Origin of the sequence: Micromonospora mangrovicola (assembly GCF_047200535.1) — a bacterium.
Taxonomy (GTDB): domain Bacteria; phylum Actinomycetota; class Actinomycetes; order Mycobacteriales; family Micromonosporaceae; genus Micromonospora.
The window spans coordinates 1-57,671 of sequence record NZ_JBJZOG010000038.1 but is presented as its reverse complement, the minus strand read 5'-3'; the positions used below and the strand labels follow the sequence as shown (position 1 = coordinate 57,671).

44 protein-coding genes and 2 pseudogenes (1 of these 46 running past the window's edge) are annotated in these 57,671 nt (G+C 69.7%); 30 read left to right on the top strand and 16 right to left on the bottom strand.

The window, feature by feature from the left end; genetic code table 11:
• A protein-coding gene (locus ACL02O_RS17380; protein WP_412819126.1) for a VOC family protein crosses the window boundary here: on the top strand, nt 1-189 show its 3' end. Its footprint begins 498 nt before the window's first position; only the last 189 of its 687 coding nucleotides appear in the window; its start codon lies off the left edge, out of view; it ends in the stop codon at nt 187-189.
• Between the two features lie 18 nt (nt 190-207).
• Here the strand turns inward: ACL02O_RS17380 and ACL02O_RS17375 are convergent, their stop codons facing one another.
• Nucleotides 208-2,958, bottom strand: coding sequence for an AAA domain-containing protein (locus tag ACL02O_RS17375; RefSeq protein WP_412819125.1), 2,751 nt, complete (start codon nt 2,956-2,958; stop codon nt 208-210).
• Between the two features lie 158 nt (nt 2,959-3,116).
• Between ACL02O_RS17375 and ACL02O_RS17370 the strand changes: the two genes are divergently transcribed.
• A complete protein-coding gene (locus ACL02O_RS17370) occupies nt 3,117-3,674 on the top strand; it encodes a M23 family metallopeptidase (RefSeq protein ID WP_412819124.1) in 558 nt (185 codons plus the stop codon).
• Between the two features lie 9 nt (nt 3,675-3,683).
• Here the strand turns inward: ACL02O_RS17370 and ACL02O_RS17365 are convergent, their stop codons facing one another.
• Nucleotides 3,684-4,691 carry a hypothetical protein gene (locus tag ACL02O_RS17365; RefSeq protein WP_412819123.1) on the bottom strand — a complete coding sequence of 336 codons (1,008 nt, stop codon included), beginning with the start codon at nt 4,689-4,691 and terminating at the stop codon, nt 3,684-3,686.
• 226 nt (nt 4,692-4,917) lie between these two features.
• Between ACL02O_RS17365 and pglW the strand changes: the two genes are divergently transcribed.
• The 3 genes from pglW to ACL02O_RS17350 are packed head-to-tail and all read left to right on the top strand — an operon-like array spanning nt 4,918 to nt 11,271.
• Nucleotides 4,918-9,345: a BREX system serine/threonine kinase PglW gene (pglW, locus tag ACL02O_RS17360; RefSeq protein WP_412819122.1), complete on the top strand. Its 4,428-nt coding sequence runs from the start codon at nt 4,918-4,920 to the stop codon at nt 9,343-9,345.
• Nucleotides 9,345-9,683, top strand: a complete 339-nt coding sequence (locus ACL02O_RS17355; protein WP_412819121.1) for a DUF3024 domain-containing protein — start codon at nt 9,345-9,347, stop codon at nt 9,681-9,683. Before pglW ends, ACL02O_RS17355 begins: the two co-directional genes overlap by 1 nt.
• A gap of 40 nt (nt 9,684-9,723) precedes the next feature.
• A complete protein-coding gene (locus ACL02O_RS17350) occupies nt 9,724-11,271 on the top strand; it encodes a plasmid pRiA4b ORF-3 family protein (protein ID WP_412819120.1) in 1,548 nt (515 codons plus the stop codon).
• 55 nt (nt 11,272-11,326) lie between these two features.
• Here ACL02O_RS17350 and ACL02O_RS17345 read toward each other — a convergent pair whose 3' ends face one another.
• The 3 genes from ACL02O_RS17345 to ACL02O_RS17335 form a co-directional block, all read right to left on the bottom strand.
• Nucleotides 11,327-11,746 carry a PIN domain nuclease gene (locus ACL02O_RS17345; RefSeq protein ID WP_412819119.1) on the bottom strand — a complete coding sequence of 140 codons (420 nt, stop codon included), beginning with the start codon at nt 11,744-11,746 and terminating at the stop codon, nt 11,327-11,329.
• Nucleotides 11,743-11,952, bottom strand: coding sequence for a type II toxin-antitoxin system VapB family antitoxin (locus tag ACL02O_RS17340; protein WP_412819118.1), 210 nt, complete (start codon nt 11,950-11,952; stop codon nt 11,743-11,745). Before ACL02O_RS17340 ends, ACL02O_RS17345 begins: the two co-directional genes overlap by 4 nt.
• Nucleotides 11,953-12,069: 117 nt before the next feature.
• A complete protein-coding gene (locus tag ACL02O_RS17335; RefSeq protein WP_412819117.1) occupies nt 12,070-12,588 on the bottom strand; it encodes a hypothetical protein in 519 nt (172 codons plus the stop codon).
• Nucleotides 12,589-12,971: 383 nt separating this feature from the next.
• On the opposite strand from ACL02O_RS17335, the gene ACL02O_RS17330 reads away from it, so the two are divergent.
• Together ACL02O_RS17330 and ACL02O_RS17325 are read left to right on the top strand one after the other, a co-directional pair.
• Nucleotides 12,972-13,544 carry a hypothetical protein gene (locus tag ACL02O_RS17330; RefSeq protein WP_412819116.1) on the top strand — a complete coding sequence of 191 codons (573 nt, stop codon included), beginning with the start codon at nt 12,972-12,974 and terminating at the stop codon, nt 13,542-13,544.
• A complete protein-coding gene (locus tag ACL02O_RS17325) occupies nt 13,541-14,386 on the top strand; it encodes a hypothetical protein (protein WP_412819115.1) in 846 nt (281 codons plus the stop codon). The genes ACL02O_RS17330 and ACL02O_RS17325 overlap by 4 nt, the downstream gene beginning before the upstream one ends.
• Nucleotides 14,387-14,468: 82 nt before the next feature.
• Here ACL02O_RS17325 and ACL02O_RS17320 read toward each other — a convergent pair whose 3' ends face one another.
• Nucleotides 14,469-15,719, bottom strand: coding sequence for a hypothetical protein (locus ACL02O_RS17320; RefSeq protein WP_412819114.1), 1,251 nt, complete (start codon nt 15,717-15,719; stop codon nt 14,469-14,471).
• A gap of 52 nt (nt 15,720-15,771) precedes the next feature.
• Here ACL02O_RS17320 and ACL02O_RS17315 point away from each other — a divergent pair, with 52 nt between their 5' ends.
• Nucleotides 15,772-16,326, top strand: a complete 555-nt coding sequence (locus ACL02O_RS17315) for a hypothetical protein (RefSeq protein ID WP_412819113.1) — start codon at nt 15,772-15,774, stop codon at nt 16,324-16,326.
• Here ACL02O_RS17315 and ACL02O_RS17310 read toward each other — a convergent pair.
• Entirely contained in the window at nt 16,317-16,595 is a 279-nt protein-coding gene (locus ACL02O_RS17310; RefSeq protein ID WP_412819112.1) for a DivIVA domain-containing protein, read from the bottom strand. The genes ACL02O_RS17315 and ACL02O_RS17310 overlap by 10 nt on opposite strands.
• 318 nt (nt 16,596-16,913) lie before the next feature.
• Between ACL02O_RS17310 and ACL02O_RS17305 the strand changes: the two genes are divergently transcribed.
• From ACL02O_RS17305 to ACL02O_RS17270, 8 genes and pseudogenes are all read left to right on the top strand, one after another.
• Entirely contained in the window at nt 16,914-17,153 is a 240-nt protein-coding gene (locus ACL02O_RS17305) for a winged helix-turn-helix domain-containing protein (protein WP_412819131.1), read from the top strand.
• 72 nt (nt 17,154-17,225) lie between these two features.
• Nucleotides 17,226-19,100: pseudogene (gene pglX, locus ACL02O_RS17300) on the top strand (BREX-2 system adenine-specific DNA-methyltransferase PglX); the annotation flags it as partial.
• Nucleotides 19,101-19,149: 49 nt separating this feature from the next.
• Entirely contained in the window at nt 19,150-20,802 is a 1,653-nt protein-coding gene (gene pglX / locus ACL02O_RS17295) for a BREX-2 system adenine-specific DNA-methyltransferase PglX (RefSeq protein WP_412819111.1), read from the top strand.
• Between the two features lie 57 nt (nt 20,803-20,859).
• Nucleotides 20,860-21,492, top strand: coding sequence for a hypothetical protein (locus ACL02O_RS17290; RefSeq protein ID WP_412819110.1), 633 nt, complete (start codon nt 20,860-20,862; stop codon nt 21,490-21,492).
• A gap of 556 nt (nt 21,493-22,048) precedes the next feature.
• Nucleotides 22,049-23,460, top strand: a protein-coding gene (locus ACL02O_RS17285; RefSeq protein WP_412819109.1) for an IS3 family transposase whose coding sequence is annotated in 2 segments (ribosomal slippage) — nt 22,049-22,399 and nt 22,402-23,460 — 1,410 coding nt in all. Because the reading frame shifts where the segments join, the coding sequence is not laid out codon by codon here.
• Nucleotides 23,438-24,197 (top strand): annotated as a pseudogene (locus tag ACL02O_RS17280) (IS5 family transposase). The gene ACL02O_RS17285 and the pseudogene ACL02O_RS17280 overlap by 23 nt, the downstream one beginning before the upstream one ends.
• A gap of 637 nt (nt 24,198-24,834) precedes the next feature.
• The gene (locus tag ACL02O_RS17275) at nt 24,835-26,964 is read left to right on the top strand and encodes an EAL domain-containing protein (protein ID WP_412819108.1); all 2,130 of its coding nucleotides are present in this window, start codon (nt 24,835-24,837) and stop codon (nt 26,962-26,964) included.
• Nucleotides 26,961-27,278 (top strand): hypothetical protein, encoded by a 318-nt coding sequence (locus ACL02O_RS17270; RefSeq protein ID WP_412819107.1) that lies wholly within the window; start codon nt 26,961-26,963, stop codon nt 27,276-27,278. Before ACL02O_RS17275 ends, ACL02O_RS17270 begins: the two co-directional genes overlap by 4 nt.
• Before the next feature lie 3 nt (nt 27,279-27,281).
• Here ACL02O_RS17270 and ACL02O_RS17265 read toward each other — a convergent pair whose 3' ends face one another.
• Entirely contained in the window at nt 27,282-28,649 is a 1,368-nt protein-coding gene (locus ACL02O_RS17265; protein ID WP_412819106.1) for a protein NO VEIN domain-containing protein, read from the bottom strand.
• 174 nt (nt 28,650-28,823) lie between these two features.
• Here ACL02O_RS17265 and ACL02O_RS17260 point away from each other — a divergent pair, with 174 nt between their 5' ends.
• The 5 genes from ACL02O_RS17260 to ACL02O_RS17240 are packed head-to-tail and all read left to right on the top strand — an operon-like array spanning nt 28,824 to nt 31,824.
• Entirely contained in the window at nt 28,824-29,444 is a 621-nt protein-coding gene (locus tag ACL02O_RS17260; RefSeq protein ID WP_412819105.1) for a DUF6642 family protein, read from the top strand.
• A 58-nt stretch (nt 29,445-29,502) separates the two neighbouring features.
• The gene (locus ACL02O_RS17255) at nt 29,503-29,913 is read left to right on the top strand and encodes a YbaB/EbfC family nucleoid-associated protein (protein WP_412819104.1); all 411 of its coding nucleotides are present in this window, start codon (nt 29,503-29,505) and stop codon (nt 29,911-29,913) included.
• Complete coding sequence (locus ACL02O_RS17250; protein ID WP_412819103.1) at nt 29,910-30,218, top strand: type VII secretion target; 309 nt, start codon at nt 29,910-29,912, stop codon at nt 30,216-30,218. Before ACL02O_RS17255 ends, ACL02O_RS17250 begins: the two co-directional genes overlap by 4 nt.
• Nucleotides 30,215-31,450: a WXG100 family type VII secretion target gene (locus ACL02O_RS17245; protein WP_412819102.1), complete on the top strand. Its 1,236-nt coding sequence runs from the start codon at nt 30,215-30,217 to the stop codon at nt 31,448-31,450. The genes ACL02O_RS17250 and ACL02O_RS17245 overlap by 4 nt, the downstream gene beginning before the upstream one ends.
• A gap of 44 nt (nt 31,451-31,494) precedes the next feature.
• Complete coding sequence (locus ACL02O_RS17240) at nt 31,495-31,824, top strand: hypothetical protein (RefSeq protein WP_412819101.1); 330 nt, start codon at nt 31,495-31,497, stop codon at nt 31,822-31,824.
• 27 nt (nt 31,825-31,851) lie between these two features.
• Here the strand turns inward: ACL02O_RS17240 and ACL02O_RS17235 are convergent, their stop codons facing one another.
• From ACL02O_RS17235 to ACL02O_RS17215, 5 genes are all read right to left on the bottom strand, one after another.
• Nucleotides 31,852-32,106, bottom strand: a complete 255-nt coding sequence (locus tag ACL02O_RS17235; RefSeq protein ID WP_412819100.1) for a DUF7662 domain-containing protein — start codon at nt 32,104-32,106, stop codon at nt 31,852-31,854.
• 303 nt (nt 32,107-32,409) lie between these two features.
• Nucleotides 32,410-33,231 (bottom strand): hypothetical protein, encoded by an 822-nt coding sequence (locus ACL02O_RS17230; RefSeq protein ID WP_412819099.1) that lies wholly within the window; start codon nt 33,229-33,231, stop codon nt 32,410-32,412.
• 75 nt (nt 33,232-33,306) lie between these two features.
• Nucleotides 33,307-34,179, bottom strand: coding sequence for a hypothetical protein (locus tag ACL02O_RS17225; protein ID WP_412819098.1), 873 nt, complete (start codon nt 34,177-34,179; stop codon nt 33,307-33,309).
• A gap of 1 nt (nt 34,180) precedes the next feature.
• Nucleotides 34,181-36,358 carry a hypothetical protein gene (locus ACL02O_RS17220; protein WP_412819097.1) on the bottom strand — a complete coding sequence of 726 codons (2,178 nt, stop codon included), beginning with the start codon at nt 36,356-36,358 and terminating at the stop codon, nt 34,181-34,183.
• Nucleotides 36,358-37,179, bottom strand: a complete 822-nt coding sequence (locus ACL02O_RS17215) for a protein kinase family protein (protein WP_412819096.1) — start codon at nt 37,177-37,179, stop codon at nt 36,358-36,360. Before ACL02O_RS17215 ends, ACL02O_RS17220 begins: the two co-directional genes overlap by 1 nt.
• 179 nt (nt 37,180-37,358) lie before the next feature.
• Between ACL02O_RS17215 and ACL02O_RS17210 the strand changes: the two genes are divergently transcribed.
• Both ACL02O_RS17210 and ACL02O_RS17205 read left to right on the top strand, forming a co-directional pair.
• Nucleotides 37,359-37,874 carry a hypothetical protein gene (locus ACL02O_RS17210; RefSeq protein ID WP_412819095.1) on the top strand — a complete coding sequence of 172 codons (516 nt, stop codon included), beginning with the start codon at nt 37,359-37,361 and terminating at the stop codon, nt 37,872-37,874.
• Nucleotides 37,875-37,954: 80 nt separating this feature from the next.
• Nucleotides 37,955-38,647 carry a Crp/Fnr family transcriptional regulator gene (locus ACL02O_RS17205; RefSeq protein ID WP_412819094.1) on the top strand — a complete coding sequence of 231 codons (693 nt, stop codon included), beginning with the start codon at nt 37,955-37,957 and terminating at the stop codon, nt 38,645-38,647.
• Between the two features lie 22 nt (nt 38,648-38,669).
• On the opposite strand, the gene ACL02O_RS17200 is transcribed toward ACL02O_RS17205, so the two are convergent.
• Both ACL02O_RS17200 and ACL02O_RS17195 read right to left on the bottom strand, forming a co-directional pair.
• The gene (locus tag ACL02O_RS17200; protein WP_412819093.1) at nt 38,670-39,860 is read right to left on the bottom strand and encodes a restriction endonuclease; all 1,191 of its coding nucleotides are present in this window, start codon (nt 39,858-39,860) and stop codon (nt 38,670-38,672) included.
• Between the two features lie 31 nt (nt 39,861-39,891).
• Nucleotides 39,892-41,880 carry a GmrSD restriction endonuclease domain-containing protein gene (locus ACL02O_RS17195; RefSeq protein ID WP_412819092.1) on the bottom strand — a complete coding sequence of 663 codons (1,989 nt, stop codon included), beginning with the start codon at nt 41,878-41,880 and terminating at the stop codon, nt 39,892-39,894.
• 306 nt (nt 41,881-42,186) lie between these two features.
• On the opposite strand from ACL02O_RS17195, the gene pglY reads away from it, so the two are divergent.
• The 6 genes from pglY (at nt 42,187) to ACL02O_RS17165 (ending at nt 53,591) form a co-directional block, all read left to right on the top strand.
• Nucleotides 42,187-45,951 (top strand): BREX-2 system ATPase PglY, encoded by a 3,765-nt coding sequence (pglY, locus tag ACL02O_RS17190; protein WP_412819091.1) that lies wholly within the window; start codon nt 42,187-42,189, stop codon nt 45,949-45,951.
• Complete coding sequence (pglZ, locus tag ACL02O_RS17185; protein ID WP_412819090.1) at nt 45,948-48,686, top strand: BREX-2 system phosphatase PglZ; 2,739 nt, start codon at nt 45,948-45,950, stop codon at nt 48,684-48,686. Before pglY ends, pglZ begins: the two co-directional genes overlap by 4 nt.
• Nucleotides 48,683-49,996 carry a BREX system ATP-binding protein BrxD gene (brxD, locus tag ACL02O_RS17180; RefSeq protein WP_412819089.1) on the top strand — a complete coding sequence of 438 codons (1,314 nt, stop codon included), beginning with the start codon at nt 48,683-48,685 and terminating at the stop codon, nt 49,994-49,996. Before pglZ ends, brxD begins: the two co-directional genes overlap by 4 nt.
• Before the next feature lie 9 nt (nt 49,997-50,005).
• Nucleotides 50,006-52,129: a DEAD/DEAH box helicase gene (locus ACL02O_RS17175; protein ID WP_412819088.1), complete on the top strand. Its 2,124-nt coding sequence runs from the start codon at nt 50,006-50,008 to the stop codon at nt 52,127-52,129.
• 102 nt (nt 52,130-52,231) lie between these two features.
• Nucleotides 52,232-52,732 (top strand): RNA polymerase sigma factor, encoded by a 501-nt coding sequence (locus ACL02O_RS17170; RefSeq protein WP_412819087.1) that lies wholly within the window; start codon nt 52,232-52,234, stop codon nt 52,730-52,732.
• Complete coding sequence (locus tag ACL02O_RS17165) at nt 52,725-53,591, top strand: hypothetical protein (RefSeq protein WP_412819086.1); 867 nt, start codon at nt 52,725-52,727, stop codon at nt 53,589-53,591. The genes ACL02O_RS17170 and ACL02O_RS17165 overlap by 8 nt, the downstream gene beginning before the upstream one ends.
• A 191-nt stretch (nt 53,592-53,782) precedes the next feature.
• Here the strand turns inward: ACL02O_RS17165 and ACL02O_RS17160 are convergent, their stop codons facing one another.
• Entirely contained in the window at nt 53,783-54,424 is a 642-nt protein-coding gene (locus tag ACL02O_RS17160; RefSeq protein WP_412819085.1) for a hypothetical protein, read from the bottom strand.
• A 324-nt stretch (nt 54,425-54,748) separates the two neighbouring features.
• Here ACL02O_RS17160 and ACL02O_RS17155 point away from each other — a divergent pair, with 324 nt between their 5' ends.
• Nucleotides 54,749-57,658: a M36 family metallopeptidase gene (locus ACL02O_RS17155; protein WP_412819084.1), complete on the top strand. Its 2,910-nt coding sequence runs from the start codon at nt 54,749-54,751 to the stop codon at nt 57,656-57,658.
• Nucleotides 57,659-57,671: the final 13 nt, after the last annotated feature.

Below are 57,671 nucleotides of genomic sequence, written 5' to 3'. Positions count from 1 at the left end.
ACCTGCCCGGACCCGGCCGAGGTCAAGCTCGCCGACTCCTGGGGCGACACCGTGTGGGGCTGCCTCGCGCACGCCGATGAGACGCTGCTCAACGCCCGCGGGGCGTTCCTGGCCACCGAGGACGGCTCGGGACTGGCCGCGTTCCTGTGCGGTCGCCGAACCCAGCCGGAGCAGGTGCCGCAGCCCTGACCGGCGCCCGGCCGGCCGTCACCCGCGGCCGAGCCGGGACGCCAGGTCGAGGGCCGCCCGGATCGGGTCGTCCGCCCAGCGGCTGGCGAACACGTCGTGCAGCCGCCACCCCGCCCGGATCAGGGTCCGCTGCCGCTCCACGTGCGCCGCCGGCCCGTCCGGGTGCACCGCGCAGAGCACGCCGACGGCGTCCGCGTCCGCACCCACGCAGAGGTCGACCCGCCAGCGGCCCACCGGGTAGCCGGGCCGCACCGCCAGCCCCAACCGGCGCAGCTCCTCGGCCAGGCCGGCGGTCCAGCCCGTCACCGGCGCCGCCGCCGGCGCCGCCGGCGGTCGTCCCGCGTACGCCAGGTAGTCGCCCACCAGCCCTTCGGCCGCGCGCAGGGAGGTGACCACGGTCAGCCGGCTGCGGGCCCGGGTGACCAGCACGTTGAACAGGTTCGGGTCGGCCACGAACCGGTGCCGGGCCGGCGGGTCGGCGTCGACCAGTCCGAGCGAGGCGAGCACGATGTCCGCCTCGCTGCCCTGGAACGCGTGCACGGTGCCCGAGCGCAGCCCGAGGCGTTCGATCTCGTCGACGTCGAAGGCGGCCAGCAGCGCGGCCTCCAGGGCGTCCGCCTGCGCCCGGAACGGGCTGACCACCGCGATCCCGCCCGGCGGCGGTTCGGCCGCCAGCCGCCGGACCAGGTCGAGCGTGGCGGCCACCTCGGCCTGGTTGACGCCGTCGGTGACCGTCGCGTCGGCGACGGTCAGCACGTCGATGACGTCGGCGCGCTCGTTGCGCGGATGCCGGGTGACCAGTTCCAGCCGGTCCCCGTAGAACCGGCGGGCGGAGAACTGGATCAGATGCGGGACGGAGCGGTGGTGCTCGCCCAGCCAGCTCACCGGGGCGGCGCCGGCCGCCACGTCGAAGGCGCTGGAACGGCGCACGTCGAGCCGGTCGCCGTACCGCTCCAGGCCGTGCCGGCGCAGCGTGGCGTCGATGTCGACGTCGGACACGAACGACACGAACCGCAGCTGCCGGGGGTCGCCGGCGACCAGCGCGCGGCGCGCCCGGGCCAGCACCGGCGCGGCCCGGAGCTGGTCGATGTGCGCCGCCTCGTCGAGCACCACCAGGTCGAACATCCCGGCCACCGGCGGCAGCAGGTCCTCGACGTCGGCGACCGTGCCCACCCACAGCGGCAGCGCCCGGACCAGCGCCTCGGCATCGAGGCCGGCGAGCAGCTCGCGGCGGCGGTTGCGGCCGGCCCGCAGCGCCGCGCCGAGACCGCTGGTGGCGCGCCGCGCCGCGTCGGTCCACCGCCGGGCGCTGGTCGCCCGGTGCCGCATCGCCGCGCCGACGGCCCCGGCCAGGGCGGCGTCCGCCTCGGCCAGCCTGCCCCAGGCCGGTGCCAGGTCGGTGCCGCCGGCGGCGGCGAGCCGGGCCGCCGCGCGGACCGCGGTCGCCGCCTCCAGCGCGGCCCGCAACCGGTCCACCGGCACGTCCCCGCCACCGCCGGCCAGCCGCCGCAGCCGCCGCCCGGCCTGCGCCCGTCGCCGGCGCCGCCACCAGCCGTCGCCGGGCCGGGTCGCCTCGGTCAGCGTGGCCCGGACCTCGGCCAGGTCGGTGTCGGGGTCGAACACCCCCGGCACCTCCCGGGACAGGGCGGGCAGCAACGGCTGCCAACCGGGCAGCGCGGCGGCCAGCCGTTCCTCGTCGAGGGCGGCGACCAGACCGGCCAGTACGGCGGCCATCCGGTCCCGGGCGGCCGCCACGGCCGCGGCATCCTCCCGCAGCGTCGCGTCGCCCGCGCCCGCCGACGCGCCGCCGGCCAGGTCGGTGGCGATCGCCTCGCGGCGCTCGGCGTCCCCGAACAGCACCGGCGTCGGACCGGGGTGGCGGCGCAGCAGCTCACCCAGCACGTCGGCGGCGTGCACCGACTGGGTGGCCACCAGCACGGAGCCACCCCGGTCCACCGTGTCCAGCGCGGCGGCGACCAGGGCGTGGCTCTTGCCGTTGCCAGGCGCGCCGGAGACCACCACGACCGGCTCGTTTCTGGTCCGCCGGACCACCTCCCGCTGCGCCGCGGTCAGCGGCAGCGGCGAGAGCACCTCGTCCTCGTCCGGCGGGGTCCCGGCGACGCCGTCACCGACGTAGAGCCGGCGCAGCGCCGTGTCCACCAGTCCGGGCCGGGTGGCCCAGCTGAGCAGGGTGTTGCGCAGGCCGCCGGCGAGCACGTCGCGGGTGGCGAAGAGCGCGGCGGCGGCGACCCCGGTGAGGGCGCCGTCGTCGACGGTCCGGGGTGGGCGCGCGACCACCGCCTCCGGCTTGAGGCCGGCGGCCTCGGCGGCGGCGGTGATCCAGGCGGTGGTGCCGGGCGCGGCGAGCCAGCCCGGCCCGGCCAGCCCCGGCGCGGCCTCCAGCCGGGCGGCGAGTTCCCGGTCCTCGATCAACGGGGTCAGTTCGAGGTCGCCGGCCGGCACGACCCGGTAGCCGCGGCGGGTGCGCTCCAGCCGTACCGGCTGGGCCAGCAGCGGCAGCCGGACCCGTCGCCGGCCGCCGTCCAGGTCGGCTCCGCCCACCACGAAGGCCAGGCCCCGGCGCAGGATCCGCTCGTCGCGGTGCAGCGCGTCCAGCGCCGCGAGGCGGTCCAGCCGGGCGCTGCGCGGCCCCCGGTCGGGTTCGGGCAGCCAGACCAGCGGGCGGCCGGACCCGGACACGTCGAAGGTCTGCTCGGCGCCGGCCGGGGCCAGGTCGGCGAGCGCGGTGAGGGTCCTCGCCGTCTCCATCGCCCGCCGATTCTGCCGTACGGGTCGCGACGCGACCGGCCGGCGCGGTGCCGGGGGTAGGAAAGCTTCCGTCAGGCACTCAAGCCGGTAACTATTTACCACGACGGGTCTCCGCCCATAGCATCGGTGTCCATCGTTGAACTTCTACAGGGGGATCGATGTCCGCATTGCTCACCGGGGCGCGCTGGCGCTTCCTGGCGCTGGCCACCGTGACGGTCGTGGCCGCCACGCTGCTCGGGGCGCAACCCGCGCAGGCCGCCCGGCCGGCGTTCAAGATGCCGTTCCTGTGCGGCCAGACGTGGCAGGGCAACAACTGGAACGGCCACAGCCCGGCCCACTCCATCGACTGGAATCACTACGACGCGAACGGTAACCCCGACGACCTCGGTCGCCGGGTGCTCGCCAGCGCCGGCGGCACGGTGCTGGAGTCGTACTACTCGACGACCACCGGGTACGGCAACACAGTCGTCATCGGGCACGGCGACGGCTGGCGCACCCGCTACGCCCACCTCAGCGAGCGCCTCGTCGCCAAGGGTGACACGGTGAAGCTGGGCACCGTCATCGGCAAGGTCGGCGCCTCCTCGGCCAAGTACGACCTCAGCCCGCACCTGCACTACGAGCAGATCCACGACGGCAGCGTGGTCGTCGCGGTCGTCCAGGGCGTGACCTGGTCCGACTACCTCAAGCGCAACCAGACCAGCAAGAACAGCTGCTGAGCCGCCGGCTCAGGCGCCGGGCGGCCCGGGGTGCTCCGGGTCGCCCGACGTCGGGGAAGTATCGCCCGGCTGCGCCGACGCCGGCCGCGGCCCGGCCGCGGGCCGCGGCGGCTGCTCGCCGGGCGACGGCAGCAACGGTTCGAGCGGGGTGAACTGCTCCACCGGGGAGTCCGGCCGGGGCTGCCGGCGGTGCTGTTCGGTGGTCGGGCTGGGCGGGTCGGCCGGGTCGGCCTTCCGCTGCTGCGGCGGATGCTCTTCCCGCAGCGCCTCCGGCATCCCGGACGCCGGCGGCGCGTCCTGCCCGGTCGGCTCCGCCGGTTCGCGCTGGCCCCGCTCCTGCTCGTACTCGGCCCGCCGCCGGTCCAGGTCGCGCTCGCACTCCAGGGCGATGCGCTGGTCCCAGTACGGCTGGAGCAGCCGGCGGACCCGCTGGTCGAGGTGCACGGACACGTCCGCCTCGCAGCTGAACGTGACCTCGCCGCGCTCGTAGCGCCACGGGAGGGCGTCGTCGCCGGTCAGCGCCTCGTACAGGGCGATCTCCACCTCGCGCGGGCGGTGCGGCGGGACCTCCCGGGCACACCGGGCGGCGATGCGCTGCAGTCGCTGGACGGCCTGCGGCTGGAAGTAGTCGACGTACCAGCCGAACAGCTCCGGTCGCGCCGAGTCGGAGCACCAGGTGAAGGTGGCCCGCACGACGAAGCCGTACACCTGGCCCTGCGCCGGCACCATCAGCGCCGGGGGGATCCGCCGGTCGACGATCATGACGGTGGGGGGCGGCTCGTCCGACCAGCGGAACTGCGCCAGCAGCGGTCGGATCTTCGGCCACCACTCCTGCGCCCGGTCCCGTCCCTGCTCCCGCAGCCTCGCCGCGCGGTCCCGCCAGCGCCGCTGCCAGCCGTCGGTCGACCGGGCATCCGGCGGCCCCGGTCGCGATGCCGCGGACCCGTCGAAGCCCGCCGGCCCGCGGGTGTCGTCCGTCCCGCCGCCTCGGGTGCCGTCGTCGGACGTCCCGGTCATCGCACCCCTTCCTGGCAGCGGCCTTCCCGCCCGGGGTGCGTCGCGCCACCCAGGGTGGTCGGGTGAGGGGTGTGCCGAGTCGCCGCGGCGGGCCGATGGCGAATCGTCGTCCCACGCTAACAAGGCGGCACGGTGATGGGCGGCAGCCGCGCGGGCGGCGGGCCAGGATCGCGGCTCGGCTCGGTGGGCAAGGGAGAGGGAGCGGAGTGGGCCTAGGATCTCCGTCATGCAGGAAGGCCGGTGGACGACGATCACCCCGTCGCAGTTCACGCACGAGCGGGAGGCGCTCGCGCACGTCCAGGCGTTGCTGCCGGACAGCGAGCCCTTCCGGGCCTGGTCGAACTTCACCTTCACCGCCCAGACCGGCCACCCCTATGAGGTGGACCTGCTGGTGGCGACCCCGAGCGGGCTCTACCTGATCGAAATCAAGAGCCTGAACGGCCGGCTTGCCTCCAGCGGCTCCAACTGGATCCTCTCCAACCAGAGCAACACCCGGACCTTCGACAACCCGCTGCATCTGGCGGACATGAAGGCCAAGAAGCTCAAGTCCCTGCTCCAGGTCGCGGCCAGCCAGCGCAGGGGTGCCCCGATCAGGGTGCCGTTCGTGCAGGCGGCGGTGTTCCTGTCCAAGCCGGGCTTGCGGGTCGAACTCTCCGACCACCACCTGCACGGCGTCTACGGCCCCGAGCCGGCGCCCGGACACCAGCCCGGCCCGCTGCCCACCATCACCTCGCTGTTGCAGCGGCCGCCGCAGGACGAGCGGCAGCGGGTCACCAAGGAGATGTCCGCCGCGCTGCCCGACCTGCTCAACGCCGTCGGTATTGCGCGCAGCCGCAAGCACTACCAGGTCGGCTCTTGGCAGCTGGAGACCCGGCCGTTCGACCTCGGCCCCACCTGGCAGGACCACCACGCCCGTCACCGGGACCTGGAACGCGAACACCGCCGGATCCGCATCTACCTGGTCGAGCGGAACGCCGTGCAGGCGGAGCGGGCGAGCATCGAGCGCGCCGCCAAGCGCGAGATGACGGTGCTGCACGGCATCAACCACCCGGGCATCGTGCGGGTCGACTCCATGGAGTCCCACGAGGCGGGGCCGGCGCTGATCTTCCGCCACGACCCGCGCACCCTACGGCTGGACCACTACATCGCCCAGTACGGCGAGCGGCTCGACCCGCTGAGCCGGCTGGCGATGATCCGGCAACTCGCGGAGGCCGTCGCGTACGCCCACCGGCGTCGCCTGCACCACCGCGCCCTCTCCGCCCGCAGCGTGCTGGTCACGCCCGGGCCGAAGCGGCGCGGGGGCAGCGAGGACGAGGCCTGGCTGGTCCCGCAGTTGCAGATCAGCGACTGGCAGGCCGCCACCCGGGCGGCGGACTCGGCCGGCGGGAGCAGCGGGGACCCGGTCACCCTCTCCTCGCACGCCGCCTCGCACATCGAACTCTCCGCCGAGGCGTACCTCGCGCCGGAGTTGACCACGCCACGGCCGGACCCGGTCGCCATGGACGTGTTCGGGCTGGGCGCCCTGGCGTACCTGATCCTCACCGGCCAGCCGCCGGCGGCGAAGCGTCAGGAGCTGCTGGCGCGGATCGCCCGGGACAACGGCCTGCGGCCCTCGTCGGTGACCGACGGGATCAGCGAGTTCGCCGACGAGCTGATCCAGGCGGCCACCGCCCCGGTGCCCGCGCAGCGCCTCACCACCGTCGCCGACTTCGTCGAGATGCTCGAAGAGGTCGAGAACGAGCTGACCGCGCCGCCGCCCGCCTCCGTGCACCCCGACGAGCCCGAGCCGGAGGAGAGCGACCCGCTCGAAGCCCGGGGCGGCGACCGGGTCGCCGAGTGGAAGATCACGAAGCGGCTGGGCACCGGGTCGACCTGCCGGGCGTTCCTCGCCCGCAACGAGCGCACCGGCCGCGACGAGGTGCTCAAGGTCGGCCTCTCCGACGAGAAGGCCGCCCGGCTCGCCCACGAGGCCCGGGTGCTCCGGCCGCTCACCGACTCCCGCGTGATCCGGCTCGCCCGGCCGGAGCCGCTGCAGATCGCCAACCGTACGGTGATCGTTCTCGAACACGCCGGTGAGCTGACCCTTGCCCGCAAACTGCGCGACGACGGCCGGCTCACGGTCGACGAGCTGGAGACCTACAGCGACTACCTGTTCGGCGCCCTCGACTACCTGGAGGGCGAGGGCGTCTACCACCGGGACATCAAGCCGGACAACATCGCGATCCGGGTACGCCCCAACCGCACCCGGCAGCTCGTGCTCTTCGACTTCTCCCTGGCCGGCGTCTCGGTCAAGGAACTCGTCGCCGGCACCCCCCGCTACCTGGACCCGTTCCTCGGCACCGCCACCCGGCAGGTCTACGACAAGCACGCAGAGTGGTACGCCCTCGCCGTCACCTTGCACGAGATGGCCTCCGGCGAGCTTCCGGTCTGGGGCGACGGCGGCACCGAGCCGCAGCTCACCGAGGGCCCTCCGGTGCTGGCCGCCGAGGCGTTCGACCCGGCCGTCCGCGACGGGCTGGTGGAGTTCTTCCACCAGGCGCTGCACCGCGACCACCGGCGCCGCTTCGGCTCGCTCAAGGACATGCGCGACGCCTGGCAGCAGGTGTTCCGCCGCTCCGACGCCAGCACCCCGGTCGGCTCCGACCACCCGGAGATCGAGGCCGAGGAGCCGGACGAGAAGGCCGCCGAGCAGGCCCGCGAGGAGGCCGCCGCCAAGGCGACCCGGGCCACCGCCTTGGAGGCCGCCGGCCTCACCCCGCGGGCGGTCTCCGCCGCGCACCGGGTGGACGCCACCACCGTCGGCGAGCTGCTCGCGGTCGGCAACAACACGTTCGCCACGCTTCCCGGCCTCGGCGCCAAGACCCGCAAGGAGCTGCAGCGCCGGGTCAAGGAGTGGCGCAACCGGCTGGGGGAGCGGGAGACCATCCCCACCTCGGCCGCCGCCCGTAAGGCGGCCACCGCCGAGGTGGCCACCGAGACCACCGCCGGGGCCGGCGAGGTCGACCTGGTACGCGTCGGCCTCGACGCGATCGCGACCCTGCTCGTCCCGGCGAAGAACGGCCGCAACACCGCCGAGGTCGAGGCCACCCGACTGCTGCTGAACCTGCCCGACGAGTCCGGCGCGCTGCCGGCGCTGCCGCTCTGGCCGCAGCAGCCGCTGGTCGCCGCCACCGTCGGGGTGACCTCCGGCCGGATCGCCCAGATCCTCGGCAAGCAGCGCAAACGCTGGCACGACCTGCCCGTGGTGGGCAGTGTGCGTACCCAGATCATCGAGCTGCTGCGCGACGGTGGGCGGGTGATGGGCGCCGCCGAGCTGGCCACGGCGCTGCTGACCAGCCGCGGGTCGGTGCGCACCGGCGACGACCTGAGGCTGGCCGTCGCGGTCGCCGCCCTGCGGGCCGCCGTCGAGGTCGACGCTCTCGAGGAGGAGCCGCGTCTCCTGCTGCGCCGGCACGCCCGCGCCGACATCGACGGCAAGCCGCACCCGGGCGGCGACCGGCTCCTGGTCGCCCTTGAGGCGGGCGAGGACGATGCGCCGGACACCCCGGCCGCGCCGGCGCTGCTCGACTACGCCGACGCGCTCGGCAAGGCCGCCGACCGGCTCGCCGCCAGCGAGGTGCTGCCCAGCGCGGCCACGGTCATGCGTACCCTCGCGACGGTGACCGCGCCCGGCGGCGCGGCCGACGTGATCGACGAGCGGCGGCGGGTGCTGCTCGCCGCGGTGGCGTCGGAGCGCGCCGCCGCCACCGCCCGGCTGGAGCTCTACCCGCGTGACCTCGAGCCGGTACGGGCGCTGCGGCTCTCCCAGGCGGGCGTGGTGCCCCCGGCGTCCGACAACCAGCGTGCCCTCAGCCCGGAGCATGTGCAGCAGCGGGTCTCGGCGCGCTTCCCCGAGCTGGCGCCCCTGCCGCCGCACCCGAAGCTGGATCGGCTGCTCGCCGAGGCGGGCTTCGAGCTGCGCTGGGATCGCGGCCACTACCTCCCGCCGCCGCCCCGGGCCGGCTCGTCGTCGATGTCGATCATCCAGCGTCGCCCCTCGGCCACCGACGCACCGAGCCGGTGGGCGGCCGAGTCGCCGGAGCTGGCGGCGGCGATGCGGGCCGAGGAGCGGCTGACCGGGGCCAGGTCCGCGGGCGGGTTCCGGGCGCTGACGGTACGCCTCAACCGTTACGCGCCGGCCCGCGAGGAGCTGGCCCGGCGGTTCGACGCCCGGCCGGTCAGCGTCGCGGCGGTGTTCCTGCGCGAGCTGCGCGGCCTGGTCGACGCGAAGCCGAAGCCCACTTGGGAGACCGTGGTGGGCGCCGACATCGCCGAGCCGGGCTCCCGCGGCGCCATCAAGTTGGGGGAGTACGTGGAGCAGGCGTGGCAGCTCGCCGTGCCGGCGCTGCGTGCCGAGCTGAGCGCCGAGGCGGGGCCGGTGCTGCTGCACGACGCGGCGGTGCTGGCTCGTTACCGGGCGATGGAGCGGCTCCACGAGTTGGCCGATGCGGCGCGGGCCGGCGCGGGTGGCGTGTGGGTGCTCTGCCCGATGGAGGACCCGGGGACGCTGCCCAAGCTGGACGGCGCGGTGGTGCGGGTGGGCGACAACGAGTGGATCGCCCTGCCCGATGCCTGGGTCGTCAACGCCCACCGCAGCGCGGTGGTGGCCTCCTGATGGCACTGCCAGAGGCAGAGGTGGCGCGGGTGCGTGACTGGTGCGCGGGGCGCGTGCCCGAGCGCGTCCGGGACCAGGTGCGGATCGAATGCGACGTCGATCCGCGCCACCTGACCGTCGTCGAGTGCCGCGCGCCGTGGCGTCCCGCGGAGAATCCGGAGTGGACCAGGCTGCCGGTTGCGCGCCTGCGGTACACGCAGCGGACGGGCACCTGGACGTTGTACTACCGGGACCGTAACCTCCGGTTCCACCGGTACGACCTGACGCCGCCGACTCCCGATGTCGGGAAGCTGCTCGACGAGTTGGACCGCGACCCGACCGCCATTTTCTGGGGTTGAGCCTGGCCCACACAGGTGGGATGCGGCAAACTGTGGCGCCGTGAGTCCAGTGAGCCGTAACCGGCGCCGTAACGGCAAGAAGCGATCGGTCCGCAGCGGGGCGCCACTCGTTGTGCTCGGCGCGCCTGAGGAGTGCGACTGCCCGCACTGCGCCGGGGTGCAGGGCACACCGGGCGACATCGGCGACCTGCTCGCGCAGTCGGTCGACATCGACGCGATGCAGGAACCGCTGGAGGTGGAGCTCGCCGCCTCGATGCTGCTGGCGATCGGGGCGACGATCGGCGACGACTTCGAGCCGGTGTTGTTGGAGCTGTTCGTCCCGACGTTCGAGGCGAGGGCCACCCCGGAGGCGCGGGCGATGCTGGCGGGGATCGCTGCGGTCTCCGACGGCGAGGTCAGTCGCGCTGCGGCGGAGGCGGCCCGCCGGCTCGCCGGCGCCGGCGTGGCGGCGCCGTCCTGGCTCGCCGAGCTGGACGCTCCGGTCACGGTGGAGGAGCCCCGCCGCTTCGCCGATCCGGCCGGCTTCACGTTCCTGCTGGCCGCCCGGTTCCAGCGGGCCGGACGGTCGCACGTCGTCGCCGTGGCCATGGACGACTGCGACTGTGGCGCCGCCGGTCACCTCCTGTTGATCGAGGCGGGGCGGTGGGCGGAGGCGCGCGAGGCGTTGCTGTCCGACCTGCGCGCCGGTGGCGTCGACGTCACGGAGAAGAAGCTGCGGCCGGCGGACTTCCGCCGAGCGGTGGAGGACGCGCTGGACGCCCGCGCCGACCACGACCGCGTCGACCCCGACGTGCTGGGTGCCCTTGTCGAGGACGACGGCCCCGGCGACGCCGCACTGGCTCTGCTGCTCCGTGCCTGGGTCCGGGCGCTGCCGATGCCCCGGCAACGCCGGCGGAGCCGGCTGCACGACGCCGAACTCGCTGTCGCCTCGATCTCCGCGCTGCTCGACGTGCTCAGCCCGCCCCGACGGGGCGGTGCCCTGCCCACCCCGCGGCGCTCGACGAGCCTGCCACCGAAGCGGAAGAAGTCGGACGGCGCGGCACCCGTCCAGCAGATCAAGGTGAGTCTGCGGGGCGCGCGGCCGCCGATCTGGCGGCGGCTCGAGGTGCCTGCCGACGTCAGCCTCGCCCGGCTCCACACGCTGATCCAACTGGCGTTCGGCTGGCACGACAGCCACCTGCACGTCTTCGAAACCCCGTACGGCAGTTTCGGCCGTCCCGACCCGGAACTCGGTCACCGTGCCGCCTCGCGGGTCACCCTGGAGCAGGTCGCTCCGGCCGTCGGGGACAGGCTGCGGTACACGTACGACTTCGGCGACAACTGGGAGCACGACGTCCTGGTGGAGAAGGTTCTCGGCCGGGATGCCTCGGTGACGTACCCGCGGTGTGTCGGCGGGCGGCGGGCCGCGCCGCCGGAGGACTGCGGCGGCGTGTGGGGGTACGCGGAGCTAATGGAGATTCTCAGCGATCCCAGTCACCCGGAACATCAGGAGCGGCTGGACTGGCTGGACCTGGACGATGCGGCCGGCTTCGACCCGGCCCGCTTCGACGCGAAGGCGGTGACCGCAGCCCTGCAGCAGGGGCGGTAGTGCCGGTCCAACCGTCAGGCGCCTCGATCTGGGACGATCGGGCTGACGGTGCCGGTCAGTCAGCCGCGCCGGGAGGCACCACCCAGGCGGTTGGCTGGCCGGTGATCGCCGTGATCATGTCGAAGTCGCCGTCGTAGTGCAGCACGGTGGCATCGTGGCGTTCGGCGGTGGCGGCGATCAGCAGGTCCGCCATCGACAGCGCCCGGTGGTTGCCCTTGTGCAGCGCCTGGACCTGGACGTCGATCGCCCGGTCCCAGATCTCATCGGGCATGGCCAGCCACTCGAAGCCGCCGAGCAGCCACCGCGCGCGTTGCGCGTCCTTGGCCGTGCGGGCGCTGTGGATCACCTCGATCTCCACCGCGCCGCACACCGCCAGCAGCCCCCGGTCGGACAACTCGTCGAGCACGGGCGCCACGGCGGGCTTGGGCCAGCGGGCGAGCGCCGACTTGTCGACGAGATAAGGCTCCCGGCTCACGCTGCGTCCGGCTTGGCCGCGCCCGTTTCACCGGTCAGGTCGGGAAGGCCGCCGGCCTTGAGCCAGTTGGCGAATTCGCGCCGCTTCTCCCGCTTGACGACGGCCTCAAGAGCCGCGTTGACCGTCGCCTTCTTCGTCGACGTGCCCAGGATCTTCGCCGCTTCCGCGAGCAGATCGTCGTCAACGTCCAGGATCGTTCGCGACATGGCTCGAACCTCCCTGCGGACAGCAATTCGGCGCTGATGATATCAAGATTTCCTGTGGTTGATATCCTCGCGCCTTGACGTGCCGGCCCGGCGGCAGCCCATGCAGAGCTGAGACGGTCAAGGGATCTGCGTGCCGAACAGGGACAACAGGGCCGCCTGCCCTGGTGTCGGGTGCAGCAAGGCTGTCGCGCTCGCGTCGGGAAAGATCCGCGCCGCTGCGAGATCGGCTCGGCGGATGCTCGTGGCGATGCCGATCTTGACACCCCGGTCGATCAGGGTCTGCCGCAGGCGGCGGACGTCGAAGAGGCACGCCGCCGATATCTGCCACCGGTGGTGGTGCACGGCGACGAGTGGCCGCGGGGGACCGCTGAACACCAGATAGAAGTCGCACGGGTGCGGGCTGATGTCGATGCCGGTGAACGCATCGCCGTAAATCTTGACGTTCACCGTGCGGCCGACGAGTGGACCGGATCGGAAGGTGCCGTCGTAGCCGGCCTGGGTAGCCGTACCGGCCAGGTCGATGTCGAAGACCTGCGCGGCGATGAACTCGCCGATGTCGCCGGGCCGTGCCGACCGTCCGGTGAGCGCCGCGATCCTGGCGTCCAGGTTGTCGCGGGCCTGCAGCAGTGCGGCCAACTGGTGCAAGGTCTCGGTCACGAGGTTGATTCTCGGCGTCCGAGGCTGGCCTCACCAGTGATGCGTCGCGAACTTTTCGTCATGGTGACCTCCGCACGGCAGCGTGTCGCGGCCTTCTGGGATGCACGCATCGCTGCCTGGCTCGACGGCGAAGACCAGATCCCGGGTCGGCTGAAGGAGTGGTTCAGGTCCTATGTGGGTGCCGGTTCCGGTGAGGTGACTCGTGAGGGTTTTCCGGAGCCGTACCATGGTGGTCTTCTCAGCTTGGAGCACACGCCGCGGATGGTGGTGCTCGGCCTGAACCCCGGCGAGTTCCGTTCCCGCTTTCCGGCGCGGGACGGAATCTTCGCCGATGAGATCAGGCGGTACGGGTCGTACAGCAGGTGGGCGACGACCTGCCCGTACAACCGCCCTGGACGCTGCCGGAGGAGATGGGTGAGAACCGGTACTACCGGGCCCGCCTGGAGTTCACTCGCCGATGGCTACAGGTCCCGAGCGCCGATCATCGCGATCTGCTGATCTTCGAGTGCTACCCGTGGCACTCGAAGGCCATCACGGCCCCACTGAGGCCGCCGCCAGAGGTGATCGAGGAGTTTGTGTGGGAGCCGATCGCCGAGCTGCCGGTGCAGGACGTCTTCGCGTTCGGCCGCCCGTGGGACGCTGTCGCCCACGCGCTGCGGCTCCCGTTGACCGCCGTGCTGGGTTCCGGCGGCACGGACTACGGGTCGAAGGTGAAAAGCCGGGCGGTGCGGATCTACTCGCTGCCTTCGGGCCAGCGGCTCGTGGTCGAGTGGCATCCCGGTTCCGCCGGTCCGCCCAGCGCGGAAGAGACCGAGATCCTGCGCCGTGCGCTGCTGGGAACGGCAACCGGCGAGGCTGGCGGACCGGTCACGCCCCGCCCTCGGGCGGGAGCTTCGAACGCCTCAATCCGCGTGTCATCAGGGGAGCAGCCGTGACCGTCGTGAGCGACACCATCACCACCACCCGGCGCATCGACGAGCTCGGTCAGTACATGGCCGACCAGGTGCTGAGTCCCTCCGGTGGTTGCGTGTGCCGGCGGCTCGACAGTTGTCGGCAGAGCGTGCTGGGCGGTCCCGGTAGGGCGCCCCGTCCGGGCGCGGCGTTCGCCGCCGGGCAGCTCTCGCACGTCGGCCACCACTACGACCTGGCGTTCGACGGCTTGCCGTCGCGCACTCTGGTCATCGCCATGGAGACCGGACGGGCGCGTGAGGGCGTGACGATCAAGGAACGCCACGCGGAGGTGATGAAGTCCGCGAGCCTCGCGTTCACGGCGCGGAACCCGCACATGCGGGGTGTCACCAGCGCCCTGCGGCTCGCCGTCGGCCGTGACCCCGGCGCGGACCGGGAGGGTGAGCAGCTACACCTACCCGGCATCTGTGGTCCCGTCCATCTCTTCGACGCCTACGCCATGGCCAACATGCGGTTGTGCTCCGCCTTCGTCACCGGCTCGACCAAGTCGCTGGGCAACGCGACGATGAGCCGCAACTGCGCCCCGCATTTGGCGGCGACGATCAGGATTCTCGAACCGACCCTCTGCATCGTCCAGGGTCGTGAGGTCTACAAGGCGCTCACCGCGCTCATGAGCCGCCGGCGTCAACTCGCACCCCAGCTCGAACGGGCTCGGATCGCCGGTGTCGACACGCTCGTCGCCGCGTTCACCCATCCGTCCGCGATGCGGCTGACCGACCATTGGGGTCGGCTGACCAGCGCGCCGTACCTGTACGGAACGGTGGTCCCGGCGCTCAAGGCCGCGCACCGGGCGATGACGAACACGTAGTGAAGCCTGTCGAGGCATACCGAGCCCGAGAGTCACCGGTACGGTTCCGCTGGAGCCCACGTGGCTGACCGTCGCCGCCCACTCAGTCTTCCTCGTCGCGTTCCTCGTCGTCCCCGCGCCGACGGAACCCTCGCTCGGCGATCCGGCTGGAGAGCTTGCCCGTCGCCCACTTGGCCCGGCCGAGGGTCTCGTTGCCGAGGCGCCTGGCGGCACCAACGCCGTCTGCTCCGGTCTCGAGCGCCTTGTCCCTCGCCTCCTTGGCCGCGTCCGCCCATCGTCTTGCCTCCGACGACTGGCGAGCGCCCTCGATCCCGAGCCGCCCGTGGAAGTCGACGACGGCGATCGAGACGTGGTTGCTCGACTGCACCACAGCCGGGGAGTCCATCGGATGCAGCAGCACCTTCGTGTTGGCCTTGTCGGCAGCCGCGTCCATGCGGGCCATCAGGCGCTCGGTGCACCGTGAGATGAGTTCCAGCCGGTTCTGCCGGGCGGCCTTCAGTCCGAGGCGATGCCCGTCCAACTCCCCCGGAGACGCGTCCAACACCCGGTCGAGTTCAAGCACGGCGATCGCGTCCTGCAGCTGGAAGCAACGAGCCAGGACAGCGAGCCACTCCTGTCCCTTGGACTCTGCTTCCTTGGCCGCCCTGGCGAGATCACCGATCGTGGTCTTGCGCTCCAGCTTCTCGGCGAGCGCGTCGAGTTGACGCAACGCGTACGCCTGGGTTTCTGCGATCGTCGCCGGCGCGCCCTGCACCTTCGACCACGTGATCTCGTCGACCCGGCCCCTCTTCTCTCGGATGGTCATGGCCTCCTCGATGACGAAGGCGACTCCGATCATGCGGGCCAACACGGCGTCCTTCTGGGCGCGGAGCACGTCGTCGACCTTCTCGTCGATCGTGGCGAGATAGTCGGTGATCTCCTTCATGCTCTGTTGCATGGCAACCTGCGCCATGATCCCCGCAGCACCAGCCAGCATCGCCGGGTTGCCCGCAATCGCTCCCGGCCCCTTCGAGATCTGGAGCCATGACTTGATCGAGCCTGGCTGCCCCACCATCGCATGGTGGACACCCGGAGTCTTGCTCTGCATCAGCCCATATTTATGTACAACCTGCGCGGACTCCTTGGTCAGCTGCACCCAGCGACCCGAGTGGGCGGCAATCTCGGATCCTGCCTGTGCTGCTGCAGCCCCGGTGCTGAGGACAGATCCGAGCCGTTGCAGTTCGAGGTCCTTCGACGCCAGCCCCTCCGAGACGAGGAAGCGCTCGACAGCAGTGGGATCACCGATGACCGCCAGCCCGTCGCCGTCACTGATCAGCTGAATCTCGTTATCCATTCTCGGCTCCTGTGGTGCGGGCGGGGTAACCAAGCTCTTCACCGTTGAGGGTGTGGCGCTGGCGCTTCACCGTACCCAGGACGCCCCTTGTGCGGAGCCCCGCCGCTCGGGCAGCACCGCCACCTCCGCGGCGCATAGCTCGGATCTGCGCGCGGATCAGGCCGTTGACGGTGAAGCAGGCGAGCTGGTCGGCGCTCGTCGCGCGTGGCGGTCCACTCGCCGGCACTGTGCCGCCCACGTGCCGATCGCGTCACCCAGCCTCAGCCGGGGCACCCACCCTCGGGCGGTCGCCAGTGACGGCCCTGTCCTGATCATGCCGGGCAGCAGAGGGCGCGGCCGGCCGGGAACTGACGCTGCGGCGAGCCGTGGGCACTGGGGCGCGGGCGCGGCGGAGGCCGGCGAGCTGGACGAAGATCTCGCGCCGCCCGATCGCCTGGCCGCGCCGGTCGAGGACGTAGCCGGTCAGCCAGCTCCAGCCGGTGTACGTCAGCTCGGGGCCGACCGAGACGACGCGAAAGGTCAGGGCGCGATCCCCGGCGAACTGCACCGAGGCGCGGCCGTCAACCCGCAGCAGGTCACCCGGTTGCGGGTGCACCGCTACCAGTGACCGTCGTTCGCTGGCCGGCACTCGCGGGCGTGCATGGTCTGCCAGTCGCGCAGCGCCCGCTTGAGCCGATCGTTCTCCTCCGTGAGCAGGCGCATCCGCCGGTGGAGGTCGGTCAGCTCGTCGGCGACCTGGGCCTGGAAGTCGCGCACCTGGTCGGGGTCGACGCCCCGGCGGCGCAGGTCGAACGTGCGGGTCCGCACCTCGTGCGGGGTCAACCGGGCTGGCTGGCCGGTCCCGTAGAGCTGGCGGGATCGATACACCTGGGTCACGTCGGTCCTTTCCGTGGCAGGCGGAAGCGGGGAGCGTCGGTGCGGTGGGTCTGGAAGGGCGGGCCGTCCGCGCGCCGGCCGCGGGCGGCCCGCCCGCTCCGCCGCCGCAGCTCGATTCAGCGGTACGACGACGGAGCAGTCCGGTGGGTCGGGACGGGCACGCGCACCCGCCCCGACCAGGGGGATGCCTCTTCTCCTTGTTGCCACGCAAGGGGAGAGGCGGTCATCAACTTAGCTGCCCCAGTCGGCTTAGTCAAACGATGAGTTGTTGTTAGGTGTCGTTGCGTGATCGAATTGGCTTGCCACGCAGGGGGAGTCATGCCGATCACAGCCGACTACATCCGCATCGCCGACGAGATCGTCGCCGACATCCGAGCGAAGAAGCTCAAGCCGGGCGACAAGCTGCCCTCGATTTCGCAGCTCGCCGCGACCCACAAGGTCAGTCCGTCGACTGTCAAGCAGGTCTACGTGCGGCTTGAAGCACTGCGCGTGATTTGGCGGCACCAGGGCAAAGGCGTGTTCGTCAACGACCCGAAGCTCTGGATGCGGGAGCCGTAGGTAGCGACCCGTCGGCCAGAACGGGACTTACGGATACCCCCGTCCCGTCAGCGGGACGGTTAGAGTCTTCGCGTGATCGACCGGAAGCTGCTCTTGTCCGACCTGCAGAAGCAGGTCGAGAACCTGGAAAAGGACCTGCGGGAGCAGGCGGAGTCGGTCCAGGAGGTGCGTCTCAAACTGCGTGGCGAGTACGACCACGCCTTCAAAGTCGGGCGTACCGCCGCCACCTGGGCTGCCTGGCGGGACGAACGGGTCACCCAGGTGGCCGTCGCCTGGGTGCTCGGCACCGTCTTCGTACGCTTCTGCGAGGACAACGGCCTACTGCCCGACCTCTACCTGGCCGGTCCGGGGGACCGCCTGGTCCTCGCCGAGGAGGCCGAGGCGCAGTTCTTCCGCGACCAGCCCGACAAGACGCTCCGCGACTGGCTGCACCAGGGCTTCGACGCCATCGCCAGCACCCAGGCCGGCAAGTCGCTCTTCGACAAGCGGCACAACCCGCTCTACCAGATCCCGCTGTCACACGACGAGGCGAAGAACCTGACTGCCTTCTGGCGCCGACGCGGCGAGACCGGCGGCCTGGTCCACGACTTCACCGACCCGGAGTGGGACACCCGCTTCCTCGGCGACCTCTACCAGGACCTCTCCGAGACGGCCCGCAAGACCTACGCCCTGCTCCAGACGCCGGAGTTCGTCGAGGAGTTCATCCTCGACCTGACCCTCACCCCGGCGGTCGCCGAGTTCGGCCACGACGTCGTCAAGATGATCGACCCGACCTGCGGCTCGGGCCACTTCGTCCTCGGCGCCTTCCACCGAATGCTGAAGGAGTGGGAGCAGCACGCCCCCAACCGTGACCCCCACGAGCGAGTACGCCTCGCCCTCGACGCCGTGCACGGCGTCGACATCAACCCCTTCGCCGTAGCCATCGCCCGCTTCCGCCTCCTGCTCGCCGCCACTCGGGCCTCTCGCCTCAAGACGCTCGCCGACTCAAGCAGTTACACCTTCCCTATGCACCTGGCGGTGGGCGACTCCCTGATAAAAACGCGTCAGCTCGACCTTTTTGATCTCTCGGACAATGTCGCGGGCTTCCAATACTCGACCGACGACCTCCACGACCACCCAGGCATTTTGGCCGACGGCCAGTACCATATTGTGGTCGGCAACCCGCCATACATCACGGTCAAGGACAGGAGCCTCAACCAGCTTTATCGAGAAATCTACAGCTCGTGTCACTTGCAATACGCTCTTTCGGTACCATTCGCGCAGCGCTTCTTCGAATTGTCAAGGCAGGGTGCCGAGGATGGTCGTGGCGCCGGTTATGTCGGTCAGATTACCGCGAATTCCTTGCTGAAGCGCGAGTTCGGCAAGAGGTTGGTCGAGGCCTACTTCGCAAACCATGTTGACCTGACCCATGTCATCGACACATCGGGAGCATACATTCCGGGACATGCTACTCCGACGGTGATCCTCGTCGGCCGTTCCCGAATTCGTGCGCGCAGCGAAACCGTGCGTGCCGTTCTTGGAATCCGTGGCGAACCCGAGGCGCCCACGGACCCGGCAAAGGGCTGGGTTTGGCGCTCGATTGTGGACCAGTTGGATTGCCCAGGATCGGAATCTCAGTGGGTGACCGTGGTTGACCTGCCTCGTGCAGTCCTTCAGCGATTCCCCGTAAGTCTGTCGGGGGGAGGGGCTGCGGAACTCATGAATGCAATAACGGAGCGTGGCGAACTGGTTCTGGGTGACCTGACACGTTCAATCGGCCGCTACGCCCACACCGGCTCGGACGAGAGCTACTTTGGTCCCCGCGGTACGTGGAAAAGGTGGGTGTCGCGCTCAGAATCCATCGTCAACCTTGTTGAAGGTGATGTCATCCGTGACTGGCGAGTCACGCCCATAACTGAGTCGCTCTTTCCTTATGGCGGTGATCTAAGGCCATCTCTCGCGGACGAGGCTGTGAGTCGGACGCTCTGGCGGACGCGGAGCCAACTTGTCCTCAGGCGTGAACCCGGGGACCCACGAGGAGATCGGACTTACCTGGTTCGAATGGAGCAGGTGGCATCCCGAGCGCTTCACTGTGCCGCTCGGAATCGGGATGCCGTTCGTCTCCACCCACAATCATTTTGCGCTGGACCGGGGCGGCAAGGTATTCAAGCAGACCGCACCGGTGATCAAGTTGGCGGAGGGGGCTTCGGCTGACGATCATCTGCGGCTCCTGGCGCTGCTAAACAGTTCGACCGCCTGTTTCTGGCTGAAGCAGGTCAGTCAGAGCAAGGGCAACGGCGGTATCGGCGGTGGCATCTCGGATGAGCTGTGGGAGCACCGATACGAATTCACCGGCACCAAACTGCAGGAGTTTCCGCTGCCGTCGGCGTACCCCCTTGAACTGAGCCGGGAGATCGACGGCCTGGCGCAGCGGCTCGCCACGGTGACCCCGGCGGCGGTCGCGGCCTCCGGTGTTCCCACCCGCGACCGACTGGACGCCGCCGCCTATGAGTGGCATGTCGTCCGTGGGCAGATGATCTGCCTGCAGGAGGAGTTGGACTGGCAGGTCTACTCGCTCTACGGGCTGCTCGACGATGATCTGACCGCAGCGGAGGACATCCGGCCGCCGATGCTCCAGCTCGGGCAGCGGGCGTTCGAGATCGTGCTGGCTCGCAAGATGCGCGACGAGGGTCTGGAGACGCAGTGGTTCGCCCGGCACGGGTCGACGCCGATTGCGGAGCTGCCGGCGCATTGGTCGGCCGAGTACCGGGCGATCGTGGAGCGGCGGATCGAGGTCATTGAGGGCAACCGCAACATCGGGCTGATCGAGCGGCCGGAGTGCAAGCGGCGCTGGGCCTCCGAGGGCTGGGACGCGATGCAGGCGAAGGCGCTGCGTGACTGGCTGCTGGACCGGTGTGAGGCGCGGGAGCTGTGGTATCACCACGTCGACGGGCTGGAGCAGCCGCGCCCGCTGACCACCGCACAGCTCGCCGACGAGCTGCGCCGCGACGATGATGTGCTCACCGTCGCCGGCCTCTACGCGCCCGGCCGGGATCTCGGCAAGGTGATTGCCGACCTGGTCGCCGACGAGCACGTGCCGCACCTGGCCGCGCTGCGCTACAAGGACTCCGGGCTGTCCAAGCGGGCCGACTGGGAGCACGTGTGGGACCTGCAGCGGCAGGAGGACGCGCTGCCCGACGAGGCGGCGAAGCGGGAGTTCCGCAAGCAGATCCCGGTGCCGCCGAAGTACACCTCGGCGGACTTCCTCAAGGGCAGCTACTGGAAGCATCGGGGCAAGCTCGACGTGCCCAAGGAGCGGTTCGTGTCGTACCCGGGTGCCAGCCGTGACGGTGACCCGTCGCTGCTGGTCGGCTGGGCCGGCTGGGACCACCGCGAGCAGGCCCAGGCCCTCGCCACCCTGATCGTCGCCCGCGAGCAGGAGGACGGCTGGGCCGCCGACCGGCTGCTGCCGCTGGTCGCGGGGCTGCGCGAGATCCTCCCCTGGGTACGCCAGTGGCACGGCGAGTTCGACCCGGAGTGGGGCGCCTCGCCGGCGGACATCTACGCCGGCTTCCTCGCCGAAACCACCAACCGCCTCCACCTCACCGACGAGGCGCTCACCTCCTGGCGCCCACCGAAGGCCGCCCGCGGCCGCAAGGCCAAGGCATAGTGGCGGGTCCGCCTCCGGGGACATCGTCGGCGACGGGCTTCCTCTACAGTGGACGAGGTGGGAAGGCCCGAGCAGACGAGTTGGTGGAACACCCTTCCGGGCGTGCTGACCGGCATAGCAGCGCTCATCACGGCCATCGGGGCGCTCATTGGCGCACTGCACGTCATCGGCTTATTCGACGCTCAGCGGCCCGCAGCGCCATCGGCGGAAACGACGAGCGCAGGGATGCCTTCCGTTGGCCATACGGTGGGGTCCAGCCCGGTCGACGCCTCCGCGAGCTCAACGGCCGGTCCGGCAACGATCGTATCTGCCCTGCCGAGCATGCCGGGAGCGATGAGCCAGGGCCTGCTCACGATGACAGGTGTGAAGAGCGCCGACCTGGAGAGCGGAGTGGTCGGTTTTGCGCTGCCGGGGCAGGACTTTCTCGTCACGGTCGGCGGCTCGCGCTTCTCACTGTCCGGGGCTTACATGGGTTCATACATGAGCCCGATCGACAGCGCCCCCCGGAAGAGCGACTGCACCGCAGCGCTCGGCACCAATCGGCTCGGCGACGTGGACATTGATTCTGAGTCGGTAGGCAGGTGGTGGTGTGTGCGGACCGGAGAAGGTCACACCGGCGCCGTCCAGGTAAAGAGCGTCTCCATCGACGCCCCGCAGCAGTTGGTTCTCGCGTACGTGCTGTGGCGGTGAGCAGGTGAGCGAACTGCCGGGTAGGCGACAGTACGACGACTGCCAGCTCAACCACGTGCCCAGTCGATGCCATGCATGTCAATCCGCTGGGATCGTGGAAGGCTCCGCTTCGCAGCGGGTTCCACGATGGACAAATTGGCATGCCCCCCGGACGTTGCGGCCGTCGCAGGGCACTCGGGGATCTTGATCCCTTCTGACGCGGTGCCTGCCGTTCATCAGCGCCACACGGCGCTTCAAGCGCTTGGACTTAGAGTTCCTAACAAAATGATCTCAAGGCCTTCCGTCCCTTGTAGAGGACGATCTACGATGTTGGGCCGTGAGGCGTGGTGAGCAGCCGCCGTGGGTCGTGCCGGACGGGCTGTGGCAGCGCATCGAGCCGTTGCTGCCCAAACCCGTGCGCAATCCTCGGCACCCGGGGCGTAAGCGGATCCCGGACCCCTGTCTGCCAGGGTGAGTTGAGGCCAACGGTTCATAGCAAGTCCGTCTGGCAGGGCGAGTTCAGGATCGAGATGCGTTGAGTACTGCTGTTGATATGACGGTGGCCCAGGATGGGGTCATGAGTCGCAAGAAGGGTCCGCGGTCGGACGGGCCGCGGGCGCGCCGGTCGTTCAGCCCGGGGCAGAAGCTGGACCTGTTGGCCCGGTATGAGCAGGCTGTCGCGGCGGGTGAGGGCGGGGCGTTTCTGCGGCGGGAGGGCTTGTACTCGTCGTTGATGAGTGAGTGGCGCCGGGCCCGCGACGCCGGGCTGTTGCAGGGCAAGCCGGCCGGGGAGACGGTCGGGCGGCCCAGCGCCGAGCAGGCCGAGATCGTCCGGTTGCGGCGGGAGTTGGAGCGTACGCAGGCGAAGCTGGCGCGGACCGAGACGGCGCTGACGATCATGGGAAAAGCGCGCGAGCTCTTGGAGGAGATCTCCAGGAGCGAGCCGGACGATCCGGACGTGTTCGGGCTCGGCAGGCGTTGATGGACACCTACCACGCGTTGACCGGCGCGGGGACCACCACGCGGGACGCGAAGCGGCTGACCGGGATCGCCCGGTCCAGCGCCGATCGTGACCGACGTCGGCCGACACCGTCACGCCCGGCGCGGCGTCCGCCGGTGAACGCGCTCAGCCCGGCCGAACGGGAGCGGGTCCTGCAGCTGCTGGACAGTGCCGAGTTCGTCGACGCAGCCCCGGCACAGATCTACGCGGCGCTGCTGGACCAGGGCGTGTACGTGGGCTCGATCGCCACGATGTACCGGATCCTGCGTGAGCACCGGCAGGTCCGCGAGCGGCGCAGGCTGGCCCGGCACCCGACCCGCCGGCGTCCCGAGCTGGTCGCTGACGCCCCGAGGCAGGTCTACAGCTGGGACATCACGAAACTGCCCGGCCCTGCGAAGGGCGTCTACTACGACGCCTACGTGATGATCGACATCTACTCCCGGTACATCGTCGGGGTGCGGGTGCACGCCCGCGAGTCCGGGCCCTTGGCCGAGGCCATGATCCGCCAGGTGTTCGACACCCACGGCGTCCCGCACGTGATCCACGCCGACCGGGGCACCTCGATGACCTCGAAATCCGTCGCTGACCTGCTCGAGGACCTGGCCGTGACCCGCTCACACTCCCGGCCGAAGGTGTCCAACGACAACCCGTACAGCGAAGCCTGGTTCAAGACGTTGAAGTACGCGCCGGTGTTCCCCGACCGGTTCGCGTCCCTCGCGGACGCCCGAACGTTCATGACCAACTTCGTGACCTGGTACAACCATGCCCACCGGCACTCCGGCATCGGTCTGCACACCCCCGCCGACGTCCACCACGGCCGGCACCACACGGTCCGCGCCCACCGGGAGGACACCCTGGCCGCAGCCCGTGCCGCGCACCCGGAACGGTTCAGCACCACCCGGCTACTACCGAAGATCCTCGACCTGCCCGAACAGGTCTGGATCAACAAGCCCGACCAGGAAACGAATCCCCTCCCACAAGCCGCTTAACTCCCGCTGGCCTCAATTCCTTGACACGTTCCGGACCGGCAGGTGCTGTGCGGGATCCTGTTCGTGTTGCATACGGGCATCCAGTGGGAGTTCCTGCCCCAGGAGCTGGGGTTCGGGTCGGGGATGACCTGCTGGCGGCGCCTGGAGCAGTGGAACCGGGCCGGGGTGTGGCAGCGGCTGCACGAGCTGCTGCTGGCCGAGCTGCAGGCGGCCGGGAAGCTCGACTGGTCCCGCGCCGTGATCGACTCCTCGCATGTACGGGCCGCCCGACGTGGCCCAAAAGCGGTCCGAGCCCGGTCGACCGCGCCCGCCCGGGCTCGAAGCACCACGTCCTGACCGAGGGCGCCGGCATCCCCCTGGCCGTGTCGCTGACCGGCGGCAACCGCTACGACGTCACCGAACTGCTCCCGCTGATCGACAAGATCCCACCCGTACGCAGCCGCCGCGGCCGACCCCGCCGACGGCCCGATCAGCTGTTCGCCGACCGCGCCTACGACCACGACAAGTACCGCAAAGCCGTACGCGCCAAGGGCATCCGACCGCGCATCGCCCGCCGAGGCCAGCCACATGGCTCAGGCCTGGGCGTATACCGGTGGGTGGTCGAGCGCACGATCGCCTGGTACCACGGCATGAAACGACTACGCATCCGGTGGGAACGCCGCGACGACATCCACGAAGCCTTCCTCGCCCTCGCCACCTGCATCATCACGTACCGACACGTCGTACGACTTTGTTAGGACCTCTTAACCGTTCGAGTCCGTGGCGCAGGGCACGATGTATGTGGGGGATGACCTTGTCTTCCGGCTCAGAGCGACGGACGCGCCGTTGCGGTTCGAGTGCCGGACGCGGTCTGGGCCCGACGGCCATCGACGAGGCAAGGGAACAGCTGCTCGAAGGCGAGCCGACCCGGGTCGAAGACGAGCATTCTCGACAAGGGCTCCGGGGGCTCGCGCGAGTAGTGTGATCATGCGGAGGCTTGGCGTCGGTGAGCGTGCTGGAGAACCTCGTGACGCAGGTCCGGCACCCGTTGCCGAGACCGGGCGGAGCGGAGCCGGCGGTGCTTGCGTACCGGCGTGGGCGCGATCGGGGTCGTGGGCGGCCGGCACCGCCCACCTGACCGGTGTCGCTGCACCTCTTGCCCGGCCGGCAGCCACAACGCGACGGCCGGGCCCGCGTGGCTGGATGCTCTGTCTCGGACATGACGGGTATCTGACTCTCGGCTCAGATCAATGGTTGCCGAAAGTTCGATAGTGTCACCCAAAGCGCTGCTATGACTCCGATCTGTAGTTGCGGGGCGGATCGTCTTTGGGGGTTCTGATGGCGCCGAGCAGGCGGCGGGCCGTTCTTATCGGGGTCAATCACTGCGGTTACGACGTGCAGTTGCCGGCCCTCCGTTATGCCGAAAGCGACGCGCAGGCGATGCGGAGCGTGCTGCTGGACGAGCGGATTGGCACCTTCGACGACGGCGATGTAGATCTGTACATCGGGCCCCACGCGAAGTGGCAGGACATCAAGACCAAGCTGCGGGACATTGCCCTCGACTCGCGCCCGTCCGACGTCTTGCTGGTCTACTTCGCCGGGCACGCGCTGGTGCCCGAATGGAGCACCCAGCTCGACGCGTACCTCGTGACCAGCGACCTGGAGCCGGACAAGCTGCGCCGCGAGCCGGACAACGGCCTTCGCATGGCGTTCCTCAAGCGGGACGTGTTTGAAACGTTCGCCGGCACGTCGTTTCTCATTCTCGACTGCTGCCATGCCGGGATCTACCTCGACGCCAACCTCCGGCACGCCGAGGCGATGCAGACCTACCGCACCCAGGTCGACCGCCACAGCGCTCTGCTGGCCTGCCCCAACGGCTCGGCCGCACGCGAGAGCCACGAGCACCGCCACGGGTTGCTGACCCACCACCTGCTGCGCGGGCTGCGCGGACAGGCCAATGACAACGGTCGGGTGTCGTTCGGGCAGATGGCCAACTACGTGGCCGAGCAAGGGCTCGAACCACCGCCGGTGCAACTCGTGCAGATGTACGGACCGACCACCATCCTCACCCAGCCACCCGTCTCGCGCCACGATCGGCAGGCCTTGAGTGCGCCCGCCAACCCCGGCACCACGCGGCCGTGCAAGGGCCCCCTCGAAGACCGCTCCAGCTCGATCATGCAGCTGCTCGGCCGAGTGTTCCGCTCCGAGGCGCATCCGCTGCCGCCGTCCCATCAGCAGGGCCAGGCCGAGCGCGTGGAAATCATCCGGTACGCCCTCGACGCCGACTCGGTCGCCGTGGTGGAGTTCTCGGGTCGGGGGATCGGCGTGGTCAACTACACGGCCCGGTTCGACAAGGACGAACTGTGGCCGATGCTCGAGCTGAGTGCCGCCGACGCGATGCAGTACCGCACCTCGATGCCCGGCCACATCGTCTCGAACGACGCCGACCGGCGGCTGCTCTGCGTACCCGTGTCGTACGAGGACGATCGGACCCTGACGCTGATCGTCGTGGATCCCGCGCTCGCCCTGCTCGACATGGGCGAGCCGCTGGCCGTCATGCTGCGGACAATCTGGGATTCGAACCCGCTCGACGACCCGACCGAAGCGGAGATGCGGGTGATGACCGCCCTGCGCACCAACTTCGGGCGGTTGCCGCTCAACCTCTACCAGTACGCCTTCAGCCTCTACCAGAAGCTGATCGGCTCGATGACCATGGTGTTTCAGCCCGTGGTCGAGCTCGACCAGCGGGCGGCCGGGGTGAGCGTGCACAGCTACGAAGCGCTGGCCCGCCGCGCGGATCATGAAGTGCGCGCTCCGCTGCTCGCGCTTCAGATGGCATACGCCTGGGGCGACCGCTTCATCATCGAACGCGACACGCTCCTCCTCGAGAAGGCGGTCCGGTCGTACGCCGCCGCCGATGCCGAGACGCCGTGGCAGGGCACCAAGCCACTCTCGGTGAACGTCGCCGTCCGCTCGTTGCTCAGTGACTCCTACCTGACCCAGGTGAGCAAAGCCCTCGCCGAGGCAGATCTCCACCCGCGCACCCTCACCCTCGAGATCTCCGAGCAGGATCCGATCCAGCCCGGGCCGGGCGAACGCTGGCCGCAGGAGCCGCTCGCCTACTTTCACCGACGGCTCACCGACCTGGCCCGCGAGCTGCGGATCAACTTCGCCGTGGATGATTTTGGGGTCGGCTACGCATCCCTGGCGCGCATGGCGGAGTTGCCGTTGACCCAGATCAAGGTCGACCGGGCCGTGCTCCATCATCCGCTGGCACTGGAGGAACTCGCGCTCGTGGCGCGGGTCGCCCGCCACGCGCTCGACCGGGGGCATGCGCCCCAGGCCCGGGTCGTCACTGTCGAGGGCTACGACGACGAGGCGCCAGTCAGCCTCAAACAGATTTATGACCTGGGCATTCACCACGTCCAGGGCTACTTCTGCGGGGAGGTGGCGACCACGTCGTTGCGCCCGCTGGACCAGTCGGTACGGGACCGCATCGCCGCCCGGGTGAGAGGTGAGGAATGACCAGCGTCAAGCTGCTGCTGCCGGCGGATATCTTCGAGGAACTGGATCTGCCGTACGAGGGTGTCCGCGACGTCTCGGCCATCACGGTCGCCGTCGACGCGGTGAGCGTCATGGCCAACCTCGCCACCCTGGCCACCCTGCAACCGCAGTTGGGTGCACTGGTCACGGCGATCCGCAACTGGCGGCTGCGCGACCCCAGGCCGTCAGTGACCCTGACCGTGAAGGGGCCCGGGATCGACTTGAAGGTTGACCTGCCCCGCAACGTCAGTAAGGCCCAGCTCCTTGCACAGATTCGGCCGCTCTTCGAGGATTAGTAGTCACCATCCCGGGCGCCTTTCTGCCGACTCGGACGGATCAGCTCGTCGCTCGCGCTGATCAGGCACGGTCGGTCCCGCCTGGCGAAGATCAACCTGGAACACGAAGGGCGTGGCGGCGCTGACGGTGGTGTCCGCGTCGAAGAAGTGCAAAGTCGGCTCGACCAGCGCCTTGGTGACAACGGCGAGCCGCCAACCCGCGTCCTCCCGCGCGGAGCGCTCCTCGTTGCGGGTCAGCAGCACCTTCGGAATCAGGCCGCTCACCCCTTTGACCTCGACCTTGTCCACCTTCCCCTGCCGCGAGGTGCAGGTGAGGTCCCAGCCGAGGCACTCTTTGCTCACATCCTTGACCGCCCAACCGCGGCCCTCATAGTCGGCGGCTACCGCATCCATCGCGGCTGCCTCTACCTCCGCGTTGGTAACGGGATTGCCGAAACCGGCCCCGGTTGCCGTCACCGTCACCGTGGCGGGCTGCTCCGGTAGGTGCTCCTCAATGGCGGCCAACTGCTCCTTCGTCACGAACAGCGGGTTGCCCATTTGAGGCTGCCGGAAGATCTCCATGTCGGTCAGACGCCGGTCACTCTTCAGCACACTCCGCGGCACCGGGTACGGGAGAAGCCGAACGTCCATTGGTGCGAAGTGATGTGTCCTCTGCAGTTGGTCCTCGTCCAGCCAATAGCCGGAGTCGTCATCGCCCTCGTCGTCGTAGACCGGACCCAGGGCGACACCGGCACCCCAGAGGCCGGGTTCCAGGTGCCCGCCGTCGCGACCCGTGACCCAGAACAGCACCTTCTGGCCCGCACGGATGAGTTCAGCCCGGTAGGTGGGAACGACAGACCAACTCGTGATCGTTTCTCCACCGTCTGCGAGAAATCCTGCCAGATCCCAGACGTCGGGGTTGCATTTGACGAGCCAGGCACCCAGGTTCGCGGTGGTCACCAGATGTCGCGCCGAGCGGTCCGCTTGAGCGCCGAGACTCGACTCGACAGGCGCATTCTCCGCACGCAGCCGACGTACCTCGTTCAGCCAGATCTCGTCGTTGACGCCCTTTCGCCCAAACGGCCGCCGGCGGGCCATCCGATAGAAGCCGCCGGACGGGATGGTCGGGTTGCCGTCAGGCCCCTGCTTCACCACCAGCGCCGATACCATTCCCCGATCTGCCGCATGTTCGCGTAGCGATGCCTCTTCGAGGATGTAGGGCATCGGTCCGCCGTGATAGGGCACCTGCAGACCGTGCTGAGCGAGTAGGTCGCTGAGCTGCCGATAGGTGACCAGAGCGTCGCTGTCGTCTCGGGAGCGACGGGCAGCCTCCCGCAGAATTGCCACCGAAGCTTCCACTGCCTGCTCGAACTCAGGGTCACCCGCTCGCATCGCCCCATCCTGCCGGTCCCGTGCCGTGAGAGTCGTCGGACGAAACGACCAGGGTCCTTCAGCCACACGGGCAGGCAGAGCCTCCCCGACGCCGAAATCTGACAATCCCCGGGATGGCTCACCGTCGATGCCTTCGGTAGGTTGGTGCCTCCATGACGTACGAGGGGATGCGACGTGGACAAGCCCGGCAGGGTGTTCTGCGTAGAGGGCCAGTGGGGCGATGACCTCACCGAACGCGGCTCGGTATTGCCGACGTTGGAGATGCTGGAGCGATTGAACCGGGTCCGCTTCATCCATCGAGATGTGGCAACGAGGGACGAGCTGCGCTTCTACCTCGATCAGTGGCTGTCCCGGAAGTACGCCGCGTACAACGTCGGAATCTTCGCCATAGACGGAGGTCCTGGCGGCTTGTGTCTGTCGCGGAACCAGGAACTCGATCTGACCGAGCTGGTCGACTGGATGCAGGATCGATGCGACGGTAAGCAGCTCTACTTCGACTGCGGCAGCATTCTGCGCATCTCCGACGCCGCGCTCGTCGAGATTCTGGAGCGGACCGGCGCGACGATGGTGTGTGGTTTCACCAAGACCATCGACTGGGTGGAGTCGGCGGCGTTCGACACGGTTCTCGTCGACCGGCTCGCCAACGCTCGTAAGGCCAACAGCGTCGAACAGTTGGTGCAGGCAACCCGCTGGGCGCCGCTGGCGCAGCACCTGGGATTCCGCATGGTCTACCGAAACGGTCATGGCCCGCACATCCCGGCAATGAGGCGACCGGAGTCCGCCGTGCCGGCGTAACGCAGTGGACAGGCGATCCGGGACGGGCTCGTTACGCGGGGGAGGGAAGACAGCAGTGATGGATGCGGACGCGGCCGAGGACTGGGTGCGATCCTGGGCTGCTTCGGTGAGCGACCGCGCCGCCCAGGCCCAGGAGATGTCGAGGCGGGTGGGCGACCTGACCGCCACCGCGGCGGGCGCCGACGGTGCGGTCAGGGTGATGGTGGCCGCCTCCGGCGTCGTCACCGAGCTGAGGCTGGACGATCGCGTACGAAGCTGGCCCGCCGCCAGGATCGCGGCGGAGATCATGGCCACCATGCATCGGGCACAGGCTGGCCTCGCCGGCGCAGTGGCCGACGTGGCGGCGCAGGCCGTGGGCGCCGGCTCGGAAACCGCCCGTGCGGTCGTGGCCAGCTACACCACCCGGTTCCCGGAGCCGCCCGAAGAGTCGGATGATGACGGCCCACCGCGGCGGCGGGGTGAGCGGTGACCGCCGGGTTCGAGGTCGACACCAGGTCGCTGCGGGTCCACTCGTCGGCCGTTGACGAGACTGCCGACACGGTCGACGAGTGCCGTCGCGCCGCCGTGTCGATCGAGTTGGGGCGTGACGCGTACGGCCGGCTGTGTCAGCTGATTCCCAGCCTGCTTGAACCGTTGCAGGAGGCCACCGCCGACAGCCTCGGCGAGACGGCGCGCGCGCTACAGCGGGCCGCTGACGGACTGCGTACGGTTTCGGACCGGTACGACCGGAACGATGATCACGCGGCGTCCCTGTTCGGCGGTGCGAAGCGGTGAGTCAACCCTCGCCGCTGATCGCCGTCCGCCAGGACAGCACGACCGCGTTCAGCGGCATCTACCTCGCCGAGGACATCGACGCCCTTATGGTCGGCTACCTCTCCGGCGGCTGGATCGATGTCGCCATCGGCGGCTTTGCCACCTCGATGGACACCCTCGCCTTCGTCACCGACCCGCTCGGCCAACTGGTGGCGTGGGGTGTGGGATGGCTGATTGAGCACGTGAAGCCCCTCTCCGACGCCTTGGACGAACTGGCCGGCGACCCCGACCAGATCACCGCCTACGCGCAAACCTGGCGGAACGTCGCCAAGGCCACGACCGAGGTGGGCACCGACCTCGGCGGCATGGTCGACCGACAGGTGGCGGACTGGAGCGGGGCTGCCGCCGAGGCCTACCGACGGACCAGCGGCCGGCATGTGGCTGCCCTTGCCGCGCTCGGCAGGGCTGCCAACGCCATGGCGGAGGTCACCACCGGCGCCGGTCTGCTGGTCGCGATGGTACGGGGCCTGGTTCGTGACCTCATCGCGGAGTTCGTGTCGGTTTTGGCGGTGCGCCTGTGGGAGTGGCTCGCCGAAGAGGGACTGACGCTGGGACTCGCCACCCCGTGGGTGGTCACGCAGGTGACCACTCTCGCCGGCAAGTGGGCAGCCAGGATCACCCGGCTGCTGCACGGACTGATCGAGAGCCTGCGCCGACTGACCCCCATCCTGCGTCGCTTCAGGCAGCTCATCGCGGATCTGAAAGCCCTCCTCAGGGGCGCAACACCGGGGAGCACGGCGCCGTCGACGACCCTCGACCGCGCGACCCACCTGCTCCACACCGACGCCGATCCGCTTCGCAAGTGGGGCCCGGCCCGCCAAACTCACCCCGCAGAGTGGGATGCGGCCATCCAGGAGGCGCAGGACCTCGGGGTCGAGATCACCTTCCGCTCGGGCGCCCTGGCCTACGGCCCAGCACCTGGACCGGGTAGCCCGGGCCACCTCATCATCGATCCCGACGCGTCCTACGGCGCGCTGCTGCACGAGATGCAGCACCTGCGCGACGATCACGCGGCGGGGTGGGCCGGTATGAGAGGCTGGTTCGAGGACCCGGTCGTAAGGTACAAAAACGAGGTCCGCGCCTACCAGAGGGAGATCGACTATGCCACGTCGATTGGTGACCACGAGTCCGTCGAACGCCTGAACCAGGCGATCCGCGAAGAGTATTCGAGAATCTTCGGAGTCGATCCATGACCGCGCCACCCCCGCCCCAACTTCCCGTTCCTCCGGTCGCGCAGATGAGCAGCGAGGAGTTGGCCGACCTGGCCGCGCAGGGTGGCCCCTACCGGGGCAAGGCGGTGTTCGAACTGGTTGACCGCGCCCGCGTGGACGAGGAGGCCGCGACCAGGCTCGATCAGCTGAGCCGACTCCCGGCCCTGCGCGAGGACCGCGCCTTCCATCTGGTTTCCCTCGCCTGGGCGGCGATCATCGGACTGCTCGCCGCGGAGACGCCGCACGCACGGAAGCTGGCCTACGCCGCGTTCGCGGCGTTGGATCGCACCGACCAAGCGGACTTCCTGTCGTACGTGCGCGCGGAGCGGATCGAGGACGCCCATCCCGGCATCTGACGTGCCTCCCCGTCGGTTGCTCTTCGGTCAGCCGGGCTTACGCGGTGCGGGAACGAAGCGGACCACTCCGCGGGCGAGGTCGGGATGTGCGGTGTATCCCGCATCTCCCCATGATCGGCTGTGCAGGTGTGACCGGTCACCGTTGGCCCACCACGCGGTGTGGCGGTAGGCGGAGGGCGGCAGCCCTCCAGGTACCAGATCGGCAAGGTCGTCGAGCCGGTACGTCACCTCCCCGCTCCGCCGCCGGCGGAGGTGGTCGCGCAGTGCGTCGTACTTCGACATGTGATCCTCCGGCAGTTGGTCAAGGTCGTCATCCGGGTGCCCGGTTCCGTTGGGCACGCACCTTGCACGATGCCCTGAATGGGCGTGCCGATACGGGCGGGAAGCCACGCAGCCCAGGCACCGTTTGGCGACGGTCCGCGTCGAGTTAGGGGTACGCAGCCGCTGCGCCCACGGCCGGTACCGGACCTCTTGCGGCGCGGTGCGCTCGGCGGCCTGCAGCGACGGTTGGCGGGGAAGCGGCAGCTGGCTCTCATCAGGCTTGCCACGCGGTATTCCCTCCGACCAAATCGATAGGTGTGGTGCCTACCGCAGCCGGCGGGAGATCAGGCTGCGGGTGGCCGGGGACAGTTGGGTGCTGATGAAGTCGTTCAGCTTCTCCGGATCCGGCGCGAACCGCTGCGCCTCCTCGAGCTCTTCCCACGTGTCGTAGTCGTATGGGTTGGCCGCCGTCACGACACCGATGCCGTGCATGCGGGCCGCGGTGGCTACCTCCTCGACGTCGTGCTTCAGCGCCGCGGCCTTTTCGGGCGGGACGTAGAACAGCACGTACGAGCGGGTGGCCGCGCGACGATGTGCCAGGGCCTCGTAGACCGCCTGCACGTTGACCGCGCTTGGTGACTTGACCTCGAAGGTGTTCACGTCGAGATGCTTCCCCGGCACGTACTCGAACGTTCGTACCTCGACCGTCGTGATATCCGGCCGCGTCCAGATCCCGTCAGGACGGCTGCCGCCGAGCGCGGTGATCTCCACCGCGAGCAGGTCTTGGCGATGCTCCTGCGCCCAGTCACGTTCGATCACCGCCCGCATCGGTTCGTACAGGCTCAGCTCGTCAGTGATGGCGGCTTCGATCGTCTCGGTGTCCGGCGTGCCGCGCTGGACGACGACGGCGACCCGGTCAGCGTCCGCCGAGGGTTCGGGTTGAGAGCGGCGGACCACGCCGCCCCGGCCTCGGCCCCGGATGACTAGGCCCCTGTCGACGAGCCCGTCCCGGGCGAGAAAGTATCGGTTCCTGTTCCACTTCAAGTACTGACGCAGTGACGGGTTGCTCACCGCCGACCCATCCGTGGGAAGCGCATTGAGCAGGGCGGACTCATCATTCGGAAGCGACGACAGGTCCGAAGTCATCCTTCGACGGTATCGACGCTGCCCCATGGCGGCAATGGGTCGACGGGGCGCTGAGCACCTGCGATGCGGGCAGCTTCAGCGTGGCTGGCGCGCCGAGCCGTTCTGTCCAGTCGATGCTGCCGCATCTCTCCGGCCATGGGCTTTCAACCGCTCGATCAGGATGTCGAACGAGGTTGCCTGCTCGAAGGCATCCCCGTTGCGGAGCCTGTCACCGAGCAGATCTTCCAGCCGTTGCGCGGCAGCCTGCTGCTCTGCGATGAGGTCCTGCACGACAGCCGCCAGACTTTCGCTGGTCATCCGCGCCGCACCGCCCGCGACTGGACTATCGACCAGCTTCTCAAGAATCGACAGCCACTGCCGGCTCAATCGCTCGGCATACTGCGCCCGCTTCACGTCCACGTCGTACTCGCAGTCGAGCTTGATGAGCTGCTCCCAGTACGGGCGGATGGCCTGTTTCACGCCGTCATCGAGCTCTACCCAGACGTGTGGCTGGCAGGTCACTTGCACACCACCACGCTCGTAGCGCCACGGCCCGCTATCGGCGACCGCCCGCTGCAACTCCACCTCCAACTCCCTTGCTCGGTGAGCGGCGAAGTTGCGGGCCCGGGCGGCGGCAAGGCGCGTCAAGGCTCGAATGGCGTAGGGCATGAAGAAGTGCGCTGAGCCGCTGAGGATCTCCCGGGGTATCCCGTCGGACGACCAAATGAACGCCGCGCGGACGCGAAACGTGAAGACGTGGCCGCGGGCGGGAACGATGATGGGCGACGACACGTCGCGGCGCTCTGTCAAGCGGCCCGGCGGCGGTGGAGGCGCGGGTGGTGGCATCGGAATGGGCTCCGGCCCGCGCAGTGCTGCGAGCAGGCGGTGCCAGACCATCCGCAGCCACGCCCCGAGTCGACGCCATCGTCCGGCGGCGGATCTTTCTGTGTTCGCGACGGTCTCCGTCATGTCACCACTCCCTCAGTGCGGATTCGAGCCAGGCCGGTAATCCGTCCTCGAACGCGGGCAGTCGCCCCAGGTAAAAGCGCAGCCGGCGCCGTAGGGCTGGCAGGGCGGTCAGCTCATTGATCAACGCCACCGCTGACTTGCGCAAGGACTCCTCGCCGTCGGCATGGCCGAGCCATTGGCCAAACATGGCCCAAGCCCGTTCTGACGAGTCGGATGTCAGCAGCGCCAACCGCCAGAGGCGAGCGAGGTCTTGGCTGTCCACCTCGTGCGTCGCGAGTCTGGTCATCAGATCAGGGGGGCCGCCAGGAGAGTCGTCGGCTGCTCTCTCGGCCAGACTGAGCAGGGCCTCGCGGGCGTGCCGCTGCAACTTCTGGTCATCCGACCACTGCGTCAATTCGAGGATGATCCGATTTGCTCGATGCGGAGCGTAGAGCTGGTAAACCCCCAAGGCCACCATGCGCGTGTGCTGTTGCATCTGGTCCTCGGCGATACGCCGAAGGTCGGCGAGGCTCCAGCTGAGGTCCGGTTGTTGCAGACCGCTGGCGTAGACGCGAGCGGCAGTGTCACGCTGATAATTCCGATGACCACCGGCCCACTCGCGGATCTGCTGGCGGACCAGATGCTCCACCTGGCCGCCCATGTCCGCCGCGACCATCGCCCAGGCTGCTGCCTGGCGGACGCGATCCCTGGATGAAGCCGCCCAGGCGTCGATGAGGTCGGCGCAGACTCGCTCGAAGTCGTGGTGCGCGAGCAACCCAGCCGCCTGGGCGGCAGATCGTTGCACCGGCTCGTCGTCACTTGCGACCAACCTGTTGAGCCACTTGAGGAGCGCGGGCCTGGTGCTGTCGAACTCGTGCCACGCCTCATCAATGATGACGCCGCGCATCGCGCCGTCGTGCAGCCAGGCCGAGCGCGACGATCCCCCGTGCAGTCGATTGAACTCTCGACCCTCTTGCCAGTCCACGTCGAGCGGTCCCAGCAGCTCCGAAACAGGGTGTTGCAACGCCAACCGGCCCCAGTCAAACCGCTTGGCTTGCCCGTCGATTTCCTCCAACAGGAGCCCTGCCGCCTCGAAGACGTAGTGCAGCGGTTGCCGGGCAAAGACGGCGTACGCGATCCGGAAGGCCCGCTCGTGCTGATCCGCCCGGCGTTGCCGCTGTGCGCCACCCCCGGCGTCCGATCGGAGGATCTTGGCTGCGTACGCCCGGCGCCGTGGCTGAGAAAGCCGAAGGATCTCGGTGAACACGTCGTCGTGAGCGGGATGGTGATCGCCGAGGGCTCTCGCGACCGGAACCACCTCCCGAGGTCCGTACGTGCTTTGCAGCGCCTGAACCAGGTCACTGTTGTCCAGGTACCTGTCAACGTGCCGGTCGCTCTCCTCGGCGGTCAGCCTCCGCTGATAACGAAGGTGATGGCGGAGGTGAGCACGGAAGACTGCTAACGGATCAGGTCCTCGGTGCTGCACCTCCGCGCTGTGCGGCACACCGGCGCGCGAGTCTTCATCCTTGATCAGAAGCAGGCTCGCTGAGCGTCGCCGGAAGACGTCCGCTAGCAGGCGCATCACTTGGCCGGGTCCGTCGCCCGGCAACCGGAGGACGTACCCGTGTCCTTCCATCAGGCTGCCGGCGGTGCGATGAAGAACTTCCGGTCCGACGTCCGCGGGTAGGAGCACCTCGTGTACGCGGTCGGCGGAGTGACGTCGGGCCAGCGCCACGCATGCGGTGCTGAACCGGCCGGTGTTCGGTCGGCCCGTCAAACAGGCGGTCGATCTCTCGCCGAGCTTCTCCCCGAGTTCCTTGTCCGCGCTCGCTTCCGCGTACACCTTGACAAGCTCCGGTACGCCGACGAGATCCCGGATAACGGGCTTCGCGGATGGCTGGTCCTTGTAGTTGATGACGTGGATGGTGTTGTTGTTGCCGAGGGCATTCACCCCACGGACGTTCACGTCGGAATAGATGGCCGAGAATTGGGCCCCGTACAACTCCTCGCCGACGCGTGGGTCCATGCGAAGCGAATCTGGAGAGACTTCGTCCTGCTGCTCGGTGTCCGACTCCGGAAGGCGCTCTGGTTGCCCTGGCGGACCATCCGACCCTGACTCATGAAGGGCGACTGCCTTGTGTTCGACGTCGCCCTCGGAGGGCGCCGGCGCTATGGCATCGGCGGGCTGCGATTCGCTCATCAGTGCGATCGCCGCGGATCTGGGGCGTCGGGCGAGCCCGACGTGGATATCACGTTGCCGTTGCCGTACGCGTTGACCCCACGCGACCTGATGTTGCGAAATACCTGCCCGCCGCTGGACGATCCGGAGGCGGTCGACCTGGGAAGATCACCGCTCCCCTCGTCGTCGCGTGAACCGTCACGATCGGATCTCCCACGATCCCAACCGCTGGCTGGCGCGACACCTGCTGCAACATCCTCGCCAGGTACGTAGATCCAGGCGATGGCCTCGAAGTTTTTTTCCGGCAGGCTGGCTGCCACCCTCCGGAAGTGCTCGGGTCGAAGGTCCTGGTAGTGCCGAACGATGTCCTGGTAGATGCGATCCGAGACGATGAGCGCTACCGCGGCTTCCGGGAACTGCCTCAACGTGACCTTCAGCTGCGGTGAGTCGACCAGCCGACAGACCGTTACGACAGCTTCACCGGGGTACCCGTTTGCGCCGTCGAGGTGCACCAGTCCTTCGTGTACCCCGAGACGCAAGCGGATTCGCGCCTGGCGGTTGAGGCCATGGTTGTGCTCACGCAACAACCGATCCAGGACGGGTGTCAGACGGGTGACGACCGTCCGTTCGCTCGTCCCGGTCGGCAGGATCGCGAGTTCACCGTCGCCGCCTTGCTGGATCAACCACTTCACGCGGTCGATGCCCAGTTCCGCGCAGGCCTCCTTCATGATCTTCTGAAATGCCAGCTGAGCTCGGTACTGCAGGACGTTGTTCCGGCCGCTGTAGCTCTCCATGTCCACGGCGACGAGCAGTCGCCGATCCGGTTCTCTGAGGTCAGCCATGCAGTCCGCCCTTCGATGGCGACGGTGAGTTGTCGAGTTCCTCTTTACCGGCCGGATGGGATGGAAATTCCATAGAAGTACGGGGTTCACGGCAGCGTCGGGTGAACGACAACCGGTACTTTGACCCCATGCCGTCGCTGGCGAACCTCTTGACTTGATGTATGGAGAGAATCCGGCGAGTGAGCAGGCGGGCATACCTTGACCCGTGGCGCGATCTTCAGGTCGGCCTGGTTACGGCCGCCTCGCTCCAAGCGTCAATCCGGCACGCGGACGCTAAAGCGGTCGCGCTGCTGACCATTGAGGGCGCTGTGACAACCGCCACCGTGGACCGAGCGCTGCCTCTGATGACTGAGGGCACCCCGTTCGTCGTGATGCTCGCGGCAGTGCTGGGGGCCACCTTCGTTCTGGGCCTGGCAGTGGCCGCCTGGCACCTCGTCCTGGCGTTTCAACCTCGTCTCGAAGGTGCCGGCCGTGACAACCGCTTCGGCTTTCCGAGTCTCGTCGCCGGTAGTGGACGTCCGTCGATGGCGTCGGCGCGGCGGCAGAGGGAAGAAGCGTGGGACTTCGTCGTGGCACTCGCCCGTATCGCGATGGCGAAACACCAGCGAGTACGGCAGAGCATCCCGTGGCTCGTGATGGCATTGACCTCCGCCGGCTGCTTGATGATCGTCATGACTTTCGCGCACAAACCATGACGGGATCCGCCAACAGCAGGGTGTAGCAAGATGGACGCCCAACGTGAATGATGATCTCAGCGGGCGAGACGGGGGTGCACGTGACAGACCAGACTTGGGTAGCCGGTACGTTTCTCAGTCGCCTTGAAAAGGCGACCCGTGATCGGCTCCTGGCGGCAGGGGTCCGACGTGCGGTCAGAGAGTCTCAGGTCGTGCTGCGCGAAGGGGCCGAGGACTCCCACGTCATCGTGCTCGACGACGCGCTTGCCAAGGTGACGGTAGCCATGGCCGACGGGCGTCACGCTCTCCTGGCGATCCGCATGTCCGGCGATATCGTCGGTGAGATTTCCGCACTGAACGGCACGCCGAGGACCGCCACGGTGACGGCCTGCCGTCCGTCCATCATCCGGATCATTCACCGGAACGCGTTCCGTGCCTTTCTGCGCGACTACCCGGATGCCGCGCTGGAGGTGGCCGGCATAGTCGCAGACCGTCTCCGCTGGGCGAACCGACGTCGGGTCGACTTCGCCTCGTACCCCGTCAAGGTCCGCCTGGCACGCGTGCTGTGGGAGATGGCCACCGCGTACGGGCAGCGCGGTCCTCACGGCGTTGTCATCAGTGTGCGGCTGACCCAGGGCGAGTTGGCGACTCTCTGCGGCGCAGCCGAGATCAGTTTGCAGAAGGCGCTGGGTGGTCTGCGTGCCGCAGGCATCATCGCCACCGGCTACCGGGAGATCGTGGTCCGGGACGGTGAAGCATTACGCGCGGTCGCCGAACTTTACCGTCAACTTTGACGGTGGGCGAAGCGGCCACGGCTCAGCCGGCGCCGGGCTCGGGCGTGTTGAGGACGTCCAGCATCGCGGCGGCTGCCTGCTCGATATAGTCGATGGTCCGGGTGGTGCCGGCCCCGTCGATGGGACGCTTCCCGGTGGGATCCTCCGGGTCGTCGTCGTACTCGTGGGCGATCTTGTGGCGGCGCTGCACGATCTGCCGAAGCTGCTCCTGCACGTCCTTGCCCGTTAAGGTGACCCCGTCTCCGCTCTGCTCGGTGAGCACCCGCGCCACCCGGTCCCAGAAGCCCTTCACATCGTGGACGAGCCCGAAACCTTCGCGAATCTTGTCCGGGTTCTGGTAAACGAGGTGACCCTGGTCGCGTAGCTGCTGATCGAGGGCTTCCACGAGCGTCTTCGTGCCGAGCTGGACCTGCTCGACCAGGCCGAGCGAGATCTGGAAAGCCGCGAACGCTTTGGGCTTCTGCGCCGCGGGCTGGGCAACCAACTTGAGCATCCGGGCCCGGATCTCCTGCCGGACCCAGTGGTCGAGCGCGGCGACGCTCTGCACCCAGGCTGCCCGGAACACGTCCGAGACCTCGAACGCCCCCACCTTGAGCTGGTCCAGGTGCTGGCCGGCGGTGGCAAGACTACGTGCGTAGTTCAGGTTGCGCCGGAGGCTCGTGAACGGCGCGGAGCCGTCCTCGTGGTCGGGTGGAGCGGCGGTGACGGGCTCGTCGGGAAGCGCCGTTGCCGGCGTGTCGAAGCCCAGAAGCCGCTCGAGCCGGGCGACGCTGTCGGCCTGGTTGATCCGGTAGACGGTGGTCAGCGAGGGCAGGGCGAGCACCTCGTGTTCCACCGACGCCCGAGGAAGGTCGGTGCGGGACCAATGCACCGACCGCACATGGCGGATTCCCGAGGGCAGGTCCGTCCGGTACTCGTAGGGCCCGACCACCCGGCCGACGGCAACATCGGGGCTGGTCCCTCGCAGGAACAGCACGATGTCACCCTCGGACATCCTCGACCGGAACGCGACCAGTTGGATCGCGTAGTTCTCCGCCGCGCGCCGCTCGACATCCGGGTAGGCGGCCCGGACCCGCTCGCGGATCTCGCTGGGGCTGGTGGTCGGCGTGAGGTCTCCTGCGGCGGACCAACCGACCGCGATCAGGTTTTTGTCGAGGGCGAGTGCGTCGTAGCTGTCGTCACGCCCGGCCCGCACGATCCATGCCTTTGCCATCAGATCTCCTTCTGAGAAGTGCGTGGGCGCGTCAGTCCGTGCTGGTGATCGGGAACTTGATGGGTTCGCCGTCCCACTGCTTCGCCTCGATCCGGGGAAGCGTGGAGAGTGGCTGGGACGTGTCGAGCTCCCGGTCGAAGACCGCCCGCCATTCTTCCGGCGTCCCGGTGACCAGGAACGGGCCGATGTGCACCTGCAACGAGTCCTCGATCATCTCGACCGGTACGGACTCGTCGGTGATCGTCACATCGCTGTCGATGCCCGCGATCCGCGCAGACTCGATGGCGCTGTCCAGTTCGGCCATGCTGGCCCAGCCGGACCAGGAGATGCCGTCGCCGGATGCGGTGAACACGATTCGGCCCCCGTCGCGGAGGCTGCCGTAGAGCGCCAAGTCGAGCGACAGGCCGGCGCTGGGGTCGGCGTTTTCGGAAGACACCTCGTCGAGGAAGGACGGCCGGAAGCGGTCCAGGAGGGCGTTCATCGCTTCCGCGAGGAGGGCCCGGCGCGTGTTGAGGAACCGCTGGTAGCCGTCTGGACTCCGCAGCGGCTCGTCGAGCGGCACGACGTGCGCCCGCAGTTCGTCGTCACTCAGGCTGGGGAAGTAGTCCGCCGGGCTCCGGCCGTTGATCTTCTTGTTGGCCTGGGCGGAGATGAACACGAGGTTGGCAAGATCATTGACCATGCCCTTGTCGAAACGACGATCGTCCAGGGTGGAGGGCGGATGAACATGGTGGTGCTCGAGCTTTGGCGCGTATTCCGTGCCAGGAAGGACGTCGCTGCCGTACCACCAGTCGCGGGCACCTCGGGACAGTGCCACCAGCAGGCTGAGGAAGAAGTAGGGGCTTTCCTTCGTCCGGCCGCGCAGCGCCCGTTCGGTGACCTCGGCGCGGGAGCTTTCGACGTTGAGCCCTTCCAGCAGCGAGCGGACCGGGTCAGCCTGCCGGGCGGCGCGGATGTCCTGGCTGAGCCTGGTGTCGGTGGAACCGCTGTAGCGGGTCCGGATGGTGGCGAGCAGCAGCCAGTAGATGATCCCGTTCGAGGTTTCCGGGTCCACGGTGTCGTCGGTGCGTTCGCCGAGAAGGACGACCAGCGGAATCAGCACGATCATCGACGGCAGCGGGTCGGACCGGGTCAGTTTGAGGTGTGTCTGCAGCAGCGGAACCAACCGTCGAAGGCCGCGCTTGACCGCCTCCCAACCCCGCTCCAGCTCCGTGTCGCTGGTCTGCCGCAGCTTGCTGTGGGACCACACCGACAGACCCCGTCCCAGGACGACACCTGCCAGCGCCCGGGACAGGAAGTTGACGTCGATGTGCCCGTAGCCGTGGCGGAGCCAGTGCTCCGACTCGCTCTGCAGCTCGGCCAGCACCCCCTTCCATCGCGTCGACAGGGTCGCCATCGCCAGGTCGAGGGTGCCGAGGCGGCGGCCGCCGCTGTTGACCCGGACGAAGATCTCCGCGACCTCCTCGTACGGGAAGCCCTTGAGGACCTCCATGACGAAACGGCGGTTGCGCAGCTCCTTGATCTTGCTGAGTCGCTCCTCGATCTGGTGGTCCTCGAGAGTGGAGCCCGCGTCCAGCAGCCGCTGGGTCAGGCGCAGCATGCTGGCCTTCGGGTCGAGCACGTCCGCCACCTTGACCCACTTCGGGTCGCGCTGAGTGGCCGCGCTCTGGTTCTGGAACTTCTGGTTCTCCACATGGAAGACGACCTGCGCCTCTGGGTGATCGGTAAATACCCGGTGCAGGGATGTCAGGCGCTGCTGGCCGTCGAGAAGAAAGAGCGGCGGCTTCGACGGCGTCGCTTCGGGCCCGTTGACGAACATCTCCCGGGTCTCCGGCGCGTCGTCGGTCTCCCAGAACAGCAGTGAACCGAAGGGGTAGCCCCGGTAGATGGAGTCCATCAGCTTGGCGACCTGTGTCGGCTTCCAGACATATTCGCGCTGAATCTCGGGAAGCAGGATCTCGGCATTCGAGATCTCGTCGATCAGTTTTCCGATGGACCGCTCGATCCTGTCGACGTGCATCAGCCAACCTCTTCATTGCCGCTGGTTCCGTGAATGCCGAGCCAAGGCCCGCGTGCCAAAGACGAACGCGATGCACAACCGTCCCCCGCCGCACGGTGCGGGGAGGGCATGCTGTGCGAGTGGGCCCAACTGATGTCCTACCGCGCCGGGTATCGGCTGTCCACCCCATGATCAGCCGTTGCCTGCCCACAACGCGTTGACTGGAGGCAATGTCCGGTTACGCCGGATCCGCCAACAGGCCCATGTTGTCGTCCGAGCCGCGCTCCTGCCCCGACCTGCGTCGCGCTGATCGGTACGGTATGCAGCATGTCTTCGCCCACCCCTGCGCCGCTGCTCCGGGAGTTCATCGACATCCCGGAGCGCACGAGCACGAGCGACTTTGTGCTCAAGCTCGCCGACAGCGTCGCCGACGCCGATGCCACGCTCCGCGACTACGTCGTCACGGACCGGTTGCTCGGCAACTTCGACGAGGCGCTCGGGCTGATCCGCTCCGCGGTCGAGGGGCACGCCTCGAAGGCCGCCTACCTGCACGGCTCCTTCGGCTCCGGCAAGTCCCACTTCATGGGCGTGCTGCACGCGCTGCTGCGCGGCGAGCCGGCGGCCCGCGGCCGGGACGAGCTGGCCCGGCTGGTCGCCAAGCACAGCGTCTGGCTGGACGGGCGGAAGTTCCTGCTCATCCCATATCACCTGCTCGACGCCCGCTCGCTGGAGCAGCGCGTCCTCGGCGGCTACGTCGACCGGGTGCGGGCGCTGCACCCGGAAGCGCCCATCCCGGCGGTGCACCGCACCGACGCGCTGCTGGAGCAGGCCGCCTCGCTGCGCGAGAAAATCGGCGACGCCCAGTTCATCGCCGGCCTGCCCGGCGGGGACGTCGAGGATGAGTGGGGCGAGACCGAAGCGTTCTGGACGCCGGAGCGGCTGGACGTCGCGTTCGCCGGCGCGTACTCCGACGAACTGCGCCGCAAGCTCGTCAACGACCTGCTGACCAGCTGGAACAAGGGCTTCTTCAGCAACGCGCGGGAGGACGCCGAGGCCTTCATCTCACTCGACCGGGGCCTCACCGAGATCAGCCGGCACGCCAAGGAACTCGGCTATCACGGCCTGATCCTCTTCCTCGACGAGCTGATCCTCTGGCTGGCCAACTCCATCGGCGACCAGCAGTTCGTCTCCCGCGAGATCCAGAAGATCACCAACTTTGTCGAGGGCGGCGACACCCGCCGGCTCATCCCGGTGATCAGCTTCATCGCCCGGCAGCGCGACCTGCGCGAACTGGTCGGTGAGGAGGTCGTCGGCGCGAACGAGCTGAGCTACCAGGACACCCTCAACCGGGCCAGCGGCCGGTTCGACGTCATCAAGCTGGAGGACCGCAACCTCCCGGAAATCGCCCGCCGCCGCCTGCTCAAGCCCCTCAGCACTGAGGCCGGCGAGGCGATCTCGCGCGCCTTCGAGAGCACCACCAAGGTACGCCGGGAGGTCTTCGACACGCTGCTCGGCACCGACTCCGGCAGCGGCGCCGACATCGACGCGTTCCGCTCGACCTACCCGTTCAGCCCGGCCTTCATCTCGACGCTGGTGCACGTCTCCAGCGCCCTGCAGAGGTCCCGCACCGCGCTCAAGCTCATGCGGCAGCTCCTGGTCGACCGTCGGGAGACGCTGCGTCTCGGTCAGCTTGTCCCGCTCGGTGACCTCTACGACGTGATCAGCAGCGGCGGTGACCAGCCCTTCACCGAGAAGCTGAAGGCCGAGTTCGAGATGGCCCAGAAGCTGTACGACCTGAAGCTGCGCCCCCACCTGCTCGGCCAGCACGGGCTCGCCGAGGAGGACCTCGACGCCGCCCGCCGTGGCGGCCAGCTGAGCCCGGAGGTCGCCGGCCGGATCCGGGCCTTCACCGGCGACGATCGCCTGATCAAGACGCTGCTGCTGGCCGCCCTGGCTCCCAGTGTCCCGGCGCTGCGGAACCTCACCGGCCGGCGCCTCTCCGCGCTCAACCACGGCAGCATCACGAGCCCGATCCCGGGTGGTGAGGTTGCCCAGGTCAACCGGAAGCTCGCCGACTGGGCGGGCCAGTTCCCCGAGATCCGCATCGGGGAGGGTGACGACCCGGTGGTGTCGCTGGAGCTGGTCGGCGTCGACGTCGACAGCGTGCTCGCCACCGCGAAGCACTACGACAACGAGGGTGCCCGCAAGCACATCGTGCAGCGGCTGCTCTGGCAGCAGTTGGGCGTGCCGTGGAGCGACTCGTTCTTCGCCGAGGCCGGGCTGACGTGGCGGGGCAGCCGGCGCGTCCTCGAGCTGGTCTACGGGAACGTCCGCGACCCCAACGACATCCGCGACGAGGCGTTCCACCCCGACGACCCGGCGGGCTGGCGGATGATCGTCGACTACCCGTTCGACGACGGCACCCACGGGCCGGCCGACGACCGCCAGCGCGTGCAGGACCTGCTCACCCGGACCAACGCCCGTACCGTCTGCTGGATCCCGGCCGCCCTCACCGTGGAGCGCCGTAACGAGCTGGGCAAGCTGGTCATCATCGACAAGCTGCTGGAGGGGCAGCGCTTCGACAGCCACGCCGAGCACCTCAACCCCGACGACCGGCGACGCGCGCAGGCCGCGCTCACCAACCAGCGCAGCGCGCTGCTGGCCAAGATGCAGGGCGTGCTGCGCCAGGCGTACGGTCTTGCCGCGAAGCAGCCGACCGACGTGCAGCTCGGCTTCGACGACCACCTCCAGTCGTTGACCCGGGCGCTGGAGCCGAAGCTTCCGATGGGAGCCACCTTCAACGACGCGCTGCGCAGCCTCGGCGATCAGATGCTCAGCCAGCAGTACCCGGCCCACCCGGATTTCGACCCGGACCGCAAGGGCGAGCCGGTGCGGCTACCGGAGGTCAAGACCGTCTTCAGCTACGTGCAGCAGGCGGTCGAGTCGCCGGAGGGTCGGGTCGAGGTGGAGCGGGCCCACCGGCAGACCATGCGCCGGATCGCCAATCCGTTGAAGCTCGGCACGATGCACGAGGCGGCGTTCGTCATCGAGGGGGAGTGGGCCCAACACTTCCAGCAGAAGGCGGCCAGCGAGGGCATCACCGGCGAGCTGCGGGTCGCCGACCTGCTGCGGTGGATCGACGAACCGAAGCCGCGGGGCCTCGACCCGATCGTCGCGCAGCTCGTGGTGGCGACCTTCGCCGAGCAGACCGACCGGGCGTTCTACCTGCACGGCGGCCAGGTCCTGCCGGCACCCGAGATCGGCAAGCTCACCGCCGACCACACCCTCCGCGAAGAGAGCCTGCCCAGCGAGGAGGACTGGGAGCAGGCGCGGGCACGGGCGGCGGCGATCTTCGGCTTCCAGCCGCTCGCCCTGCGCCGCGGCCGGCTGGTCGCGCTCTTCGGGCGCGACCTGGTGACCCAGGCGTCCCGGCATCGGGAGGCGGCCCAGACCCTGGTGAGCAGGCTCGAGCAGCACGCGGACTGGCTGCAGCTCAGCCGGGAATCCGGACGACTCGCCACGGCTCGCGCTGCGGCCGACCTGCTCGACGCGCTCTCCACCGCTCGTTCGGCGAAGGAGACCGTCGAACGGCTCGCGCGCGCGGAGCTGGCCGGGCCGGCGGACCGCACGGGCAAGAGCATCAGTACTGCTGGACAGGTCGCGGCGGCGATCGTCGCCGTCCCGTGGGAAACCTTCGATATCGTTGCCGGCCTTCTGGAGCCGCATCTGGCTGAGGCCGACGCGATCTTCGCCGAGCTGCGCCGGGCTGCGCAGGCTGACGAGCTGACCGTCCCGCTCGCGCCGGCCCTGCGACGTGCCCAGGCCGATGCCACCGCACTGCTGCGTCGCGCCACCCGTAAGCCCGACGTCGTCCACCGGCCCGAGCAGGGCGGAGGCGACGAGCGTGAGTTGGTCGTCCATCGCCGAATCGACGAGGGCTCGCGCGACAGTGCACAGCTCGATGTCGAGCTACCAGGTGGCCGGGTCACCCTCCGAGCCGACGACCTCGGGCAGGCCGTCGAGCAGTTGCAGGCATTTGCCCGTGAGCACGGCGGGGCGACCATCGAGGTGAGTTGGAGAATCGTGCCGTGACGCAGGTGGCCGCTCCTTCACAAGCCTTGCGGATCAGCCCGGCCGCCCTGGCCCAGAAGGTGGCACAGCAGCTCGACCGGCATCGCAACGGAGACGCGTACCCGGTCATGGTGGTCCGTGCGGAACCGGTTTGGCCGCACGACCCTGTGCTGCCGTTGCCCGGCGGGCGCCAGGTTCGCGTCGCGCCGTGTGTCTCGCCGCTCGCTGTCTGGGATCACCTGGTCGTCGACCGCGGTGACGAGGTGCTGGTGCTGCTCACCGACATCCCCGAATCCCGCCTCGGGCCTGGCGTACGCAGCCGCATCTTCCGGCAGCAGGTGATCACCGTCGAGCCGTGGGACCTTGTGGTCGGCGCGTTCGGTGCCCAGGTGTCGGACATCGCCTTGGAGAAGGAGCGGTGGGCCGGCCAGGCGCTGCTCGACGCGATGCCGCCCGGCGGCTGGCCGCGGCTCGCCACCAAGGTGCTCAGCCGGGACGTCGCCCTCCGTCACCTCGCAGCCGTCCGGCTGGGCCTGAGCCGCCGCGGGACCGATCCCGACGACCTGGACGTGTCGACGCTGCTGCGGTGGAGCTTCGAACCCGGTGCCGTCGAGGCGTTCGCCCTGCTCGGGCAGGACGAACGGGACGGTCTCGCCCGTTGGCTGGTCGAGCAGTTCGGCCGGCCGGCCCGGGCGCTGTTCGCCCTCGCCGACGTAGGGCGAGGCACGGATGCCCTGCCGATGGGCCTGGTGTGCGACGCCCTGTGGACCGTCGACACTCCCGACGCCGTACGGGCCCAGGGGCGCGTCGACCAGTACTTCGGCGGCCTGAACGACGACGTCATCGTGCGCGGGTTCGCGGCCGCCGCGGTTCAGGTGGTCGGCGGGATGCTGAGCGACCGGGACGCCGACGTCCGGCGGCGGGGGCAGGCCGTGCTGGATCGGGCCGAACAGTTACTCATCCAGTTCAACGCGGTTGCCAGCGCCGGTCACAGCCCGATCCTTCGTACCGGCTTCAGCAAGCGGATCGGTGACGCGGCGGCTGCGCTCGTGGCCGGCCTGGCGAACCCCACGGACCCCGCTCTCGGCGCGGCGGTCGACCGGCTTGCCGGACACCGGCTGGCCGAGGAGGAGGCGGACCGGGTGCGTCGGGTCCGGATGGCGCAGCGGCTCGTCCGGTGGCTGGAGGTACAGGTCGAGCCGCCTGCCAGCGTCGCCGACGGAGTGCAGCGGCAGACGGCCGAGTGGGGTTGGGTGGATCTGGCGCTGAACCACGTCTGGGCCGGCGAGGACGTCCACCCGGAGTTGCAGCACGCCTTCCGTGCCACTCACGAGCGTGCGCAGCAGCGGCGGCGGGACCTGGACGGCGCTTTCGCGAACCGGCTCGCAGCCTGGGCGACCGCCGGGCCGGGTAACGACGGTGATCTCCTCACGGTGGAGAACCTGCTGCCACGGGTTGTCGACCCGTTGCTGCGCGACGGCAGGCCGGTGCTGCTCGTGGTGCTCGACGGGATGAGCGCGGCGGTCGCCGTCGAGTTGGCCGACGAGCTGTCCGAGCACTGGGTCGAGTATGACCCCTTGGCCCGGGGCGGAGCTGGTCGCCGTCGTGGGATCACGGCGGCGCTACCCACTCTGACGGCCGTTTCCCGGACCTCGCTGTTCGCGGGGGCCCTGCGCGCCGGCACCCAGGCCACGGAACGGCAGATCTTCGACAAGGGCCGGTGGGGAGCTGACGCCCGGATATTCCACAAGGGGCCGGCCCGGGGCGGGGCCGGTGAGGTGCTCGCCGGTGACCTCACCGACGCCCTGGCGGGCACGGCTCGGTTGGTCGCCGTAGTGATCAATACGGTGGATGACTCGCTGGCCCACGGCCGGGAAGGTGACGAAGCTGGCTGGCAACTGAGCGATCTCGGCTTTCTGCGGAGCCTGCTGGACCGCGCCCGGTCGTCCGGGCGGGCCGTCGTCATCACCAGCGACCATGGTCATGTTCTCGAGCGGGGCGGGAAGCTGGTCAAGGCCAACGATGCCGCCTCTGCCCGGCACCGGACCGGTCCCGGCCCGGCGGGTCCGGGGGAGGTCGAGCTCAGCGGCCCCCGCGTCGTTTCCGAGGAGAACCGGATCATCGCGCTGTGGGATCCGCTGCGGCGCTACCGTCCCACCAAGGCCGGTTACCACGGCGGAGCGTCGCTGGCCGAGGTCACCATCCCACTTCTGGCCTACCTGCTGCCGAATGTTGATGACGTTCCCGACGGCTGGGCGCCGGTGGAGGTACGTCGACCCCGGTGGTGGGAGGCAACCGAACCGGTGGTCGAGGTGACGCCGGTCCCCATCGCTACCCCGAAGCCTCGTCGCAAGGCGCCAGCCGTTGCGGGCGAGACGGCGCTGTTCGACGTACCGGAGGTGACGTCGGCTCCCGCCGCGGCGCCGAAGTCCGGCGACGGTGACCTGGTGACGGCGCTACTGGCCTCGGACATCTTCAAGGCGCAGCACAGCCTGACCCCGCGCAAGCTCGACCTCGGCAAGGTCGAGTCCGCGATGCGGGCGCTCGTCGAAGCCAAGGGGGTGCTGTCGCTGGCCGTGCTGGCCCAGCGGGCCGGTGAGCTGCCTGCCCGAGCGGCTGGCTTTGTCGCGACCCTGCAGCGGATCTTCAACGTCGACAACTACCCGGTGCTGTCCCTGATCGATGACGGGCGCACCGTACGGCTCGACGTCCCGCTGCTGCGGACCCAGTTCGGCCTGCCGCAGGGTGCGGCGTGAGTGCGGTCAGTCCGGCCCGGCGCCGCGAGGTCATCGACGCTCTGCGGCGCGGTGCCGTGCCCTCGGCCGGACTGGACCTCCTCGCCGTCGGGCTGGACCGGTTCGTGACCTCGGTAGGTGAGGACCTGGAGACGGTCGCTGCCGGCGGCTCCGTTTTCAAGGCGATCCGAGGCGAGTACGGCTCCGGGAAGACGTTCATCACCCGCTGGATCGCCGAGCGGGCCAAACGGGCCAACCTCGCCACCGCCGAGGTGCAGATATCGGAGAACGAGACCCCGCTGCACAAGTTGGAGACGGTATACCGGCGGCTGACCGAGCGCCTGACCACCGCCACCTTCCCCCCGAGTGCGCTCCGGCCGGTGGTCGACAGCTGGTTCTACGCGCTCGAGGAGGATGTTCTCGCCACAGGGGAGGTGCCACCCGACGACGCGGAGGCACTCGACCAGGCGGTGGGAGTCCTGCTCGAGCAGCGGCTCGCCGCCGTCAGCCGCAGCGCACCCGCCTTCGCGGCCGCCCTCCGCGGCTACCGGACCGCCAGCCTCGGCGGCGATCCGGCCACCGCGGACGCGGTGCTCGCCTGGCTCGGCGGCCAGCCGCACGTCGCCGCGTCGGCTCGCCGGGTCGCCGGTGTGCGAGGCGATCTCGACCACTTCGCGGCGCTCAGCTTCCTGCAGGGGCTGCTCGCCGTGCTGCGCGACAGCGGACACCCCGGTCTGCTGCTGGTGCTGGACGAGGTGGAGACATTGCAGCGGGTTCGGTCGGACGCCCGGGACAAGGCGTTGAACGCGCTGCGTCAGCTCATCGACGAGGTGCACTCCGGCCGCTTCCCGGGCCTGTACCTCGTCATCACCGGCACCCCGGCCTTTTACGAGGGACCACAGGGTGTCCAGCGGCTCGCCCCCCTCGCGCAGCGGCTCGCGGTCGACTTCACCACGGATCCGCGCTTCGACAACCCGCGCGCGGTGCAGGTCCGCCTGCCCGGCTTCACCGTCGACTCGTTGGTCGAGTTGGGTGGTCGGGTGCGGGACCTGTACGCGGGCGGGTCCACGGCACCCGAGCGGGTAAGGACCCTGGTGGACGACGTCTACCTGGGGGAACTCGCCCGGGCGGTCGCCGGTGGTCTGGGAGGCAAGGTGGGTGTGGCGCCCCGGTTGTTCCTCAAGAAGTTGGTGGGCGATGTGCTCGACCGGGTGGACCAGTTCGCCGAGTTCGAACCGCGGCAGCACTACGCGCTGACCCTGTCGGCAACGGAGCTGACCGACGTGGAACGCAACGCGACCAGGGCCGATGAGATCGCCCTGGACCTGTAGGAGGGTCAGATGCTGGCGGGTGCCGAGCTGTTGCATCCGGTCGTCCTGCACCACGTGGTGAACTCGCTGCAGTGGCCCGGACTTCGGCCGTTGCAGGAGGCAGCGGTGCGGCCTGTCCTCGACGGGGAGGACGCACTGCTTCTCGCGCCCACCGCCGGCGGCAAGACGGAGGCGGCGATGTTTCCGTTGCTGTCGCGGATGGCGCAGGAGAACTGGTCCGGTACTTCGGTGCTCTACCTCTGCCCACTCAAGGCCCTGCTGAACAACCTCCTGCCCCGCCTGGAGACCTACACCGGCTGGTTGGGGCGGCGCGCGGCGCTCTGGCACGGCGACGTGACGATGGGTCAGCGGCGGAGGATCCTCCGGGATCGGCCGGACCTCCTGCTGACGACCCCCGAGTCCCTGGAGTCGATGCTGGTCAGCAGCGCCGTCGACCACGACGAGTTCCTCCGTGGCGTGCGGGCGGTCGTGGTGGACGAGGTGCACGCCTTCGCCGGCGACGACCGGGGCTGGCACCTCCTGGCCGTGCTGGAACGGCTCAGCCGGGTCGCTGGTCACCCGATCCAGCGCGTCGGGCTCTCCGCGACGGTGGGTAATCCCGACGCCCTGCTCACCTGGCTGCAGGGGTCGGGCCGCGAGCGACGACCGGCCCGCGTCGTCGCACCCGAGGTGGTGCCGCACACTGCGGTGCCTGCCTCGCGACCCGCGGGCGAGGTCGAGTTGGACTACGTGGGCTCGGTGCACAACGCGGCGAAGGTGATCGCCGCACTGCACCGAGGCGAGAAGCGCCTCGTGTTCTGCGAGTCCCGGGCACTGGTCGAGGAGCTTGGGCAACGGCTCCGGGCGCTCGATGTGACGACCTTCCTGTCGCACGCCTCGCTCTCGATGGATGAGCGGCGTCGCGCGGAGGAGGCGTTCGCGCAGGAACGGGACTGCGTCATCGTCGCCACCAGCACCCTCGAGCTGGGCATCGACGTCGGGGACCTCGATCGGGTCATCCAGATCGACGCGCCCCGCAGCGTAGCGGCCTTCCTGCAGCGGATCGGCCGTACCGGCCGGCGTCCCGGCAGCAGCCGGAACTGCTTGTTCCTCGCGCTCGACGGTGAAGGACTTCTGCAGGCCGCCGGGCTGCTGCACCTCTGGGCCCAGGGTTGGGTCGAAGAAGTCGTCCCGCCGCCGGAGCCCCGGCACATCGTCGCTCAGCAGCTGCTCGCCCTCTCGCTGCAGGAGCACCGGGTCGGCGACCAGTTGTGGCAGCACGAGTGGAACGACCTGCCGCCATTCGACAAGACCGCCGACGTCATCGTGCGTCACCTTGTCGACCAGGGCTACCTCGACTCGGACTCCGGCATGTTCTTCATCGGCCCGGAAGCGGAAGCTCGCTTCGGCCGACGGCACTTCATGGACATGCTGGCGGTCTTCACCGCACCACCACAGTTCACCGTGCTGGCCGGGCGAACCGAGATCGGTCGAACCGATCCGGCGCTGCTCACCGCGAAGGTGCAGGGCCCTCGACTGCTGCTGCTCGGCGGGCGCAGCTGGCGGGTCACCCACATCGACTGGAAGCGCCACCGGTGCTTCGTCGAGCCGGCGGAGAGCGGGGGAAAGGCGCTCTGGATGACCGGCGGTGTGCCGCAGGGGCTGTCGTACCGGATAGTTCGGACCATACGGGATATCCTGCTCGGCGGGGACCCGCCGGTCGCACTGACCGGTCGTGCCGCCAACCGATTGGCCGGACTGCGTGAGGAGTTTGCCTCGCTGGTGCATCCGGGCGGAACACTGGTGGTCCGGGACGGCGACGGTGAACTGCGGTGGTGGACGTGGGCGGGCTTCCGCGCGAACGCCACCCTGATCTCCACGCTCAGTGAACTTGCCGATCCGACTCAGCGGTACGACGACGCCTCGATCCGGCTCCGACCAGACTTGAGCCGCGAGATGCTCCGCGCCGGGCTCACTGACGCGGCTGGACGGATCTGTCTGCCGGACGTCAACGACAAGGCCCTGGATGGACTCAAGTTCGGTGCCGCGCTGCCGCATCGGCTGGCTGTCGCGACCCTGGCCAGCCGACTCGCCGACGTCCCGGCGGCTCAGGCGGTGCTCGCTGAGCCGGTACGCCTGACCTACCTGACGTAGCGCTGAGTGAATCGGTACGCAGGAAAAAGCCGTCCGGGCAGGCAACCGTCGGCAGGGGGACGGCGTGACTAGAGGTATCACCGCCGGTCGCAAGGGGGAGGCATGCCGCGCGCGGACAGCTTCGACGCGTTCTACCTGGGCAGCAGGCAGCGGATATACAGCTGCGTGTACGCCCTCACGAGCAATGCCGCGGAGGCGCAGGACGCGATGCAGGAGGCGTACGCGCGGGCCTGGCAGCGCTGGTCGACGGTCGGTGAGTACGCCGACCCCGAGGCGTGGGTGCGTACCGTCGCCCGGCGCATCGCGGTCAGCCGCTGGCGACGCGCCCGTGCGGCGCTCGGTGCCTACCGGCGGGCCGGGCCGCCGCCCGACGTGCCCGGACCGGACCCGGACAACGTGGTGTTGGTCGAGGCGCTCCGGCGGCTACCGGTGGCCCAGCGCACCGCGCTGGTGCTGCACCACATGGCGGGGCTGCCCGTGGCGGAGGTGGCCCGGGAGACCGGCGTGCCCGAGGGCACCGTGAAGGCCCGCCTGTCCCGGGGGCGGCGGGCACTCGCCAACCTGCTGGAGCCGACACCTGCGGAGGAGGCACACCATGTCTGAGGAGTTCGAGAGGCTCTTCGGCCCGCTGCGGGGGCAGCAGCCGCCGAGGCCGTTCGCGCTGCCGGAGGCGGTGCGCCGCCGCGGCCGGCAGCGCTCGCAGCACCGGGCGCTGGCCACCGGCCTGGCCCTGGTCGCCGTGGTGGGGGCGGGTGTCGGCGGGGCGACGTACCTCGCTCCGGCCGACCACGCACCGGGCCCCGCCGCCAGCCAGACGGGCATGACCGCCCCGCCGGCCAGGACCTCGACCCCGGCCGCCTCGCCGAGCGCGGCACGCACCGCCGTACCCGATCCCGGCCCGATGAACCTGAGCACGCTGCTGCTCCGCCCGCAGGACCTCGGACCCGGCCGGTGGCAGGAGCGCAGGCCGACGGAGCCGTTCAGCGGCGACACCTGGCACTGGGCCGACCTGTGCGCCGGATACCGGAGCGCCGACTATCCGTCGCTGCGGCATCAGGCCGACGTCGCGGTCACCGGGTACGCCACCGGCTCGACCGACTACCTGGACGAACACCTGCACCGGTACGGCGGCGGGTGGGGGCCGAAGGCGCTTGACGACGTGCGCCGCGTGCTGACCACCTGCCATGGCGCGCCCCCGTCGTCGGGGACGTCCGGAGGTCCCGCGCCCGACAGGTACACCGTCGTGGCCAGTGGCTTCGCCGGAGACGAGGCACTGCTCGTCCGCGAGGAGCAGTGGTACTACGACGGGGACACGCTGGCTCCGGACCCGCGGGTGACGCTCACCGCCGTGGTCCGGGTCGGTGACCTGGTCGGCACCGTCATGTTCGCGCCGGACCGCGACGAGGCGTACGCCAAGGCGGTGGCTGCTGCGGCGGCGGACCGGCTCGCGGGAGGGCGGTAGCTGACCGGAGGGTGATCGCCGACGCGGTCGGGCGGATCTGCCTGCTGCCGACTTTCCGGCGGCGGAGGCGGTCCTGGCCGAACCGGTGCGAGTGACGTACCTGGTTTGAGGTCGTCCGCCTGTTGCGCGGCGCCGCCGCGCGCATGACGGAGATGCCCCGGCCGGTGCGGCCGGCCGGGGCATCTCGTCGTTCAGAACGCCGGAGCGCAGGCGATGATCACTTTGGTGTCCACGTCCACCGCCGGGTTGAAAATCGCGTGGGCGCCCGAGATGGTCTCGAACGCGGCCATCTCGGGCCGGTTGTTCGCGCCGAGATACGTCGGCTGGAGCATGACGACGCACTTCTCGGTGGTGGAGTAGCCGGGTCCGAAGAGGAGGTTGTAGTCACCGGGGCCGTTGCGGGTGATCGTGAACCCCTTGCTGCCGTTCACGATCAGCTGCCCGGTGCCGCTGTTGTAGTGGAAGTCTCCGGTGTGGATCCGTCCGGTGGGACCGCCGGGGTCGCCCTTGGGTCCCTGCGGCCCCGCCGGCCCGGTGTCCCCCTTCGGCCCTGCCGGACCGGCGGGTCCCGACGGTCCGGGCTCGCCCTGCGGCCCCACCGGTCCCTGCGGCCCGGTGGCGTTGAAGGTGATCCGCCGCTCGGTCTCCTTGCAGCTGCCGGACTCGTCGACGACCTGCAGCCGTCCCTGCTTGTCCACACAGGCGGTGTACGTGGTCGTGGTGGACGCGTCGTCGGCGTACGCCACACTGCCCGCCAGCACGAGCGCGGAGCTGAGGCCCACGCCGAGCCAGACCGCCCTCGACCTTGCGTTATTCGTTCGTGCGGTGGCCATTGTCGTCCTTCCTTCGGGAGGAGGAGGTTCATCTTGGGGCCCGGTGGGGCGGTGGCCGGGGATCTGACACGACGCCGGCAGCGAGTCAGACCGTTCCGTCGTCCGGGCTGTACGAAACGGCAGCTCACGGCTGCCGCCTGGGCGGTGTGGGCACCCGCGTGACCGGCGGACCGTGACCTGTCGGGGCGGCGTCTTCGTTGTATCGATACACGGGCATTTGTGGATGTTCGGCCGGTGTCGATCGTCCTGCTGAGCTGGTCGGATGACGGGAACGAACATCGCCGTTCGACGACAGGAGGGACCGTGCGCACACCATCCCGTGCGTTGACGGGGACCACCGCGCTGCTGCTCGCGGCCGGGCTGGTCCTGACCGCAGGAGCTGGCGGCCAGGCGGCACCCCGGGACGAGAAACCCACCCAGGCTCGGCCCGCACACCTGCCGGGCGACAGCCACGACAGCAAGACCAGGGACAACCGGCAGGGGCGGATCGCACCGACCGAGCGGCAGCGCGACCGGGCCGCCGCGCTCGGTGCCCGGGTCCGCTGGACCGACTTCGGCACGCCCGCCGCGCTGACCTCGACCGGCCGGCCGCTCGCCGCCGGCCTGCCCAGCGACCCGGCCGCCGCCGCGCGGGCGTACGTGGCCGCCAACCGGGACCTGCTCGGGTTGACCGTCGACGGCGCCGCGGCGCTGGAGCAGTTGACCGTCGCCCCGATGGGGGACGGCGCCACCGTGCTGTTCCGGCAGCGCTTCGGTGACCTGCCGGCCGCCGTGGACGGGATCCTCGCCGTCGGGGTACGCGACGGCGCGGCCTGGTACGTCAGCTCTTCCCTGGCCCGCGACGGCGGTGCCCCGGCGCCCGCCACCATCACCGCCGAGCAGGCCCGGCGCGCCGCGGCCGCCGACGCCGGCCTGACCGACCCGACCGTCCTGCGCACCTCGCTGGTCGCGGTGCCGACCGCCGACCGGGGCCCGCGCGCCGCGTACGAGGTGGTACTCGGTGTGGACGTCTCCGGCGCGGACCCGGCGGCCTACGCCAGCTACGTGGACGCCCGGGACGGCGCCGTGCTGGTCCGCGAGAACCTGGTCGACCACGACGCCGACAACCCGTCCTGGGAGGTCTTCCCGAACTCGCCGTCGACCGACCACTCGTCGGCCGACACCCGGGTGCGCTGGTGCGCCGGCCCGACGGCCGGCTGCGCCGAGGTGGTGGGCGTGCCCGGCTCACCGGCCTGGGACGTGGACCCGGCCACCGGCGCGGCCACGAGCACGACCAACGGCAACAACGCGCTCGGGGTGCAGAACTGGTACAGCAACGACCCGCGCAGCGTGGGCACCGAGACCGCCACGCCGCGCGCCGACCGGACCTACGCGTACCCGTGGGCGAACCAGTGGTACGAGCAGCGGTGCAGCCCGGACACCTTCACCTCGCCGCAGGCCAACGACATCGACGCGGCCCGGGCGAACCTGTTCGCGATGCACAACCGGATGCACGACTGGACGTACCACCTGGGCTTCACCGAGGCCACCTGGAACCTGCAGCGGGACAACCTCGGCCGCGGCGGGCTCGGCGACGACCCCGAGCAGGGCAACGCCCAGGCCGGCGGGGTCAGTGGCGGCCCGCCGGGCTTCGCCGCCCGGGACAACGCCAACCAGATCACCCCGCCGGACGGGCTCCCGCCGACCACCAACATGTACCTGTGGCAGCCGATCGCCGGCTCGTTCTACGCGCCCTGCGTGGACGGTGACTTCGACATGTCGGTCATCGCCCACGAGTACGGCCACGCGGTCACCAACCGCATGATCGCCGGCCCGAACGCCGGGGTCAGCTCCCCGCAGGGGATGAGCGAGAGCTGGTCGGACCAGCTCGCCATGGAGTACCTCTACGAACACGGGTACGCGGCGCCGGGCCGGCGCGGCTTCACCGTCGGCGAGTACGCCACCGGAGACCCGGACGCGGGCATCCGCAACTACAACATGAGCGACAGCCCGCTCAACTACAGCGCGATCGACTACGACTTCGTCGGCCTGCAGGTGCACGCCTCCGGCGAGGTGTGGAGCGCCACCAACACCGACATCCGGGCGGCCATGATGCGCCGGTACGGCGCCGGTGACGCGGCCCTGCAGCGGTCCTGCGCCACCGGCGCGACGCCGGTGACCGCCTGCCCCGGCAACCGGCGCTGGATCCAACTGGTCTTCGACTCGTTCCTGCTGATGGCGAACAGCCGGGTGAGCATGGTCGACGCCCGGGACGCGATGCTCGCCGCCGACCTGATCCGCTTCGGCGGGGCCGACCAGGACCTGCTCTGGAACGCCTTCGCCGCCCGCGGCCTGGGCGAGGACGCGGCCAGCGCCGGAAACGGCGACACCGACCCGACGCCGGGCTTCACCTCCCCGTACGCGGACGAGGCGACGCTGACCTTCCGGCCGGTCGACGACGACGTGGTGGTGCCCGGGGCGCAGCTGTTCGTGGGCCCCTACCAGGCCCGCGCGGTGCCGGTCGCCGACACCGACCCGGCCAACCCGCTCACCGACCAGGTCCGCCTGGTGCCCGGCACGTACGAGTTCGTCGTCCGCGCGCCGGGACACGGCCACGTCCGGGTCGGCCCGGTCACCGTCAAGGCCGGCCAGGTGCGGGACCTGCCGGTCCAGGTCCACCCCAACCTCGCCTCCACCGTCGCCGGCGCGACGGTCAGCGGGGACGGGATCAACCTGGCCCGGATCGCCGACGACGACGAGGCCACCAACTGGGCCTCGCTGGGCAGCCCGGTCGCCGGCCGGCAGGTCACCGTCGACCTGGCCGGCGGTGCCCAGCAGATCCGCCGGGTGCAGGTCAGCGCCATGCTCCGCCCACCGGTGGCCGGCGACCCGGACACCGGGACGCAGAGCCGGTTCTCCGCGCTGCGGCAGTTCCGGGTCCTCGCCTGCGAGGCGAAGGACGGCGTCGACTGCGCCGACGCGGCGGACTTCCGGCTCGTCTACACCAGCCCGGCGGACGCCTTCCCGTCCGTGGCGCCCCGGCCACGGGCCCCGGAGCTGATCATGCGGTCGTTCGACATCCCCCGGACCAGGGCGACCCACCTGCGGGTCGAGGTGGTCACCAACCAGTGCACCGGCGCGCCCGACTACGCCGGTGAGCAGGACGCCGACCCGCGTGCCGCGACCGACTGCGCCACCGCCAGCCCGCAGGCGGACAACGTGCGGATCGCCGAGTTCCAGGCGTTCGCGCAGTAGACCGGTGACCGGG

What these genes read in the sequence shown, in the direction of transcription:
- ACL02O_RS17375 (WP_412819125.1), bottom strand. Translation starts at nt 2,958, where the DNA reads ATGGAGACGGCGAGGACCCTCACCGCGCTCGCCGACCTGGCCCCGGCC.
- ACL02O_RS17370 (WP_412819124.1), top strand. Translation starts at nt 3,117, where the DNA reads ATGTCCGCATTGCTCACCGGGGCGCGCTGGCGCTTCCTGGCGCTGGCC.
- ACL02O_RS17365 (WP_412819123.1), bottom strand. Translation starts at nt 4,691, where the DNA reads ATGACCGGGACGTCCGACGACGGCACCCGAGGCGGCGGGACGGACGAC.
- pglW (WP_412819122.1), top strand. Translation starts at nt 4,918, where the DNA reads ATGCAGGAAGGCCGGTGGACGACGATCACCCCGTCGCAGTTCACGCAC.
- ACL02O_RS17355 (WP_412819121.1), top strand. Translation starts at nt 9,345, where the DNA reads ATGGCACTGCCAGAGGCAGAGGTGGCGCGGGTGCGTGACTGGTGCGCG.
- ACL02O_RS17340 (WP_412819118.1), bottom strand. Translation starts at nt 11,952, where the DNA reads ATGTCGCGAACGATCCTGGACGTTGACGACGATCTGCTCGCGGAAGCG.
- ACL02O_RS17320 (WP_412819114.1), bottom strand. Translation starts at nt 15,719, where the DNA reads ATGGATAACGAGATTCAGCTGATCAGTGACGGCGACGGGCTGGCGGTC.
- ACL02O_RS17305 (WP_412819131.1), top strand. Translation starts at nt 16,914, where the DNA reads ATGCCGATCACAGCCGACTACATCCGCATCGCCGACGAGATCGTCGCC.
- ACL02O_RS17270 (WP_412819107.1), top strand. Translation starts at nt 26,961, where the DNA reads ATGACCAGCGTCAAGCTGCTGCTGCCGGCGGATATCTTCGAGGAACTG.
- ACL02O_RS17265 (WP_412819106.1), bottom strand. Translation starts at nt 28,649, where the DNA reads ATGCGAGCGGGTGACCCTGAGTTCGAGCAGGCAGTGGAAGCTTCGGTG.
- ACL02O_RS17255 (WP_412819104.1), top strand. Translation starts at nt 29,503, where the DNA reads ATGGATGCGGACGCGGCCGAGGACTGGGTGCGATCCTGGGCTGCTTCG.
- ACL02O_RS17240 (WP_412819101.1), top strand. Translation starts at nt 31,495, where the DNA reads ATGAGCAGCGAGGAGTTGGCCGACCTGGCCGCGCAGGGTGGCCCCTAC.
- ACL02O_RS17235 (WP_412819100.1), bottom strand. Translation starts at nt 32,106, where the DNA reads ATGTCGAAGTACGACGCACTGCGCGACCACCTCCGCCGGCGGCGGAGC.
- ACL02O_RS17230 (WP_412819099.1), bottom strand. Translation starts at nt 33,231, where the DNA reads ATGACTTCGGACCTGTCGTCGCTTCCGAATGATGAGTCCGCCCTGCTC.
- ACL02O_RS17225 (WP_412819098.1), bottom strand. Translation starts at nt 34,179, where the DNA reads ATGACGGAGACCGTCGCGAACACAGAAAGATCCGCCGCCGGACGATGG.
- ACL02O_RS17220 (WP_412819097.1), bottom strand. Translation starts at nt 36,358, where the DNA reads ATGAGCGAATCGCAGCCCGCCGATGCCATAGCGCCGGCGCCCTCCGAG.
- ACL02O_RS17215 (WP_412819096.1), bottom strand. Translation starts at nt 37,179, where the DNA reads ATGGCTGACCTCAGAGAACCGGATCGGCGACTGCTCGTCGCCGTGGAC.
- ACL02O_RS17200 (WP_412819093.1), bottom strand. Translation starts at nt 39,860, where the DNA reads ATGGCAAAGGCATGGATCGTGCGGGCCGGGCGTGACGACAGCTACGAC.
- ACL02O_RS17195 (WP_412819092.1), bottom strand. Translation starts at nt 41,880, where the DNA reads ATGCACGTCGACAGGATCGAGCGGTCCATCGGAAAACTGATCGACGAG.
- pglY (WP_412819091.1), top strand. Translation starts at nt 42,187, where the DNA reads ATGTCTTCGCCCACCCCTGCGCCGCTGCTCCGGGAGTTCATCGACATC.
- ACL02O_RS17175 (WP_412819088.1), top strand. Translation starts at nt 50,006, where the DNA reads ATGCTGGCGGGTGCCGAGCTGTTGCATCCGGTCGTCCTGCACCACGTG.
- ACL02O_RS17170 (WP_412819087.1), top strand. Translation starts at nt 52,232, where the DNA reads ATGCCGCGCGCGGACAGCTTCGACGCGTTCTACCTGGGCAGCAGGCAG.
- ACL02O_RS17165 (WP_412819086.1), top strand. Translation starts at nt 52,725, where the DNA reads ATGTCTGAGGAGTTCGAGAGGCTCTTCGGCCCGCTGCGGGGGCAGCAG.
- ACL02O_RS17160 (WP_412819085.1), bottom strand. Translation starts at nt 54,424, where the DNA reads ATGGCCACCGCACGAACGAATAACGCAAGGTCGAGGGCGGTCTGGCTC.